At 45.7% G+C, this 56,765-nt stretch carries 58 protein-coding genes, 8 tRNA genes, 1 riboswitch and 1 other annotated feature (1 of these 68 running past the window's edge); of the genes, 18 read left to right on the top strand and 48 right to left on the bottom strand.

What is annotated here, in order from left to right:
• A protein-coding gene (gene melA / locus ACWJJ4_RS05425; protein WP_077722724.1) for an alpha-galactosidase MelA crosses the window boundary here: on the top strand, positions 1 to 516 show its 3' end. It extends 783 nt beyond the left edge of the window; the window shows 516 of its 1,299 coding nt (coding positions 784–1,299); its start codon lies off the left edge, out of view; it ends in the stop codon at positions 514 to 516.
• A 36-nt stretch (positions 517 to 552) separates the two neighbouring features.
• Here melA and ACWJJ4_RS05420 read toward each other — a convergent pair whose 3' ends face one another.
• The 4 genes from ACWJJ4_RS05420 to ACWJJ4_RS05405 all read right to left on the bottom strand — a co-directional run bounded on the left by ACWJJ4_RS05420 (position 553) and on the right by ACWJJ4_RS05405 (position 4,716).
• Positions 553 to 1,104: an N-acetyltransferase family protein gene (locus ACWJJ4_RS05420; protein WP_454021491.1), complete on the bottom strand. Its 552-nt coding sequence runs from the start codon at positions 1,102 to 1,104 to the stop codon at positions 553 to 555.
• Positions 1,105 to 1,113: 9 nt separating this feature from the next.
• Positions 1,114 to 1,425 carry a rhodanese-like domain-containing protein gene (locus tag ACWJJ4_RS05415; protein ID WP_003152299.1) on the bottom strand — a complete coding sequence of 104 codons (312 nt, stop codon included), beginning with the start codon at positions 1,423 to 1,425 and terminating at the stop codon, positions 1,114 to 1,116.
• Positions 1,426 to 1,541: 116 nt separating this feature from the next.
• Positions 1,542 to 3,956: a leucine--tRNA ligase gene (gene leuS / locus ACWJJ4_RS05410; protein WP_003152297.1), complete on the bottom strand. Its 2,415-nt coding sequence runs from the start codon at positions 3,954 to 3,956 to the stop codon at positions 1,542 to 1,544.
• 108 nt (positions 3,957 to 4,064) lie between these two features.
• Positions 4,065 to 4,278: a binding site (T-box leader), on the bottom strand.
• A 102-nt stretch (positions 4,279 to 4,380) separates the two neighbouring features.
• Positions 4,381 to 4,716, bottom strand: a complete 336-nt coding sequence (locus ACWJJ4_RS05405; protein WP_015418038.1) for a DUF4257 domain-containing protein — start codon at positions 4,714 to 4,716, stop codon at positions 4,381 to 4,383.
• Between the two features lie 389 nt (positions 4,717 to 5,105).
• Between ACWJJ4_RS05405 and ACWJJ4_RS05400 the strand changes: the two genes are divergently transcribed.
• Positions 5,106 to 5,891, top strand: a complete 786-nt coding sequence (locus tag ACWJJ4_RS05400) for an STAS domain-containing protein (RefSeq protein WP_003152294.1) — start codon at positions 5,106 to 5,108, stop codon at positions 5,889 to 5,891.
• 40 nt (positions 5,892 to 5,931) lie between these two features.
• Here ACWJJ4_RS05400 and ACWJJ4_RS05395 read toward each other — a convergent pair whose 3' ends face one another.
• The 15 genes from ACWJJ4_RS05395 to ACWJJ4_RS05325 all read right to left on the bottom strand — a co-directional run bounded on the left by ACWJJ4_RS05395 (position 5,932) and on the right by ACWJJ4_RS05325 (position 21,072).
• Positions 5,932 to 7,116 (bottom strand): MDR family MFS transporter, encoded by a 1,185-nt coding sequence (locus ACWJJ4_RS05395; protein ID WP_014305612.1) that lies wholly within the window; start codon positions 7,114 to 7,116, stop codon positions 5,932 to 5,934.
• A gap of 195 nt (positions 7,117 to 7,311) precedes the next feature.
• Positions 7,312 to 8,022: a YwaF family protein gene (locus ACWJJ4_RS05390; RefSeq protein WP_077722726.1), complete on the bottom strand. Its 711-nt coding sequence runs from the start codon at positions 8,020 to 8,022 to the stop codon at positions 7,312 to 7,314.
• Between the two features lie 107 nt (positions 8,023 to 8,129).
• Positions 8,130 to 10,070: an FtsX-like permease family protein gene (locus tag ACWJJ4_RS05385; protein WP_015418041.1), complete on the bottom strand. Its 1,941-nt coding sequence runs from the start codon at positions 10,068 to 10,070 to the stop codon at positions 8,130 to 8,132.
• Entirely contained in the window at positions 10,067 to 10,822 is a 756-nt protein-coding gene (locus tag ACWJJ4_RS05380; RefSeq protein ID WP_015387828.1) for an ABC transporter ATP-binding protein, read from the bottom strand. The genes ACWJJ4_RS05385 and ACWJJ4_RS05380 overlap by 4 nt, the downstream gene beginning before the upstream one ends.
• 102 nt (positions 10,823 to 10,924) lie before the next feature.
• Positions 10,925 to 11,929, bottom strand: coding sequence for a sensor histidine kinase (locus ACWJJ4_RS05375; protein WP_070082241.1), 1,005 nt, complete (start codon positions 11,927 to 11,929; stop codon positions 10,925 to 10,927).
• Positions 11,922 to 12,617: a response regulator transcription factor gene (locus ACWJJ4_RS05370; protein WP_014305616.1), complete on the bottom strand. Its 696-nt coding sequence runs from the start codon at positions 12,615 to 12,617 to the stop codon at positions 11,922 to 11,924. The genes ACWJJ4_RS05375 and ACWJJ4_RS05370 overlap by 8 nt, the downstream gene beginning before the upstream one ends.
• A 63-nt stretch (positions 12,618 to 12,680) precedes the next feature.
• Positions 12,681 to 13,991 carry an ABC transporter permease gene (locus ACWJJ4_RS05365; RefSeq protein ID WP_326359714.1) on the bottom strand — a complete coding sequence of 437 codons (1,311 nt, stop codon included), beginning with the start codon at positions 13,989 to 13,991 and terminating at the stop codon, positions 12,681 to 12,683.
• The gene (locus ACWJJ4_RS05360) at positions 13,981 to 14,676 is read right to left on the bottom strand and encodes an ABC transporter ATP-binding protein (protein WP_003152281.1); all 696 of its coding nucleotides are present in this window, start codon (positions 14,674 to 14,676) and stop codon (positions 13,981 to 13,983) included. Before ACWJJ4_RS05360 ends, ACWJJ4_RS05365 begins: the two co-directional genes overlap by 11 nt.
• 15 nt (positions 14,677 to 14,691) lie before the next feature.
• The gene (locus ACWJJ4_RS05355; RefSeq protein ID WP_454021490.1) at positions 14,692 to 15,675 is read right to left on the bottom strand and encodes an ABC transporter permease; all 984 of its coding nucleotides are present in this window, start codon (positions 15,673 to 15,675) and stop codon (positions 14,692 to 14,694) included.
• Positions 15,676 to 15,711: 36 nt separating this feature from the next.
• Positions 15,712 to 16,698 carry an ABC-2 transporter permease gene (locus tag ACWJJ4_RS05350; protein ID WP_176283492.1) on the bottom strand — a complete coding sequence of 329 codons (987 nt, stop codon included), beginning with the start codon at positions 16,696 to 16,698 and terminating at the stop codon, positions 15,712 to 15,714.
• Positions 16,699 to 16,713: 15 nt separating this feature from the next.
• Entirely contained in the window at positions 16,714 to 17,700 is a 987-nt protein-coding gene (locus tag ACWJJ4_RS05345) for an ABC transporter permease subunit (protein ID WP_052586459.1), read from the bottom strand.
• Positions 17,694 to 18,572 carry an ABC transporter ATP-binding protein gene (locus tag ACWJJ4_RS05340; RefSeq protein ID WP_015418048.1) on the bottom strand — a complete coding sequence of 293 codons (879 nt, stop codon included), beginning with the start codon at positions 18,570 to 18,572 and terminating at the stop codon, positions 17,694 to 17,696. Before ACWJJ4_RS05340 ends, ACWJJ4_RS05345 begins: the two co-directional genes overlap by 7 nt.
• Entirely contained in the window at positions 18,565 to 18,957 is a 393-nt protein-coding gene (gene ytrA, locus ACWJJ4_RS05335) for a GntR family transcriptional regulator YtrA (protein ID WP_003152275.1), read from the bottom strand. The genes ACWJJ4_RS05340 and ytrA overlap by 8 nt, the downstream gene beginning before the upstream one ends.
• A gap of 347 nt (positions 18,958 to 19,304) precedes the next feature.
• Positions 19,305 to 19,577: a YtzC family protein gene (locus tag ACWJJ4_RS05330; RefSeq protein WP_003152272.1), complete on the bottom strand. Its 273-nt coding sequence runs from the start codon at positions 19,575 to 19,577 to the stop codon at positions 19,305 to 19,307.
• 382 nt (positions 19,578 to 19,959) lie between these two features.
• Positions 19,960 to 21,072 carry an ArsR/SmtB family transcription factor gene (locus tag ACWJJ4_RS05325; protein ID WP_237587088.1) on the bottom strand — a complete coding sequence of 371 codons (1,113 nt, stop codon included), beginning with the start codon at positions 21,070 to 21,072 and terminating at the stop codon, positions 19,960 to 19,962.
• 423 nt (positions 21,073 to 21,495) lie between these two features.
• Between ACWJJ4_RS05325 and ACWJJ4_RS05320 the strand changes: the two genes are divergently transcribed.
• The 4 genes from ACWJJ4_RS05320 (at position 21,496) to ACWJJ4_RS05305 (ending at position 25,112) form a co-directional block, all read left to right on the top strand.
• Positions 21,496 to 23,163, top strand: a complete 1,668-nt coding sequence (locus tag ACWJJ4_RS05320) for an MFS transporter (RefSeq protein WP_025649751.1) — start codon at positions 21,496 to 21,498, stop codon at positions 23,161 to 23,163.
• An 86-nt stretch (positions 23,164 to 23,249) separates the two neighbouring features.
• Positions 23,250 to 24,218, top strand: coding sequence for a TIGR01212 family radical SAM protein (locus ACWJJ4_RS05315; RefSeq protein ID WP_003152268.1), 969 nt, complete (start codon positions 23,250 to 23,252; stop codon positions 24,216 to 24,218).
• Positions 24,215 to 24,796: a tRNA (mnm(5)s(2)U34)-methyltransferase gene (locus ACWJJ4_RS05310; RefSeq protein WP_007613246.1), complete on the top strand. Its 582-nt coding sequence runs from the start codon at positions 24,215 to 24,217 to the stop codon at positions 24,794 to 24,796. The genes ACWJJ4_RS05315 and ACWJJ4_RS05310 overlap by 4 nt, the downstream gene beginning before the upstream one ends.
• A 160-nt stretch (positions 24,797 to 24,956) precedes the next feature.
• Positions 24,957 to 25,112 carry a hypothetical protein gene (locus tag ACWJJ4_RS05305; RefSeq protein WP_454021613.1) on the top strand — a complete coding sequence of 52 codons (156 nt, stop codon included), beginning with the start codon at positions 24,957 to 24,959 and terminating at the stop codon, positions 25,110 to 25,112.
• Between the two features lie 17 nt (positions 25,113 to 25,129).
• On the opposite strand, the gene ACWJJ4_RS05300 is transcribed toward ACWJJ4_RS05305, so the two are convergent.
• From ACWJJ4_RS05300 to ACWJJ4_RS05290, 3 genes are all read right to left on the bottom strand, one after another.
• A complete protein-coding gene (locus ACWJJ4_RS05300) occupies positions 25,130 to 25,939 on the bottom strand; it encodes a glycerophosphodiester phosphodiesterase family protein (protein WP_454021489.1) in 810 nt (269 codons plus the stop codon).
• Between the two features lie 105 nt (positions 25,940 to 26,044).
• Positions 26,045 to 27,124, bottom strand: a complete 1,080-nt coding sequence (locus tag ACWJJ4_RS05295) for a tetraprenyl-beta-curcumene synthase family protein (protein ID WP_069013323.1) — start codon at positions 27,122 to 27,124, stop codon at positions 26,045 to 26,047.
• A 20-nt stretch (positions 27,125 to 27,144) separates the two neighbouring features.
• Positions 27,145 to 27,924 carry an alpha/beta hydrolase gene (locus ACWJJ4_RS05290; protein ID WP_003152261.1) on the bottom strand — a complete coding sequence of 260 codons (780 nt, stop codon included), beginning with the start codon at positions 27,922 to 27,924 and terminating at the stop codon, positions 27,145 to 27,147.
• A gap of 46 nt (positions 27,925 to 27,970) precedes the next feature.
• Between ACWJJ4_RS05290 and ACWJJ4_RS05285 the strand changes: the two genes are divergently transcribed.
• A complete protein-coding gene (locus tag ACWJJ4_RS05285; RefSeq protein ID WP_025853382.1) occupies positions 27,971 to 28,486 on the top strand; it encodes a gamma carbonic anhydrase in 516 nt (171 codons plus the stop codon).
• Positions 28,487 to 28,661: 175 nt separating this feature from the next.
• Here ACWJJ4_RS05285 and alaP read toward each other — a convergent pair whose 3' ends face one another.
• The 3 genes from alaP to metK all read right to left on the bottom strand — a co-directional run bounded on the left by alaP (position 28,662) and on the right by metK (position 33,513).
• The gene (gene alaP, locus ACWJJ4_RS05280; RefSeq protein ID WP_014418695.1) at positions 28,662 to 30,065 is read right to left on the bottom strand and encodes an alanine permease AlaP; all 1,404 of its coding nucleotides are present in this window, start codon (positions 30,063 to 30,065) and stop codon (positions 28,662 to 28,664) included.
• 203 nt (positions 30,066 to 30,268) lie between these two features.
• Positions 30,269 to 32,167 (bottom strand): asparagine synthase (glutamine-hydrolyzing), encoded by a 1,899-nt coding sequence (gene asnB, locus ACWJJ4_RS05275; protein WP_003152255.1) that lies wholly within the window; start codon positions 32,165 to 32,167, stop codon positions 30,269 to 30,271.
• Positions 32,168 to 32,310: 143 nt separating this feature from the next.
• Positions 32,311 to 33,513, bottom strand: coding sequence for a methionine adenosyltransferase (metK, locus tag ACWJJ4_RS05270; RefSeq protein ID WP_003152253.1), 1,203 nt, complete (start codon positions 33,511 to 33,513; stop codon positions 32,311 to 32,313).
• 169 nt (positions 33,514 to 33,682) lie between these two features.
• Positions 33,683 to 33,822: riboswitch (SAM riboswitch) on the bottom strand.
• Between the two features lie 197 nt (positions 33,823 to 34,019).
• On the opposite strand from metK, the gene pckA reads away from it, so the two are divergent.
• Positions 34,020 to 35,603, top strand: coding sequence for a phosphoenolpyruvate carboxykinase (ATP) (pckA, locus tag ACWJJ4_RS05265; protein ID WP_077722730.1), 1,584 nt, complete (start codon positions 34,020 to 34,022; stop codon positions 35,601 to 35,603).
• A 42-nt stretch (positions 35,604 to 35,645) separates the two neighbouring features.
• Here pckA and ACWJJ4_RS05260 read toward each other — a convergent pair whose 3' ends face one another.
• Both ACWJJ4_RS05260 and ACWJJ4_RS05255 read right to left on the bottom strand, forming a co-directional pair.
• Complete coding sequence (locus ACWJJ4_RS05260; RefSeq protein ID WP_003152249.1) at positions 35,646 to 35,888, bottom strand: DUF2584 domain-containing protein; 243 nt, start codon at positions 35,886 to 35,888, stop codon at positions 35,646 to 35,648.
• A 57-nt stretch (positions 35,889 to 35,945) separates the two neighbouring features.
• Positions 35,946 to 36,719, bottom strand: coding sequence for an alpha/beta hydrolase family protein (locus tag ACWJJ4_RS05255; protein WP_015418056.1), 774 nt, complete (start codon positions 36,717 to 36,719; stop codon positions 35,946 to 35,948).
• Positions 36,720 to 36,857: 138 nt separating this feature from the next.
• Here ACWJJ4_RS05255 and ACWJJ4_RS05250 point away from each other — a divergent pair, with 138 nt between their 5' ends.
• The 3 genes from ACWJJ4_RS05250 to ACWJJ4_RS05240 are packed head-to-tail and all read left to right on the top strand — an operon-like array spanning position 36,858 to position 39,443.
• The gene (locus ACWJJ4_RS05250; protein WP_172614920.1) at positions 36,858 to 37,862 is read left to right on the top strand and encodes an ABC transporter substrate-binding protein; all 1,005 of its coding nucleotides are present in this window, start codon (positions 36,858 to 36,860) and stop codon (positions 37,860 to 37,862) included.
• An 11-nt stretch (positions 37,863 to 37,873) separates the two neighbouring features.
• Positions 37,874 to 38,656 (top strand): ABC transporter ATP-binding protein, encoded by a 783-nt coding sequence (locus ACWJJ4_RS05245; protein WP_003152246.1) that lies wholly within the window; start codon positions 37,874 to 37,876, stop codon positions 38,654 to 38,656.
• The gene (locus tag ACWJJ4_RS05240) at positions 38,631 to 39,443 is read left to right on the top strand and encodes an ABC transporter permease (RefSeq protein ID WP_454021488.1); all 813 of its coding nucleotides are present in this window, start codon (positions 38,631 to 38,633) and stop codon (positions 39,441 to 39,443) included. Before ACWJJ4_RS05245 ends, ACWJJ4_RS05240 begins: the two co-directional genes overlap by 26 nt.
• A 33-nt stretch (positions 39,444 to 39,476) precedes the next feature.
• Here ACWJJ4_RS05240 and ytkD read toward each other — a convergent pair whose 3' ends face one another.
• From ytkD to ACWJJ4_RS05225, 3 genes are all read right to left on the bottom strand, one after another.
• Positions 39,477 to 39,956, bottom strand: coding sequence for an RNA deprotection pyrophosphohydrolase (gene ytkD / locus ACWJJ4_RS05235; protein ID WP_003152244.1), 480 nt, complete (start codon positions 39,954 to 39,956; stop codon positions 39,477 to 39,479).
• Positions 39,957 to 40,088: 132 nt separating this feature from the next.
• On the bottom strand, positions 40,089 to 40,493 hold the full coding sequence (locus ACWJJ4_RS05230) for a phage holin family protein (RefSeq protein WP_003152243.1): 405 nt from the start codon (positions 40,491 to 40,493) through the stop codon (positions 40,089 to 40,091).
• Positions 40,494 to 40,644: 151 nt separating this feature from the next.
• Complete coding sequence (locus ACWJJ4_RS05225) at positions 40,645 to 41,082, bottom strand: Dps family protein (RefSeq protein WP_003152242.1); 438 nt, start codon at positions 41,080 to 41,082, stop codon at positions 40,645 to 40,647.
• 124 nt (positions 41,083 to 41,206) lie between these two features.
• Here ACWJJ4_RS05225 and ytzI point away from each other — a divergent pair, with 124 nt between their 5' ends.
• Positions 41,207 to 41,356, top strand: a complete 150-nt coding sequence (gene ytzI, locus ACWJJ4_RS05220) for a YtzI protein (RefSeq protein ID WP_071391461.1) — start codon at positions 41,207 to 41,209, stop codon at positions 41,354 to 41,356.
• On the opposite strand, the gene ACWJJ4_RS05215 is transcribed toward ytzI, so the two are convergent.
• The gene (locus ACWJJ4_RS05215) at positions 41,353 to 41,796 is read right to left on the bottom strand and encodes a FixH family protein (protein ID WP_454021487.1); all 444 of its coding nucleotides are present in this window, start codon (positions 41,794 to 41,796) and stop codon (positions 41,353 to 41,355) included. The two genes, ytzI and ACWJJ4_RS05215, sit on opposite strands and share 4 nt — an antisense overlap.
• A 114-nt stretch (positions 41,797 to 41,910) precedes the next feature.
• The gene (locus ACWJJ4_RS05210) at positions 41,911 to 42,384 is read right to left on the bottom strand and encodes an S-ribosylhomocysteine lyase (protein WP_003152237.1); all 474 of its coding nucleotides are present in this window, start codon (positions 42,382 to 42,384) and stop codon (positions 41,911 to 41,913) included.
• Between the two features lie 124 nt (positions 42,385 to 42,508).
• Here ACWJJ4_RS05210 and yidD point away from each other — a divergent pair, with 124 nt between their 5' ends.
• Entirely contained in the window at positions 42,509 to 42,736 is a 228-nt protein-coding gene (gene yidD / locus ACWJJ4_RS05205; protein WP_003152235.1) for a membrane protein insertion efficiency factor YidD, read from the top strand.
• On the opposite strand, the gene ACWJJ4_RS05200 is transcribed toward yidD, so the two are convergent.
• Positions 42,733 to 43,302 carry a beta-class carbonic anhydrase gene (locus ACWJJ4_RS05200; protein WP_003152233.1) on the bottom strand — a complete coding sequence of 190 codons (570 nt, stop codon included), beginning with the start codon at positions 43,300 to 43,302 and terminating at the stop codon, positions 42,733 to 42,735. The genes yidD and ACWJJ4_RS05200 overlap by 4 nt on opposite strands.
• A 118-nt stretch (positions 43,303 to 43,420) precedes the next feature.
• On the bottom strand, positions 43,421 to 43,669 hold the full coding sequence (locus ACWJJ4_RS05195; RefSeq protein WP_003152229.1) for a type B 50S ribosomal protein L31: 249 nt from the start codon (positions 43,667 to 43,669) through the stop codon (positions 43,421 to 43,423).
• 197 nt (positions 43,670 to 43,866) lie between these two features.
• Between ACWJJ4_RS05195 and ACWJJ4_RS05190 the strand changes: the two genes are divergently transcribed.
• The 3 genes from ACWJJ4_RS05190 to ACWJJ4_RS05180 are packed head-to-tail and all read left to right on the top strand — an operon-like array spanning position 43,867 to position 46,477.
• Positions 43,867 to 45,198, top strand: a complete 1,332-nt coding sequence (locus tag ACWJJ4_RS05190) for a cytochrome ubiquinol oxidase subunit I (protein WP_015418060.1) — start codon at positions 43,867 to 43,869, stop codon at positions 45,196 to 45,198.
• Positions 45,199 to 45,220: 22 nt separating this feature from the next.
• Entirely contained in the window at positions 45,221 to 46,261 is a 1,041-nt protein-coding gene (locus ACWJJ4_RS05185) for a cytochrome d ubiquinol oxidase subunit II (protein WP_146277391.1), read from the top strand.
• A 57-nt stretch (positions 46,262 to 46,318) separates the two neighbouring features.
• On the top strand, positions 46,319 to 46,477 hold the full coding sequence (locus tag ACWJJ4_RS05180; protein WP_454021486.1) for a DUF1540 domain-containing protein: 159 nt from the start codon (positions 46,319 to 46,321) through the stop codon (positions 46,475 to 46,477).
• Between the two features lie 373 nt (positions 46,478 to 46,850).
• On the opposite strand, the gene menC is transcribed toward ACWJJ4_RS05180, so the two are convergent.
• The 6 genes from menC to ACWJJ4_RS05150 all read right to left on the bottom strand — a co-directional run bounded on the left by menC (position 46,851) and on the right by ACWJJ4_RS05150 (position 54,351).
• Positions 46,851 to 47,966, bottom strand: coding sequence for an o-succinylbenzoate synthase (gene menC / locus ACWJJ4_RS05175; RefSeq protein WP_003152223.1), 1,116 nt, complete (start codon positions 47,964 to 47,966; stop codon positions 46,851 to 46,853).
• A complete protein-coding gene (locus tag ACWJJ4_RS05170) occupies positions 47,963 to 49,426 on the bottom strand; it encodes an o-succinylbenzoate--CoA ligase (RefSeq protein WP_454021485.1) in 1,464 nt (487 codons plus the stop codon). Before ACWJJ4_RS05170 ends, menC begins: the two co-directional genes overlap by 4 nt.
• Positions 49,427 to 49,513: 87 nt before the next feature.
• A complete protein-coding gene (gene menB / locus ACWJJ4_RS05165; RefSeq protein ID WP_003152221.1) occupies positions 49,514 to 50,332 on the bottom strand; it encodes a 1,4-dihydroxy-2-naphthoyl-CoA synthase in 819 nt (272 codons plus the stop codon).
• Between the two features lie 58 nt (positions 50,333 to 50,390).
• Positions 50,391 to 51,215: a 2-succinyl-6-hydroxy-2,4-cyclohexadiene-1-carboxylate synthase gene (gene menH / locus ACWJJ4_RS05160; protein WP_070082250.1), complete on the bottom strand. Its 825-nt coding sequence runs from the start codon at positions 51,213 to 51,215 to the stop codon at positions 50,391 to 50,393.
• On the bottom strand, positions 51,203 to 52,939 hold the full coding sequence (gene menD / locus ACWJJ4_RS05155) for a 2-succinyl-5-enolpyruvyl-6-hydroxy-3-cyclohexene-1-carboxylic-acid synthase (protein WP_454021484.1): 1,737 nt from the start codon (positions 52,937 to 52,939) through the stop codon (positions 51,203 to 51,205). The genes menH and menD overlap by 13 nt, the downstream gene beginning before the upstream one ends.
• Entirely contained in the window at positions 52,936 to 54,351 is a 1,416-nt protein-coding gene (locus ACWJJ4_RS05150) for an isochorismate synthase (RefSeq protein WP_454021483.1), read from the bottom strand. The genes menD and ACWJJ4_RS05150 overlap by 4 nt, the downstream gene beginning before the upstream one ends.
• Positions 54,352 to 54,633: 282 nt before the next feature.
• Here ACWJJ4_RS05150 and ACWJJ4_RS05145 point away from each other — a divergent pair, with 282 nt between their 5' ends.
• Positions 54,634 to 55,353, top strand: a complete 720-nt coding sequence (locus ACWJJ4_RS05145; RefSeq protein WP_003152213.1) for a TraR/DksA C4-type zinc finger protein — start codon at positions 54,634 to 54,636, stop codon at positions 55,351 to 55,353.
• Positions 55,354 to 55,508: 155 nt separating this feature from the next.
• Positions 55,509 to 55,979, top strand: coding sequence for a TspO/MBR family protein (locus ACWJJ4_RS05140; RefSeq protein WP_070082254.1), 471 nt, complete (start codon positions 55,509 to 55,511; stop codon positions 55,977 to 55,979).
• Between the two features lie 35 nt (positions 55,980 to 56,014).
• Here the strand turns inward: ACWJJ4_RS05140 and ACWJJ4_RS05135 are convergent.
• From ACWJJ4_RS05135 to ACWJJ4_RS05100, 8 genes are all read right to left on the bottom strand, one after another.
• Positions 56,015 to 56,086, bottom strand: a tRNA-Glu gene (locus ACWJJ4_RS05135).
• Between the two features lie 3 nt (positions 56,087 to 56,089).
• Positions 56,090 to 56,180 (bottom strand) — tRNA-Ser (locus ACWJJ4_RS05130).
• Positions 56,181 to 56,183: 3 nt separating this feature from the next.
• Positions 56,184 to 56,258 (bottom strand) — tRNA-Asn (locus ACWJJ4_RS05125).
• 10 nt (positions 56,259 to 56,268) lie between these two features.
• A tRNA-Ile gene (locus ACWJJ4_RS05120) sits at positions 56,269 to 56,345 on the bottom strand.
• Positions 56,346 to 56,360: 15 nt separating this feature from the next.
• Positions 56,361 to 56,434, bottom strand: a tRNA-Gly gene (locus ACWJJ4_RS05115).
• A gap of 8 nt (positions 56,435 to 56,442) precedes the next feature.
• Positions 56,443 to 56,518, bottom strand: a tRNA-His gene (locus ACWJJ4_RS05110).
• Between the two features lie 20 nt (positions 56,519 to 56,538).
• Positions 56,539 to 56,614: transfer RNA gene (locus tag ACWJJ4_RS05105), tRNA-Phe, on the bottom strand.
• Positions 56,615 to 56,624: 10 nt separating this feature from the next.
• A tRNA-Asp gene (locus ACWJJ4_RS05100) sits at positions 56,625 to 56,701 on the bottom strand.
• Between the last annotated feature and the right edge of the window lie 64 nt (positions 56,702 to 56,765).

Genomic DNA, 56,765 nt, shown 5'->3' with positions numbered 1-56,765 from the left:
AGCCGGTATCCGGAGCTGATAGATGAACTCCAAATTCCGCTTGATGAATATCCGAGGAGATGCGCGGAACAAATCAAAAATTGGGAAACGATGAGAGACGGCATCATCAACAACCAAAACCTGACGCATGAACGCTCGAAAGAATACGGTTCGAGAATTATAGAAGCGATGGAGACGGGCCGTCCGTTCACATTCGGCGGCAATGTGCTGAATACAGGGCTGATACCGAATCTGCCGGCGAAAGCGGTCGTTGAAGTGCCGTGCGCCGCCGTTAAAAACCAAATTATGCCGTGCTATTCCGGCGAACTTCCGGAGCAGCTCGCGGCGCTCAACAGAACAAACATCAACACACAGCTTTTAACCATCGAAGCAGCCGTTACATTAAAAAAGGAAGCCGTATATCAAGCGGCCATGCTTGATCCGCATACGAGCGCCGAGCTTTCCATGAATGACATCATCTCTTTGTGCGATGACTTATTTGAAGCGCACAAAGACCGGCTTCCGGCTTATCATTGATCATTCGCGATCCGGTCCTGGGCGGGCCGGACGCTTTTATATGTTCAGCACCAGTTTGACCGTCTGTAAGGTGTGTCCTTTAAAATCTTCTTCAAATCCACATACCCTTTGAAACCCTTTCGCTTGATAAAAGGACAAGGCGATGCGGTTCTCTTTTTCTGCATGGACATAAAGCTTTTTTACCCCGCCGGACTGCCTGATGCATTCTTTAAGAAGTGCCGTGCCTATCCCGCTTCCCTGGCAATCCGGGTCAATATAGATGGCGGTCAGCTCCGCATTTCCGTCTTTTTGAACCGGGGTGGCATTTGCAAAACCGAGCACTCGCCCCTCTTCTTCTGCCACAAAAAACAAAGAATGCAAGAGCCGGCGTTCCATCATCTCATCCTGATAGGCGGATTCGAGAAACTGATCCTGAATGTGTCTGGGAATAATCCCTTCATATGTATGATGCCAGCTTCGTTCTGCGACTTGCCGGACCTGTTTGATATCGTTTGTTTTCATCGCGCGGATCATCGGTTTCATCTGATTCGCCTCCCGTTTTTTTATAAAAAAAGAAGAAAAAGACTCACGTCCCTTTTCTTCTTTCACTTCAAAGCGTTATTTCTTCGGCTTTGTTTCGCCTTCCCACTCCAGCATGCCGCCTTCAACATTAACTGTACGGAAGCCCTGCTCATGTAAATACATACAAACGTTCATGCTTCTTTTTCCGGAACGGCAGATAAATACATATTCCTTGTCCTTGTCTAACGCATCCATCTTCTCAGGGATGTCCCCCATGCGGATATGAACGGCCTCCGGGATCATTCCTTCGGCAACTTCTTCGTCTTCTCTGACATCAATCAGATACAGCTCTTCTCCCGCTTTTAATTTTTCTTCCAGTGCGGCTGTGCTGATTTCATTTATTTTCAATGTGTGACACTCCCATTCATCTTTATGGTGTTAAGTATACCAAAGCCCGCGGTGCAATTTCTATGATAGAGGCCTGATAAAAAAGCCCCTCTCTGGAAGAGAGGGGCTTCGTCCGGTCAGTTTGCCACGATATTGACAAGCTTGCCCGGTACGGCAATGATTTTTCGGATCGTTTTTCCTTCAAGCTGCTCTTTTACTTTTTCGTCAGCTTGTGCGAGCTGTTCTAACGCTGCTTTATCAGCATCAGCCGGAACCATTAATTTCGCTTTTACTTTTCCGTTCAGCTGGACGACGATTTCCACTTCATCGTCCACCAGTTTTGATTCATCATAAGCAGGCCAAGCCTCGTATGCAATCGAACCTTCGTGGCCGAGTTTTTCCCACAGTTCTTCCGCCAAATGCGGCGCAACAGGAGAAAGCAGCTTCACAAAACCTTCGATATATTCTCTCGGCAGTTCATTCGCTTTGTAAGCTTCATTAATGAAGACCATCAGCTGAGAAATGCCCGTGTTAAAACGAAGGGCTTCGAAGTTTTCTGTCACTTTCATAACCGTTTCATGATAGACGCGCTCAAGAGTTTCGCCCGCGCCTTCTGTCACTTTACCCGTCAGCTCGCCGTTTTCCTCGATAAACAAACGCCATACGCGGTCAAGGAAGCGGCGCGCTCCGTCAAGACCTGATTCAGACCAGGCGATAGATGCGTCAAGCGGCCCCATAAACATTTCGTACAGGCGAAGCGTATCTGCTCCGTGAGACGCCACAATTTCATCCGGATTGACGACGTTTCCGCGGGATTTACTCATTTTTTCATTGTTTTCCCCGAGAATCATCCCTTGGTTATACAGCTTTTGGAACGGTTCTTTCGTCGGCACGACACCGATATCATAGAGGAATTTATGCCAGAAACGAGCGTACAGAAGGTGAAGCACGGCATGCTCCGCCCCTCCGATGTAAATATCAACGGGCAGCCATTTATCCAATTTCTCAGGTGAAGCGAGCTGATCCGGATTTTTCGGGTCGATAAAGCGGAGGAAATACCAGCAGCTTCCCGCCCATTGCGGCATCGTGTTCGTTTCTCTTCTGCCTTTTCTGCCCGTTTCAGGATCAGTGACTTCCACCCACTCTTTAATGTTAGCAAGCGGTGATTCACCTGTTCCGCTCGGTTTGATCTCATCGGTTTTCGGCAGAATCAGCGGCAGCTCTTCCGCCGGAACGGCTGTTGACGTGCCGTCTTCCCAATGAATGACCGGAATCGGCTCGCCCCAATAGCGCTGGCGGCTGAACAGCCAATCACGCAGACGGTATGTCACTTTTTTCTCACCGTTTTTCGTTTCTTCAAGCCAGGCGATCATTTTTTCAATCGCTTCCGCTTTATTCAGTCCGTTCAGAAAGCCGGAATTGACATGTTCTCCGTCTCCCGTGTACGCTTCTTCTTCCGTGTTTCCGCCTTTTACGACTTCTTTGACAGGCAGGCTGAACACTTTTGCGAATTCAAAATCACGTTCGTCATGCGCCGGCACGGCCATTACAGCGCCCGTTCCGTAAGAGGCGAGGACATAATCCGCTATCCAGATCGGCAGCTTTTCCCCGTTTGCAGGGTTTACGGCATATGCACCTGTGAAGACGCCCGTTTTTGTTTTCGCAAGATCCGTCCGTTCCAGGTCACTTTTCGCCTGAACTTCTTTAACATAAGCGTCTACCGCTTCTTTTTGTTCAGGCGTCGTGATGGCCTCCACAAGCTCATGCTCAGGAGCCAGTACGGCATAAGCCGCGCCGAACAGCGTGTCCGGTCTTGTCGTAAACACCGTAAACGTGTCATCAGTGCCGTCGATCGCGAAATGCACGTTTGCGCCTTCTGAGCGTCCGATCCAGTTGCGCTGCATGTCTTTAATGCTTTCAGGCCAGTCAAGTTCTTCTAAATCTTCAAGAAGCCTGTCCGCATAAGCGGTGATTTTCAGCATCCATTGTCTCATCGGGCGGCGTTCAACCGGATGGCCGCCCCGCTCGCTTTTGCCGTCAATGACTTCTTCGTTCGCAAGCACCGTTCCGAGCGCCGGGCACCAGTTGACCGGCACTTCGTCTACGTATGCGAGCCCTTTTTCGTACAGCTTGGTGAAGATCCATTGCGTCCACTTGTAATAGTCCGGATCAGTCGTATTGATTTCACGATCCCAATCATAAGAAAATCCGAGTGATTGGATCTGGCGGCGGAAATTATCTATATTTTGTTTTGTGAACTCAGCCGGATCATTCCCCGTGTCAAGCGCGTATTGCTCGGCAGGAAGCCCGAACGCGTCCCATCCCATCGGATGAAGCACATTGTACCCTTGCATGCGTCTCATGCGAGAAAGGATATCGGTTGCCGTATAGCCTTCCGGATGTCCGACATGAAGGCCGGCTCCTGAAGGATACGGAAACATGTCAAGCGCGTAAAACTTCGGCTTGTCATTCTCTTCACTGACGGCGAACGTTTTATGATCCAACCAGTAATTCTGCCATTTCTTTTCTATTTTTTCGTGCTGAAAACTCAACGTAAAAACCTCCTTCTGATTGAATACGGCGTATGTAGTCCAAGTATTGACGGGATGAGGAAGATTATATTCAGATTATTCTAAAACTAAAAAAACTCCCTCATCCCTAAAAGGGACGAGAGATTTTTGTTTCCCGCGGTACCACCCTCGTTAGCGCGGTTTTAAGCCGCACTCACTTGATACTTTTAACGCAGTTATGCGTCAGCGGTTTTGCCGCTGCAACTCTGAGGCGAGTTCGGAAACAGACTTGATTGACTTGCACCGGCCGTCAACTCTCTGAGTGCGAAATCTGCTTCTTACTGCTCCTCTTCACTGTTCTTATCGCTACCGTAATCTTACCTGTATTTTATAGAATTCTGTTCATAAGTGCAAGCAGGTTTGTATACAATGGGAATGTACCCGGAACGGGTCGTGAGCGGGGATATTATTTTGATGGAGGATTTTTTTGCTGGTGTGGTTTTGCTTCGGCCGAATCACTGTTTTGTTCTCTGACAAAATCAAAGCTCCTGAGAACAGCTTCTCCGCCGTAGCCTGCGATTATGGATAAGATGACGAGTTGAATTCCTGAATCGGGGTCAGCGGATAAGACAAGTAAGATGGAAGCAGCCATTCCGATAAAACCATCTTCCAAAAAACCGAGATAGATAAACCGCTTTGTCATTCTGGGTTTCTCCAGCCTGCCTCTCTTTTTCACATGACCGAGAACCCCCATGATGCCTCCAATTACACAAGCAATTATTACCTGATGCAGCATCTTCATCACCTTCCTAAAGCCCTTATTTAGTAAAGCGACTTCAGGCCATCCAGCCCCCTTACGAATACGATGATTTTCGATATCTACATACCGGCGATTGAACAGGAATGTAAAAAGCTTGTTTCTTCCATTATATGTGAACACATGATCGGTAAGCTTGATGCATTAGATTCATTTTTCACCCAGTGACAATGACCTAGTCACTTACTTAGCGATGATGTGCCTTCCCCTTATATATTCAGTGTATATGAGGACAAGCCCGAATGACAAATTGCAAACTTCGGCTGCTTGAATCAGAACATATGTTATGCTACGGTTACTGTAGATTCATTTAAAAAGGGGAGAAACAACGGCTGAAAAAAGCGCGCAGCTTTACGGCCAAAAGGGGGTTTTACATGGCTGACTCAAATGTATCCGGAAAACTGGAGCAGCTGGAGCTTATCAAAAAGGCGCTTGATCACGCACGCATCGGCGTGGTGATTACAGACCCCTCTCTTGAGGACAATCCCATCATATATACAAATCAGGGATTTATGGATATGACAGGCTACGCTTCCGAAGAGATATTAGGTAAGAACTGCAGATTTCTGCAAAGCAAAGAAACCGACCGTCAACAAGTCGCGAAAATAAGAAAGAGCTTAAACCAGAAAGAAAAGATCACGGTGCGGCTGAAAAATGTCAAAAAAGACGGCACCCCGTTTTGGAATGAACTCAACATTGATCCTCTGTATGTTGAAGACAAGCTCTATTTTGTCGGTTTTCAAAAAGACATTACAGAGCAGAAAGAATACGAAAAGCTCCTGGAGGATTCCCTCACAGAAATCACGACGCTGTCAACACCGATTGTTCCGATCCGAAACGGCATCTCCGCCTTGCCGTTAGTGGGAAACTTAACGGAAGAACGATTTGATTCAATTGTGACAACTTTGACGGACATATTAACCGCATCTAAAGATGATTACTTAATTATAGACTTATCAGGTTTGGCCGAGGTAAACGAACAGACGGCAGACCAGATTTTCAAATTGCATCACCTGCTTAAATTAATCGGCACAGAACTGATTATCACCGGGATCAAGCCTTCCCTCGCCATGAGAATGAATCAGCTTGATGCCAGCTTTTCTTCATTAAAGACGTATTTAAACGTTAAGGACGCCGTCAACGTGCTTCCGGTCGTATAAACAAAAAAATCCCGCCGAAACAGCGGGATTTTTTATGTCGTCATCGCACTTGGACGTTTTGTTTATTAACGGTTTTCAGGCGTTTGTCGTACAGCACCGTCGCTGCGATGCTGACAACAAGAAGCACCATCAGGATCAACAGCAGCACGCTCATGCCGTACTGATCAACCAGCACGCCGCCAAGGAGCGGCCCGATCATTCTGCCGCCCGTCGCCGCACTGTTGACAAATCCTTGGTAAAACCCTTCTTTCCCCTTAGGCGCAAGCTGATTGGCAATGGTAGGCACGGCAGGCCAGACAAGCATTTCTCCGACGGTTAAAATCACCATTGCGGTGAGGTACATCGGAAATTGCTTGGCGCTAAGAAGCACGCCGAACGAAACGATAAAAATACAAAAGCCGATGACCATCTGCGTTTTTAACGCGCCTGACCATTTTTTCAGAACAGCTCCTATGAGAGGCTGTCCGGCGACAATTAATATTCCGTTTACGGTCCAGAGCACACTGTATAATGAAAGCGGCATACCGATGCTTTGAGTATGTGACGCAACGGTTGTGGACCACTGCGAATAGGCAATCCACCCGAGAACATACCCGCCGCTCAATATGAGAAGCGCCGTAAATTTCGTTCTGCTGCTGACAGGCTCGTAGTCCAGAACAGAAACCTGGCTCGCATTTCCGGTTTTGATATTTCGAAACCCGAAAAATACGATAAGGAAAAACAGCACATAAAGCAAAGCATTGGCTAAAAACACGTACGTAAACGAGTATGCTGCAACCATCCCGCCGAGTGCCGAGCCCACGGCGACACCTGCGTTCTGAGCTACATAAATCGCATTAAAAGCTCTCCGCCCGCCTTCTTTCCATACCGCTCCCGCCATGGCGTAACTGGCCGGAAACACGATACCGGAACCGAAGCCGACAATGATGAGCAGCCAAATATAAACGGGCCATTGGTGAAACAGAACGAGTCCGAGAAGACTTGCCAATGTGATCATAATGCCCAGCATAATGGATTTGAATCCGCCGATTTTATCAAACAAAAATCCGCCGCATAAATTCCCCGCCACACTGGCCCCGGAATTCAGCATCAGAACAATCCCCGCAACAGTCAGCGATTTCCCTAAATGATTATGAATATAGATCGTATTCAGCGGCCACAAAAAAGATGCGCCCGTCACATTGATAAACATTCCGATGATTAATATCTTCAAAGCGCGCGGCATACCGATCCCCCTCTCTCTATAAAAAACCCCATGAAAAAACGGAAACCGCAAGCCGCGGCTCCGTATCGATCACGTTATCATAGCACATTCATTCTATCGCCGCGGACGTCTTTTTTCAACATCAGAATCTGAAAAAAATAATGCCGGAATGTTGAAAAAATTACAAATGATTGGATTCGCAAAAACAGACCGGCTTCATGCTCTTTTCCTCAGCAGCCAAAACGGAATATACAGAATGAAAAAGCTCAATATCACCGCCGCTTCCATTGATAGAAGATACCACGGCCAAGGTCCGAAAACATTCAGAAGCGAAGCGGTCTTCGGTTTTTTCATTAAATATAGATAATTTGCATTCAGCACACGATCAATAAAAAAGACACACGCCCCGTACAGATTTACGATCAGCACCGACACCCACAGCCCGCGCGCCGACGGTCTGTACTTTTCTGCAGCGGCCATGAATAGACAGGTAAGAAAAACACAGCCGTGGGAGACGAAAAACACGATGTACCGAAAATGCGGGAAAGAATACGCCCCTAAATCAGGTGTTGCCATCGCCTGTACGGCGCTGCCCAAACCGGCAAAATAGAGGAAGGCGAACAGCTTTTTGCTTTTTGTCATGACCATCAGCATCGCCAAATAGACGGAAAGGTCGCTCAGCTGCAGCGGCAGAGCTGTTTTCAGCGACCATGCATGATGACAAAGCAGCCATATATGATAGCTGATCTGCGACACGGCAAGGAGAATGAATAGTACATAGCGGATCATGCGGCTCTGGTTGAGCTTTTTCCGGAATACGATCACGCCCGCCCCCAGCAATCCGATGATCAACAGCGTGAAAATGTGTTCCTTGGAAAAAAGATGAAAGGCCCCTGTTTCAGATTTCAATTGAAAATACTTCTGCATAAGGCTCCCCCGCGCGAAAAAATGACGTATGTCTATTCTTTTAAAAATCGCTTTCTTCTATTCATACAAAAAAAGCCTCCGCTTATGCGGAGGCTCCTCAACTTGTTTTACAAGGCGGATTGAATGACCTTTTTATAATACAGCACCGACAGCATGCCGAAGATGGAGTACAGCAGCGTATACAGCGCCATGACGATGATCATCGGCGTCCACACTTCCGTTCCGAATAAAAACCATCCTGACTGAACGGCAAAATAGCTGTGGAACAGCCCAAGAACGAGCGGAATCCCGAAATGATACGCCTGCTTCCGGCGGATGCCTTTCAGCAGATCTCCCGTTGTGAAGCCGAGCTTCCGCAATATCGTATAATCAGCCTTCTCATCCTCACACTCGCCCATTTGTTTAAAATAAAGGATACAGCCTGAGGTGATCAGAAAGGTTAATCCTAAAAACCCGACAATAAACATGATCAGCCCCATGTTTTTCTTTTGCGTGTCAGCCGTTTCAAATTGTGAAAGCGCACCGTCTGAATAGTGCTGCGCCTGAAACAGACCATCAGCTTTTTGGATGTCCTCTTCTCGTTTGAGTGTAATGCCGAAGAACCGATTTGATTTTCCCTGAATGGACGGGTCGATATCTTTCTCGATCCGGTCGAATACCTGCTGCGTGACGATAACGGTCGGCAGCCCTCCGCTTGTAAATGTATATGACAGGAGGAAGTCGTTCTTCAAGCCCTTATACGCCAGCGGTATTTTATCCGTTTTGCCGTTTATATCAATGGAACCTGACGTTTTCAGGTCGAGAAATCTTTTCATCATATCATTATATCCGGTAAACACGGCTTCTCCGTCAGAAAGCTCCGTCCCTTCTGCGTCTTTCTCGCTTATAATCGGCAGCGCCAGGCTGGACGGGTCTTGTTTAAAGCTTTTCATGTCGCCGTTTATGATGTTCTTCATATTGACACCGGCTTGAATGGTCTTGATTGTTTTTACTTTGTGTTCAATTCCGTTTTTCTTCAATAAAGCGGTAAATGAGTCAGTCTCCTTTTGGTTATCAAACGCAAAGTCCGCAGCTGTATTTTGCTCAGCCGATTTTTCCGCGGAGTAGTACGAGATATAGCTTAAAGACAGTAAACCGATTGCCAGCGCCGAAAGAGTCGTAATAATCGTCAGCAGCACGGCGTTTGACTTCATCCGGAACATGATGGATGACAAAGACAGCACTTCACTGACATTCAGATACCCGCCTTTTGATTTCCGGATGAGATTTGCCAGAAAGCTGACCGAACCTTTATAAAACAGATAGGTTCCGATAATGACCGAGCCTAGAATAAACACCATTGCCGAAAACAGTTCATTCATGCTCGTAAAACTGCCTCCGAATAAATCCGCGGACACGGCATAGCCGGCGATAATGGCCGCAATACCGACAACGCCGATCAACATCTGCACCCAAGAAAGCCGTCTTATGCCGCTTTCTGACGATGACGCGGTTTTAAATAAAGACAAAATGCTTTGCCGTTTAATAAATAAGTAATTCATCATCATAATCAGCACGTAAATTGCCCCGAACACAATTAACGTCTGAACGAGCGCCTTGCTTGAAAAAAACAGTGAGACAGAGGCTTTCACACCGACTGTATGAAACAGCATCATCATACATAATTTCGAGAGGGAAAAGCCGGCGAAAATACCGATCCAAATCGATCCGAAATACAAAATGAAATTTTCTGCGCTGAGTATGCGGAAAATGTGCATTTTCGTCATGCCGATTAATCGGAATAAGCCGATTTCCCGGCCGCGCCGTTTAATAAAAATGGTGTTGGCGTATAAAAGAAATACCGACACGATCGCCACAAGCAGTACAGAGGCGGCCCGGATTGCCGCCGCTCCTTTTATGGAGCTTTTCATTTCATCAAGCGCAGGATCGTATTGCATCGTGACAAACGCGAAATAAAGGGCGGCGCTGAACACCAGCGCAAAAACGTAAAGGTAATAGTTTTTCATATTCTTTTTCAGGTTCTGGAAGATCAAATGATGAATACTCATGCCTGAACCCCGCCCAATACACTTTGCGTTTTCATAATATCCTGAAAAAAGTCCGGTCTGTCCTGGCCGCCTTTATTCAGCTGTGTATACACACGGCCGTCTTTAATGAAAACCACACGTCCGGAATAGCTGGCGGCAACCGGATCATGCGTCACCATCACAATGGTGGCGCGGCGTTTTTGATTCAGGCGGCTGAGTTTATTCAATAAATCCGTGGCAGCCTTTGAATCGAGCGCTCCGGTCGGCTCATCAGCAAAAATAATGCCCGGCTCGTGAATAACAGCTCTTGCGGCAGACGTCCGCTGTTTTTGCCCGCCGGAAATTTCACTCGGATACTTATGTCTCAAATCATAGATCCCAAGCTCCTCTGCCGTCTCGGCAAATCGCAGGTCCGCCTCTTTCTTAGACATTTTCGTAATGGATAACGGAAGGAGTATGTTTTCCTTCACGGTCAGCGTGTCCAATAAATTATAATCCTGAAAAATAAAGCCGAGATGCCGTTTTCTAAATTCGGCAAGCTGTTTTTCTTTCATGGATGTAATCTCCGTCTCGTTCAGTTTAATGGTGCCCGCGCTCACTTTATCAATGGAGGAAAGCACATTCAAAAGGGTCGTTTTCCCTGATCCTGACGGGCCCATAATGCTGACGAATTCCCCTTTGTGAATCTGAAGATCAATTCCTTTCAGCACCTCTTGTTTATTCAGCTTGTTTCCGTAGCTTTTTTGGATATTGCCTGCTTCTAAAATCATCACGTTATGAGTCTCCTTTTACATTGGTTATCTTTATTTTAAAAACAGAAGCCGTTTTTTTCGTTTGATTAAGCGAACAAAAGAGAAAAGCATGTGACACTTTTGTCACACGCTGAACATGCTGACGGCATCGTTCTGTTTCGGAAACACCAAGGTAAAAACCGTGCCGCTTTCCGGCTCAGAGCGCACGCTGATCTGGATGAGAAGCGGAGCCGCGGCTTTTCGAGCCAAATACAGGCCCATCCCCGTTGACGCGTGATCTCGCCTCATTCGCGTCGAGGTAAATCCTTTTTCAAAAATGCGCGGAAGATCTTTGGGCTCGATGCCGATGCCGCGGTCTTCGATATCGACATGCACCCGGCCGTTTTGTTCATAGCTTTTTACGGTAATGTCATCCGCTTCACTGTATTTGACGGCATTGCTTAACAGCTGCCTGATGATGAAGGAAAGCCATTTTCCGTCACTGTGAACGTCCGGTGAATCAAGCTGAATGTCAAACCCGATCCCTTTTTGTATGCACCATGATTGCAGATTTTTAATTTCTTTGAAAACAAGCGGTCTGAGCTGAATGCGCTGGAATGATAAATCATTTTCAATAAAGGACAATCGTTTCTGATGAAGCTGCTGGTCCAGGAGATGGTGAATCCGCAGCCATTCATACAGCAAAGGGGCTTTCAGCGGCTGTTCATCAAGGCGCTCGATCATGAGATGCATCGCTGTCAACGGTGTTTTGACCTCGTGAATCCATGACATCAGATCATCCTTTTCATGCTCTGACGCCGCCTGAAGATCAAGTGAGCTTTTTCGTAATTGCTGTGTCTGCCCTTCAATGCTTTCTTCAACGATAGACTCAAACGGACTGTCAGGCGCTTTAAGATAAGACATGTCTAAATTGGCGTCCCACTCTCTTAAGCTTTTATAATAGGCTGTCTCTTTACGATAGCGGAACAAGAGAAATACAAGAAACACAAGAAGCGACAGGTAAACAAAATACAGCACCGAAAAAAACGGAATAGACGGATCAATATATGCCGCAAAAAGGAGCACAGCCTGCTGCAAAAGAAACATCGCGATCCAGCTTTTTCTTTCGAGCAGAAATGATTTAATCATAAAGACCGTCTTCTTCCTTTGCGATGTATCCCTGCCCCACCTTGGTTTCAATCATTTTCCCGATGCCTAATTGATCGAGTTTTTTCCGCAGCCGGTTGACATTCACCGTCAGCGTATTATCACTGACGAAACGCTCATCATTCCATAGGCTTCTGATGAGTTCTTCCCGGCTGACGATTTTATTTTTCTGCTCAGCCAGCAGTTTTAAGATCAGCATTTCGTTTTTGGTTAGTTCGACCGAACCGTTTTTACGGCTGACCGTGTTGGTTTCTGTGTCAATAACCGCCCCGCACCATCTTTTCATCAGCGCCGGTTCTGTGCCGTATTGGTGCACACGGCGGAACACCGCCTGTATTTTCGCGATTAACACATCAAAGTGAAAAGGCTTCTGAATAAAATCATCTGCCCCGAGCTGCATCGACATGACCATATCCGCGGGATGATCGCGCGAGGACAAAAAGAGAATCGGCACGTTTGATTGGGAGCGTATCATTCTGCACCAATGAAAGCCGTCAAATTTCGGCAGCTGTACATCAATGATCACCAAATCAGGCTTGATTTCGGTAAACTCCCGGATGACCCGGCTGAAATCCTTTATTCCATGCACCGCAAATGACCAGCCCGTTAATCTCTCTTTCATCTCGTGAAACAAAGTGTTATCATCTTCTATTAACAAAATGTGAAACATGGTATCCGCCCTTTTTTGATAGATAGAGGAAAAACCGGCTGATGTCCAGCCGGCTTTTTTCCTTTACAGTTCTCTTCTTAATGCGGTCAGAACGTTGGTTTTTGTCGCTTTGCGGGCCGGATTCATACCGGAAATTACCGCGACCCCCGCACAAATGACAACTGCGATCACAACGAGGCTGAGCGGGATATAGGAGAAGGTATAATGAAGATCTTCAGCTCCGGTATTTCCCCCTACCGCTTTCAAGATAACCGGCACAGCCAGATTGACGGCAAAACTCACTCCGTAAGAAATGATAATCCCGATGACAGAACCTAATATCCCGATATAGGCGCTTTCCATCAGGAACATTCTGCGGATGATGGACGGGCTTGCGCCGATCGCTTTCATAATCCCGATTTCCTGCGTTCGTTCCGTCACCGCCATCGTCATCGTATTGAAAATACCGATGGCAGAAATCACGACGGCGATAAAGCCGACAAAGATCAGGCCGATTTTAAAGACGAGGAAAAAGGTGTTGACGCCCTTCAGCTCGGTTGTGACAGATCTGACATAAAAGCCGTCATCCGTGAGATCATGGGTAAGCTGATCGACATGATCGAATTTGTCTGCATACACATTGATGCTTTTTTCCGCATTTCCATTCTTCAGATCCAAGAATGTCGAGAAGTCTTTCTTGAATTGATCACTCACAAAAATATTTGTATCCTCCATCCAATCTTGGGACGGTTTTTTTGTAATTCCGACTACTTTGAAGTCGTACGTTTTCGTTTTTTCAACGTCTCCGTCTTTGTTTGTTTTGGAGATGCTCAGCTGTATCGTTTTATTAATCAGGTCTTTCGTATAGCCTTTTGGTTTTTTCACCTCCGACATGTCGCCTTGGTGATCCTTTAACTCTTTGTCGTAAGCGTCAGCCTCTTTTTTCGTCAATAGGTTCTTCGCAAAATCATAGCCGACCACGATTTCATTCTCTGTGCGGGCGACTCTTCCCTGATCAAGCTCCATATTGGCTTTGACTTCATCTTTCATGTTTGTCAGCACAATGGCTGAATCTTCATTTGTTCGATTTCCCAATGACGCTTTGTTCGGTTCATACACTTGGGTTCTTTCAACGACAGACTTGACATTTTTATACTTTTCCAAGTCTGATTTCTTCACGGCTTTTCCGTTCTCTTGGCCGAGCACATTGATTTCCGTAACAATCTGCTGGCTCATGGTAATGTCTGTAATCGTTTTTTGGATGCCGAATCCGACGGAAGCCAGCACCACTAAAAACGCGCACGCCATTGTCGTCGCCAGCACCGTCATGAAAACACGCAGCCGGTTTTTCTTCATATTTCTTCTGATAAAGTGAATCTGATCCTTAAATCTCAACAGTAACGCCCCCTTTTAATACACCGTCATGCAGCTGGAATTTTGAATGCGCGATCGAAGCGACTTCATCGTCATGCGTAATGATGACAAATGTAATCCCGCGCTCCCGGTTCAGCTGCTGAATTAATGCAAGCACCTCAAGTTCCGTTTCTGAATCGAGGCTTCCCGTCGGCTCATCGGCTAAAATAATTGACGGATTTAAAATGAGGGCTCTTGCGATACTGACACGCTGCTGCTGGCCGCCTGACAGCTCATTCGGATAATGATTCGCATGATTTTCAAGTCCGACCCGTTTCAGCATATCCGCGACTTTCTGCTTGCGTTCAGACGGTTTGACGCCTTTTAAGGCAAGCGGCATTTCAACATTTTCATAGGTTGTCAGACTCGGAATGAGCTGAAAGCTTTGAAAAATAAAGCCGAAATGCCCGAGGCGGAACTGCGCCCACTCTTTTTCATTGAAACCCGTCACATCAGTGCCGTTAATGACGATACGGCCCTTCGTCGGCGCTATGTATCCCGAAATTAAATTCAGAAGCGTTGATTTTCCGGAACCGCTCCGCCCGACGATACAGGCAATTTCCCCTTTTTCAACGGTCAAAGAGACATCCTTCAGTACCGGAACCTCACTCTCTCTGCCTTTCCTGCCGATTTTAAATGAATGATCGATATGCTGTACCTCTATCACGTACACCACTCCCCCTTATATCTGTTTCGTTTTTTTATAGATGAAGTAATAACTGATGAAAAACCCGATAACCGCACCGATGAGCATGCCGAATATGTAACCGGTATACGAACCGTTATAAGCATATCCGCATACCCCCGCACTTCCCATCATACTGAGCGACATGACGAGCACTTGAATGATGCGTTCAATGTGTTTGCTCAGGATAAAATGTCCGCTTCGTTCACTCGGCATTTTCAGGAAATTCACATAGCCGAATAGATAGAAACAAAATCCCATTAATGCGGAAATAAACAATGCGTGTTTCATGTAATACATCCATGATGTATGGATGTAAGCGGCAGGCATGAAATAGATCAGAAATCCGCTCCAAGGGAAATCAATATCCGGCACAGCCTGCCTGCCAAAAAGGAACTCGGCGTTTAACAGGTAAATCGTCATAACCACGATCGGAAAGACGGAAACCGTGAACGCTGTGATCAGCTGCGCCGCTAAATTGCCCGTTATCGTGCCGGCAGCTGTCACTAGTGCATAAATCATCAAGCTGATGACCAGCATCCCTGCGCTGAACGATTGAAAATGATGGACAGCGTCAGGTGTAAGCGCTAGAAACAATATGTCGGATACTCCGTAAGAAACAAACTGCGAGCCGGCTAACACGGCTGCTCCCAAGAAAAACTTCGTATGAAATATCCGGCTTCTCGAATACGGAAGACTCAGTGTAAACATCCTTTCAGCCCGGCCTGCTCTTATCAGAAAAAGCCCCATAACAACCGGCGGAATGAAATGAAGCCCAATCAAATTCCGATAATTGCTGTAATCGATGCTGAATGTACAAACTGACCCCGGGTACAGCTGAAGTGCACGTAAACAATCCTTATAGTGAAAATACTCATTTATAATTGCCAAAGGGCCTAAGATAGATAAGAACCCCGCTGTAAGCAGCAGCAGCGTCTGCCGCTGCTTCCATTCTTTATAAAGCAAACCGCTAATCGGCACCTTGCCTTCCTCCAAACTGCTCATTTTCAAACGGATCTACATATGCTTTGACTTCCTGTAAACCGTAAAATAACTGATGAAAAACCCGATAACCGCGCCGAAGATAATGCCGGCTAAATAGCCGAACATCGTGTCTGTGACCCCATATCCGAAAACACCGAAACCCATAACGGCAAACGCAATCACCAAAATCTGCACCGGACGGTCCAATTTTCTCCATAGAAAGAATCTGCCGTTCCGTTCATTCGGATGTTTCAGAAAGCTGACGTAACCGATCAGATAAAAGACAAGACTCATCACCATCGGAATGATTAAAACCAAATCCCTTTCTCTGATCCATTCGTTAAACACATATCCAATAGGGGTTACAAATATAAAAAGACGGGATTCGATATAACTGCTGATAAAAGAAAATTGATCTCCCACACTAACACCGAAAACGACCTCCAAATTCGCGGCCGGCAGACCGATGAGTAAAAAAGGCAGAATCGTTACGGTAAACGCCGTTAACAGCTGGGCGAATATATGTCCCGTTATTGCTCCGGATGCCATTAACAAGGCGTAAGCCATAAAACTGATGACAATCATTCCGATTGAAAAATGATCAAAATCGTACGTATGGCTCGGTTTCAGCAAAGATATCAGCAATGACGCCGCTCCATAGCCTATCGCCTGAGGAACAACAATGACTGCCCCGCCGAGCCAGAATTTAGTCTGAAAGATTTGGCCTCTGCTGTAAGGCATGCTTAACAAAGCATCCATCGTTCCCTTTGTCCGTTCCAAGCCTAATAAGAAGACAGCAATGATGACACTCACAATCCAGCTGAAGGAAAGAAGCGACCCATTCGTATAACTCACGGTAAATTCACAATATTGCGGATCCAGATAATTCAAACGTCCTTGGTATGATAAATAGTAGTAATAAATCATAAAAGGGTTTGCCGCTATTAAAAAAATACCGCTCAACAAAAACAACCACTGATTTTTCTTCCATTCTGTGTACAACAATCCCCGCGGTATCATTCCGGTCCTCCTTTCTTACACATGCTTCGTTTTTTTATATATGGCAAAATAACTGACCAAAAATCCGACCGCTCCTCCGACCAGCATCCCGGCCACATACCCTGTCATCGTCTGTCCCGTCGAGTACCCCGCCAGGCCAAAACCGAGAACGGCGATGATGATCACCACAATCTGAATGGGCCGGTCAAGCTGTCTCCAGAGAAAAAAATGGCCGTTCCGTTCCACCGGCTGCCTGACATAGCAAAAGTACCCGATGGCATAAAATACAATGCTCATCACTGCCGGAATGATTAATATATACTTGCTGGCAGATACCCAATCTGTATCCATGTACATGATCGGATTCAAATATTGAAAAAGATTGTATACTTTGATATAAGCATCCACTGACGGCATCAGCTCATACATGCCGGCTCCGAAGATGACTTCTACATTGGACAGCGGCAACGTAATGATCAGGTATGGTGATATCGACACGGCAAACGCCGTTAACAGCTGGGCGAACGTATTCCCTGTTAAGCAGCCTGCGCTCGCGACCAATGTAAAAGCCAAAACACTCACAATAATCTCTCCGACGCTGTAATGGTGGAAGAAATATACGCGCTCAGGCTTTAACAGAAGAATGAGCAGCTCAGCCAGCCCGTAGCCGATCACCTGAGCGCCGGTAATGACCGCCGCTCCGAGCCAAAATTTAGTGTGGAACACCTGAGCGCGGGAGTAAGGCAGACTGAAAAGCGCATCAATCGTACCTTTCGTACGTTCCAATCCGAATAAGCAAACCGCCAAAATCACAGCGGGCGCCCAGTTTAAGTTCAGCATTCCGCTATCCAAAGAATTCACATAAAACTTACAATATGCTCCGTGGGTGTCCAGACAGCCTTGATAAACCAGATAGGTATTTAACACTTCAAATGGATTGACCGCCGCTAAAAAAATGCCGACCATCACAAGAACAGTTCGATTCTGCACCCATTCCCTGTACAGCAATCCCCTGTCTACCATCTCCGGTTCCCTCCAAACTTCGCGATGAAAACTTCTTCTAAGTTCACAGGAAGTTCGTTCCATACTTTCGGCTGCAGCTCTTGCAGAAAGTTCTTTTTCTTCTCATCGTTCTTTTGAATCAGCACCGTATAAAACACACCGGCATGGTCGAGAATCGGTATGTTTTGTTCTCTGATCATCAAGTTGACATCCTCTTCAAATGCCATTTGGATTTTCATGTATTCTTCCTTCATATCATCCAAGTCCATCACATTCGTCAGCTGATTTCCTTCCAAAAACCCGATCCGGTTGCACATTCGCTCAATATCTTCTAAACGGTGTGAGGTAATCAGAATGCTCGTTTCCCGTTCAGCCACTTCATCCACCATAAGCTGAAGCACGTCATGACGCGTTACGGCGTCAATTCCGTCCGTCGGTTCATCCAAAAGGATAAGAGCCGGGCGTGAAGCAAAGGCAAGGACGAGCGCAAGCTGTTTTTTCAGGCCTGTGGATAATTCACGGTATTTCTTCGTTTCCGGAATGCCGTACCTGTTCATCAGCTCATTGGCGTAAGTCACATCAAAATTCGGATAGATTCTGCTTACAATCGCAACAAGCTGTTTATATGTATACTTGTCATAAAAAGGATTTTCAACAGGCATATAAATGATATTCTGTTTGACTTTCGGATGACGCTTTATTTCCACCTGATTAAATAAAACCGTCCCTTGATCCGGAAGCAGAATCTGCTGAATGAGCCGGAGCAGTGTTGTTTTCCCTGATCCGTTCCGCCCGAGCAGCCCGAAAATTTCCCCTTTTCCGATGGTGAGCGAAATATCTTTGAGCACTTCTTTACCGTCTATCGTTTTTGAGAGATTCCGCAATTCAATCATGATCCTTTCCTCCTTTCACATCAGCGCTGATTTCCTTTATCCATTCCTGCAGCTTCTCCAGCTCAACTCCCGCGTAATGGGCATCGATGATGAGCTGTTTCAATTGCTCTTTTATCATCGTCATCTTCCCTTCAACCAATGTCGTTTTTGCATTCTCCGATATATACGTTCCTCTTCCCCTCAGCGTTTCAATGACACCATCGCGTTCGAGCTCCTTGTACGCTTTGCTGACTGTGTTCGGATTGGCGATAATAATCGTTGCCAATTCCCTGACAGAAGGAAGTTTATCCCCCGGCTTCATGATCCCTTTTAAACAAAGCTCTTTCAATTGCTGTATGATCTGCTCATAAATCGGAGTTGAGCTTCTCGGATCGATTTGAATCATTTACTTCCCTTCTTTCTTTTACGAGCTGCTCTCTTTCTTTAAATGTTCTGCCATTGAAAACCGATGACGACAAGAACGACAAACAGACTGCTGGCCAAAACCGAGGCGGCGATAATAAGAGGCACATCTTGTTTTACGGATCTTTTGTTTTTCATGAAAGTTCCCCTTCCCTATGCTTAACATTTATATGTCGATTTCATTTTTTGAGTGTTTTATGTGTATTACATCAAGTAGTACACGTAATACAATAAACACACTCAGGCCTATTGTCAATTCTTTTTTAAAAGAAATACAAAAAAACCCGCCGGGATTCCGGCAGGTTTGCTGAACCATTTGAAACGGCGCGGTCAGTAATCAAAATTACGCTGCAAAATCATATTGTTTTGCAAAGTCTGCAGCTGCAATCTCATTCTGTAAAGCTGCTCTCTTTGCTGATCATTCGCAGATAATGACAGCTTGTTTAATTCATTCACCGCGTTTTCAAGCATCATTTGCGCTTCACTGTACTCATTATCATTATAATGCTCTTGTTTTGAAGCGGTCATAAATTGCTCATTCGCAAATTCATACGCCTGTTCGCTTCTTTGGAGATGTTCATCTACTGATTGTCTTGTTGCCATTAAACAGTCCTCCTATTGATAATGTCATATCAATAGTATTTCTTATTCCAAATTAATTCTCACAAGAAATATCAGGTAATTCATTCACAAGACAGAGATGGCATAAAATACGATTAAATGTAAAACTTAATCAAGACAGAATGAAGTCTTTATAAAAATCCTTCATTTTAGAACGCTAACTTAATTCTTCTTTTATTAAAAACATTATAATTTTTCCACATCACCCACAAGATCTTCGGTTCGCTTTAAATTGTTCACCATCAAATTATCTTTTTTGTGTAAAACACCCAGGATTCATCAGATTTTTTAGGTATCCAATTCATTAGACGATCGTTTTTATTAGCTTTAATTATCATCCCGAAACTAACACCAACTATAAAACTTACTCATCCCCATCTAAGACTGGAACAGCTTTAAATTTTTTCAACAAACCGTTCAAAAGTGAATCGAATTTTGAAGAATTAAGATAATAGTATGTTTTATTTTGATTTCTCGTACTCTCAACTAAACCTTGCAATGTCAAAATTCTCATATGGTGTGAAATCGTTGCGTTGGTTAAATTTAGCTGTTCAGCAATCTCATTAGCATACATTTTTTTATGACTAAGTAAGATTAATATCTTGAACTTACTTTTATCCGATAAAAGCTTCAAAAAATCAATGATATGATTAATCTCTGCTTTCTCTAATGTATTTTCAAAAATTTTATCAACTTTATAACCAAGTCCAACATAAATGTTATCTTCACTTTTCGTAATAGTTGCAGTGTAAGGTAAAAGTGTTGGATATATATTAATATAATTACAAGATAAGTATTCCTTACCTTTTAACGTACTGATTATCTTTTTTGGAAAATCTATATTTATGTTTTTTAATTGATTCATCCACTCTTCTCTGAATTTAATTAAATTATAAATCGCCTCGTTAAGATAACCATTCACCGACATTAATTTGCTGCAAAATTGATCTACATAAGTTTTAGGAGATTTCATTACCTTAAATATGATCCACTTGTATTCGGGCTTTATATTTAGATTATTAAGTAGCTCAAATAAACTTTCCCTATCATTTAAATACTGTTGGGTAGATGTTTCGGTTTTAAGATCTCCTTGTAAATAAATTAGAGACTCTAAAATATTTTTTCTTATCTCTTCTTCTGTAACTGCAGACAAATAATCAATAATTTCAAAAAAATCTTTCGTGTAAATTTGTGGGATTTTAAAAAATGTTGTGGCTAAACAAAAAATATTTGCATTCCTAACATCTTTGTAGTCGCAAAAGCTGCCAAAATAAAAATTTAAAAACTCACTATCTAACTCTTTTATTCTTTTAAGATCATCTAGTAATACAAAATATTCATTATCTAAATTCAAACCCAATTTGGTTGTATAATCTTTGAAGAATTCCTCGTGTTTTAAGAATAGAATAGAGGATATCTTGTCAAAGAATTCTGAAACACTGTCATTTATTATTAACCGCACTTTTTCACACCCCATAAAGTCTTTTTCCACAAAGGAAAACGTTGTACTATCTTCATGCCAGACATTTTACATTTTTAATATTATCAATCAAAAGGAAACTTTCAAAGAATATTCATTTCTAATTAGCACTTACCTGACTGAGCATTATCATGAGCAGTCCTAGATTTATTAGACTTGCTTCACCTCATGCTAAGTATTCTCCTCATGTCATACTCTTCAGAAATCCTTAATCATCTCAGCTAGTTTACAGGTCCATTTAAGCTCTTAGTGAGTTATTTCAAGTTACAAAATTGTTGAATTATAAAAATATGATTTCGAGATAAGTGGATGAAAAAACAATTTATGAATAATATTGACACCTCTTAAGATTGCATTTATCATGTTTTTAGATATATATCGAATTTTAATTTAGATTAATATCTGATGGAGGTTGTAGTTTTGAATTTCAAAAAATTAATTATGTTATCTGCATTATTATTAGGTACATTCATTTCGGTAATGGACACCACTATAGTAAATATTGCCTTACCTAAGATGCTGGATTACTTTTCGAGCAACCTTTCTCAAGTAGCTTGGGTGGCTACAGGTTATACTTTAGCTTTTGCAGTTTTATTAGTAGGTGCATCAAAGCTGGCAGACCATTTTGGAAGAAAAAAAGCTTTTATGTTTGGATTAGCACTTTTTATTTTGACATCAGTTATTGCCTGTTTGAGCACTTCAATTGAAATGCTTATCACAATTAGAGTGATTCAGGGATTATCTGCTGCTTTCATTGTGCCAGTTACAATGCCTATTGCTTTGGCCATCGTTCCTCAAAATAAAAAAGGATTGATCATTGGAATCTGGGGGGCTTTCTCAGGATTAGCAGCTACTTTAGGACCTGTACTTGGAGGATTATTAACTGAAAACTTTAATTGGCAAGCTATCTTCTTCATAAATATTCCTTTAGGCCTGATTTCTCTTTTTTTAGCAGCATTTTTTATTACTGAGAGTTATGATGAAACAGTGAGTAAAAAAATTGATTACATGGGGATTCTTATTTTATCCGGAGCTCTCTTCTGTTTAACCTTTGGCTTTGCAAAAGTATCTGATTTAGGCTGGTCATCACCATTAATTATCTCTCTTTTTGTAATCTCTGTATTATTATTCTGTTTGTTTTTCTTTATTGAATCTAAAATTAAAAACCCGATGATTCCCTTATCCATGCTGAAGATACGTACGTTTAGTTTCAGTTCTTTCACCCTCTTTATGCAGGGCCTTGGATTAACAAGCGGTACCCTTATTATTACTTTACTCCTCACGAATTTAATGGGAAAAACTGAATTAGAAGCGGGGTTAATTGTTTCTACATTAGCTCTATCATCTATGTTTACCTCTGTACTTTCTGGAAAGCTATCTGATAAACTCGGGGGCATTTGGCTTTCGGGTCTAGGTATGCTCGGTTTAACAATCACAACATATTTATATGGATACATACGATACGACAGTTCTGTAACAACGGTAATTATTCTGTTATGTTTGACCGGCTTAGCTTTAGGGCTTGTGATAGGACCGGCAATGAGTTCAGGGATACGGCTTATTCCTCCTGAGAAAGTAGGTATTGCCTCAGGTATTCTTAATATGATGCGGACAGTTGGACAAGCGCTAGGCATTGCCATACTTACATCTGTGCTTACAATGAATATAAATGATCACACAGCTTCTGCAAAAAAAGAAGCCATAACAATTGTGGAAAACAATCAGGTTTTTGATAAAAATGCAAAAAACGAGATAATAACTCACTTAAAGCATTCAGACAGTAAAGGTTTCGATCGAAGAAAAAGTATTGCTGAATTAAACAAAAAAGAGGAAGAAATTCTTTCTATAACCCCGGATCCATATAAAGAAAAGGTACAAAAAAGTTTCAATACTCAAAAGAAGGAAGTTATCGCTATCCAGAAAAAAATTTCAAATTTATATAATGAAAAAATAAGTGACAGTTTTAATAATACATTCAAAGTAGGCAGTGTAATTCTTATTTTAGGAATTATTTTTGCATTGTTCAGTGATATTTCTCCAAAACGATTAAAACAACAACAGAAAAACCAGGTAGATATTACGCCTTGACCGTTCCATAATTGTTTCATTGTTCCGCTCCATCATTCATGCTACAATTTTAGGATGCATCTGATGTGAGGGAGGCTTTTTGAACATTGAACGAGAATAACCCTTTTCCTTATTCAAATACGGAAAAACGGTACCATACATTAAATTATCATCTGCGGGAGCATTTCGGGCATAAAGTGTTTAAAGTCGCGCTTGACGGCGGTTTTGACTGCCCGAATCGGGACGGCACGGTTGCACACGGCGGCTGCACATTCTGCAGCGCGGCGGGCTCCGGCGATTTTGCCGGCAACCGGGCCGATGACTTACTCACGCAATTTCACGATATCAAAAACCGTATGCACGAAAAGTGGAAAGACGGCAAATATATCGCATATTTCCAGGCGTTCACGAATACGCATGCCCCGGTAGAGGAGCTGCGTGAAAAATTTGAATCCGTCCTCAAGCTTGACGGCGTTGTCGGCATGTCTATCGCGACCCGTCCGGACTGCCTGCCGGACGATGTCGTGGAATATTTGGCAGAACTGAATGAGCGGACCTATTTGTGGGTTGAACTCGGGCTGCAGACCGTGCATGAGCGGACCGCCCTTCTGATCAACCGCGCCCATGATTTTGACTGCTATGTTGAGGGTGTCAATAAACTGAGAAAACACGGCATCCGCGTTTGTTCCCATATCATTAACGGGCTTCCGCTTGAAAACAGGGACATGATGATGGAGACGGCCAAAGCCGTCGCTGATTTGGATGTGCAAGGCATTAAAATTCACCTGCTTCACTTATTAAAAGGCACACCGATGGTGAAGCAATATGAAAAAGGAAAGCTGGAGTTCCTTTCTCAAGAAGAATATGTAAGTCTTGTATGTGATCAGCTCGAAATCATTCCCCCGGAAATGATCGTTCACCGCATTACGGGAGACGGGCCGATCGAATTAATGGTCGGGCCGATGTGGAGCGTCAATAAGTGGGAAGTACTGGGCGCCATTCAAAAAGAGCTGGAAACACGGGGAAGCTATCAAGGAAAGCTCTTCAGAAAGACCGGGGAGGAGACCGCCCTATGACCTTGATGCACATCCTCCCTTTCAGTAAAGAATTGCTGAAGTCCGCCGCACAGGAAGGTGATATCACGGTTGACGCGACGATGGGCAACGGACATGATACATATTTTCTGGCCGGCCTTGTCGGTGAGACAGGACATGTCCATGCCTTTGATATTCAAGCGGACGCGCTCGCTAAAACGAAGGAGCGGCTCGGTGCCGACTTCGGCCCGCGCGTCACGCTTCACCATAAAAGCCATGATCAAATAAAGGCATCGCTGCCTGAAGATGCGCACGGTCGTGTGGCTTGCGCCGTCTTTAATCTCGGCTATCTGCCAGGCGGCGATAAAAGCATTACGACAAACGGTCACTCAACCATTTCCGCGATCGAACAGCTCCTTGAACTGCTGAAGGAGAACGGGCTGATCGTTCTCGTTGTGTACCACGGGCATCCTGAAGGCAAGACGGAAAAAAGTGCATTACTGGAATACTGCAGCAATCTTGATCAGGAAAAAGCCCGCGTGCTGAGCTACGGCTTTCTCAACCAGCGGAACGACCCGCCGTTTATTATAGCGATTGAAAAGAAATCTGCCGGCAAATAAAGAATCGGCCTGTCATAAGCGGGCCGATTCTTTTTGTGTTTACTTTTCAAGAAAAATCAATTACTATGAAATAATGGAAAAAAGTTCATCTTTTAGTGTAACATCTGGGAGGAGCGGCAGTTTGAATATTCTTCGCATCATATTTTCAAGTGTTCCCTAGGTGATGTTTGTCATCATTTTATCAAGACATTTAGGATTTGAGTTCGCGAAAACCTATTACTGGTGGTTTGCTGCATTTTTTGTCATCGGGCTGATCGGCAAATTCGCAATGCACCTTGCGGCAAAAAAGAAACCGTTAAAAAAAGAGACAGCGTAAAATGCGCATGTCTCTTTTTATTTACTGTTTTGCAGCACGCTGCGTGTATAAGCGGGATTGTTCGTAAAGACACCATCTGCTTTTTGTTTCAGCATAATAGGCGTCAGCGTATGCTCGTCTTCCTTATCAAAAAACACGTGCACTTTCATCTTATTGTGATGAATGCGCTTCACGACTGCTTCATTTGCCAATTTGGCGTTGATTCCGACTGTATCAGCATACGTTCTGATGGTTTGCAGCTGCTTATCATTTATCTCCTCAGCCTCGTGATCTTTTAATAATCGAACAAGAGGAACTTTTTTATTCATAGAACGAACTTTCTTTAAGCTCTTCCCGCTAAAAGACTCAATGACTGCTTTATGGCTGGAAATCAGCTTATGTTTTTGTAATATGTCAATCAGTTTCTTTTCCATCACCAGGCTGCCGTTGCTTTCTCTTGTCTCAATATAGTAATTGGCAGTTTGTCCGAATTTCTGTATGATTTCTTCTAATGTTAAAATCTTTTCTCCTTTTCCCGCATTCAGTTTCTTAATCTGAGCCAAAGACAGATCATCTGTCATCCCTTTACCATCTGTTGTCCGATCTACCGTTTTATCGTGAATTGCAATCAGACGGCTGTCCTTCGTCTCCCGTAAGTCTATCTCAATATAATCTGCTTTGTCTTTAATCGCACGTGCATAAGACAAAGCGGTATGTTCCGGCTCAATCGCAGAAGAGCCCCTGTGCGCTATCAAGACAGGATGATAGCCGGCGGAAGCATGGATGACGGAGCAGCCTCCGGAAATGGAAAGTAATGCTATGACCGCTAAATACTTTAATTTTTTCATAAAATTAAAGTATCATATTCTGCAGGCGCACACAATGTTTCATTCTTCACATCATAAATAAAAAACTGCGCCGTCATGATGTACACGAGAGGCGCAGTTCACCCATTACGAACTTTTCGTCCAAGCCATCTTCTGAAATTTGCGGTAAGCTCTTCCGTTGATATAAAAGAAAAATGACGTTTTTCCGCTTGCCCTGATCAGCTTTCGCGCGAGGCGGCCCATTTCTTTTTGGCCGGCGACTTTGTCATCGGATAAATAGACGCCGAGCAGCCCCCTGTTGATCAGCCGGTGAAAATTTTCATGCGGAATGCCTTGCAAATGTTCATCCGCTTTTTCAATAAAATGCTGCAGTCTCTGCATCATTTCTTCATGGGACTGATAATACGTACAGAAATTCAGATCGCCTTCAAGCAGATCTTCTTCCTGGTCAATTAAATAATCGAGCAGTATGTGCAGCCCTTGTATGTACGGAAAATAACTGCTGCGGATTTTCTCAGCGGTATGTTCGTTAAAATCAGGCTGGAATGAGTAAGCAACGAGACAGAAAATGCCTAGCGTCGATCCCGCGCAGGCCGAGAACTCAAACCACTCCATTTCCGGAAGCTGCGACCGGTACTGCTCAAACCAGGCTTTAAGCCTCGGAACGCGTTCATGCTCAACGACATGCTTATGAACCTGAAGATCGCAATAATAATCACACAGCTCAAGCAAATAAGGTTTAATGATACCGTAATGTTCTATTGACCCGAGCACCCGCTGGCATGTTCTGACCAGCTCATGAAGATAACCGCCGTCATCCCGCTCCTCTCTGTACTGATAGTACGGCCGCACCTCGGCACCGACCGTCAGCGCGTCACGCATGGAAAGATGAAGCATGCGGAAGTCCTTGGGATCAAGCGAGGTGCTGCGGTCGCACAGATTGTCCAGATAATCACTGATTGTCTGATACGCGATGATAAATTGCACGCATTTCTGTTTCTGCTCTCCCGAAAGCAGGGCTAAAATGCCGCCTCCTTCACAATGAAACGACTTATCGCGGATACTTGCGGCCGCCTGCTGCCGCAGTTCGGTATTTTTAATGGAATCTGATTTTTCCCGCCACATGTTCAATTCCTGATGAACGAGCGGAAAAATTTCCCGATACACTTTTGCCATAAGGTTAAAAGGATGTTCCGGTACTGTCAACATATGCACCCCCAGCGAATTCAAATATACTGATCTGTAAAGGCTTTTGCCGCCTTAAACACAGTTTCTCTTTCCGGTTCATTAAAAATTTCATGATAAAGCCCTTCCCATTCCCGGTACGATTTATTATGGGAAGCCACACCGGAAAACCATTTGCGGACCTTCATTTTATCGACGATTTTGTCATCACCGCCCTGCATAAGCAAAAGCGGCACCTTTAAAAACGCATCAGTCGGCACCATAGCGGCATCAATGGTTTTTAAAAGCTCTCTGTACCATCTTACGGATACCTTCGTGACATATAAAGAATCGTTTTGATCCGCTTCAATCATATCCGCATTCCTCGTTGCCATATCAGGTGATAAGCCGGAATCCACTCTGAGGGACGGAGCGAGGACGTTCAGTCCTTTAGACGCAAAATCAAGGACTTTATTGACTTTTATTTGCAGACCCAGACAAGGTGATGATAAAATGAGTGCCGTAATGCGGGGATTTCTCTGCTGCTTAAACCATTCTATCGCAATCAGTCCGCCCATGCTGTGGCCCAAAAGGAAAACGGGCGCTTCAAGCGTTCTCGCTTTATCAATCCATATATCTACTTCATCAATGTATTCTTGGAAAGAGCGAATATGCCCTCTGGCGCGGGTCGACGTTCCCTGACCGGGCAAATCGCCCATCACCACGTTATATCCGGAAGATCTCCACATTTCAACGAGCCATTTATAACGCCCGTGGTATTCGCTCGCCCCGTGGATAATGACAATGGTACCCACGGGCCTGTCTGCTTTCCAAGTCCACATGCAGTTCACCTCTTACATAAATTTAGAGAAAGAAGGATGAGACATGATAATCTACCCTTATAAACAATTTACGCCGGACATACATCCTGAAGCGTTCATTGCGGATAACGCCGTCATAACGGGCGACGTCGTGATCGGAGAACAATCGAGCATCTGGTTCTCGGCAGTCATCCGGGGGGATGTTGCGCCGACAAGGATCGGAAAAAGAGTCAGCATACAAGACTTGAGCTGTCTGCATCAAAGCCCGAACCGCCCGCTTCTTATTGAAGATGACGTCACGATCGGCCATCAGGTTACACTGCACAGCGCAATCATCAGAAAGAATGCTTTAATCGGTATGGGCTCCGTCATTCTTGACGGGGCGGAAATCGGAGAAGGCGCGTTTATCGGCGCCGGAAGTCTCGTTCCTCCGGGCAAAACCATTCCTCCCGGCTGTCTTGCGTTCGGCCGGCCCGCAAAGGTTATCCGCCGGCTGACAGAAGAAGACATACGGGACATGGAAAGAATCAGAACGGAATATGTTGAAAAAGGCCGATACTATAAAACAATGCAAGAGAAATAAAAAAGATCAGCTTTGTTTTACTACTGTACCATTTTTCAAAATATTATTTAAGTAAAAACCATTTGCATTCTCCCGATTGTCAGGAAACAGAAGCAAAATGTTCAGGAATTTGTTTTATTCTTCCCCCTTTTACCCGATCCTATGAAAAAAGAGCCCATTTCAGCGGGCTCTTTTTTTACGCTTTTTCGGCGAATGTCTGTCCGTTTTCCAGATCTATGTCTTTTCTTTTATGGAAACCTTTCCCGTAATAGGCGGCTAATAATATGCCGAACCAGACAGGACCGATGATGACGGCCACCCTGGTCTCTGCATCAAAAGCCATCAGCACAACGACAAAAGCCAGAAATGCCAGCGAGATATATGAGGAAAAGGGGTATAAAGGCATTTTATATTTGAGTTTTTTCCGTTGTTCCGGCTGTAAGCTTTTACGGTATTTCATTTGGGAAAGCAAAATAATCGACCATGTCCAAATTGCTCCGAACGTCGCAATGCTCGTCACCCACGTAAACACTTTCGCCGGCACCACGTAGTTCAGCAAAACGCCGATGCACAACGCGCCCGCTGAAACCAATACCGCTTTTCCCGGCACACCGCCTTTTGTGACCGTTCCGTATGCTTTAGGCGCTTCATTTTGCTCCGCCAGATTGAACAGCATGCGCCCCGTGCTGAAGATCCCGCTGTTGCAGGAAGAAAGAGCCGCCGTCAATACGACAAAATTAATGATTCCGGCTGCAGCTGGTATTCCGATTTTTTCAAATGTCAAAACAAACGGGCTCCCGCCTGAACCAATTTCCTGCCACGGATAAATTGACATAATGACAAACAAAGCTCCGACGTAAAAAATGAGAATGCGCCAAAAAACAGTATCTATGGCCCGCGCCAGTGATTTTTCCGGATTTTTGACCTCACCGGCTGTGACACCGATCAGCTCAATCCCGAGATAGGCAAACATGACCATCTGAAGCGACAGCAGCACCCCTTTAATCCCATTCGGGAAAAAGCCGCCGTGGCTCCATAAATTGCTGATTCCGAGCGCAACGCCTCCGTTTCCGAGACCGAATACGATCATCACCAGACCGATCGCGATCATTGACAGAATCGCCAATACTTTAATGAGCGCAAACCAGAATTCAAGCTCACCGTACGCTTTGACCGCCAGAAAGTTGACAGCCGTCATAATGACGAGTGCACAAAGCGCCCAGATCCATGACGGCACGTCAGGGAACCAGTAGCCCATATAAATGCCGACCGCGGTGATTTCCGCCATGCAGGTAACGACCCATAAAAACCAATAATTCCAGCCTGTTAAAAACCCGGCAAGCGGACCGAGATAATCTCTGGCATACCGGCTGAATGAGCCGGCTACAGGCTTTTGAATCGCCATTTCACCCAATGCCCGCATAATAAAAAACATAATCAGCCCGCTGCAGGCGTAAGCGGCTAAAATCCCCGGCCCGGCAAGCTTTATGGCAGAAGCTGACCCAAGAAACAGCCCGACTCCAATCGCGGCGCCCAACGACATAAGTGAGATATGCCGCTCTTCCAAGCCGCGGTGAAGCGTTTTTTCTTTGTTTTGCATAACTCTCCCTCCCCCTGATTTTGACAAAGAAACGACAAACCGAGACGAAATAGCCAGAAAACTCTTTCCGGAATCTACCCGATTAGTCCTATTATAACCTTTTTCTGAATATTGCGTAATACTTTGTCGAAAACAGAGCGGAATAGACGGTTTACAAAAAACAATAAAAAAAAGGCTTTCGATAACATCGAAAGCCTTTTGGATTAAACGAAAATGACTTCTTTCGGCTGATGATTCAGCTCTTCCGGCACCAATCTTTTCTCGACATTGATGCTGTGCCAGATCATGAAGATCAGCACGGTCCAGATTTTGCGGCTGTTGTCCGCTCTGTCGGCACAATGATCTTCCAGAAGCTGAAGGACATAATCCTTTTCAATATAAGCATCTGTTTCACTTTCACGAATGATGTTGCGAACCCATTCGTTCATTTCATTTTTCAGCCAGTGGCGGATCGGCACAGGGAAGCCGAGTTTTTTGCGGTTAAGCACATGATCAGGCACTACCCCTTCAGCAGCTTTGCGCAGAAGGTATTTCGTCGTGCCGTTTTTCGTTTTCAGTTCATCCGGAATTTTAGAGGCCACGTCAAACACGACTTTATCAAGGAACGGCACGCGCAGTTCCAATGAGTTGGCCATCGTCATTTTGTCAGCCTTTAACAGGATGTCGCCGCGCATCCAAGTATGGATATCAACATACTGCATTTTATTAATGTCGCTGTATGAACGGCTTTCCGTAAAGTACGGCTTCGTGACATCACGGTATGAAAGCTCTGGATTGTAATGTTTGAGCAGCTGTTTTTTCACGGGCTCTTCAAAAATCTTCGCATTACCGATATAGCGCTCCTCAAGCGGTGTGCAGCCGCGGACTAAGAGGCTTTTCCCTCTCATTCCTTCAGGCATGACGGACGCCACATGAAGAAGCATTTTTTTCAGACCGGACGGAATGCGTTCAAACGGTTTAAGCGAAAGCGGTTCGCGGTAAATATTGTACCCGCCGAACAGCTCGTCCGCGCCTTCCCCGGATAATGCAACCGTTACATGCTTTTTCGCTTCTTTCGCGACAAAGTACAAAGGAATCGCCGCCGGATCTGCAAGCGGGTCATCAAAGTGCCAGACGATTTTCGGAAGCTCGTTCATATACTCCTCAGGAGAAATGACTTTGCTGATATTTTCAATCCCGAGCGCGGCAGCCGTTTCCTTCGCTACGTCAACTTCACTGAAGCCCTGCTGCTCAAAACCGACGGAAAATGTTTTAAGGCTCGGGTGAAATTCTTTCGCAACTGAGACGATAAAAGAAGAGTCAATACCGCCGGATAGAAACGAACCGACAGGAACGTCACTTCTCATGTGAACTTTGACAGAGTCAAAGATTGCGTCTCTGACTTCTTTCACCAATTTATCTTCATCAGACTGAACAGGCTTAAAGTTCGCTTTGAAATATGTTTTAAACGCGATGTCGCCTTCCGGGCGGATCGTAAACTGGCTGCCCGGCTCGACTTTTTTCACTTCAGCGTCAAGCGTGCTCGGTTCAGGAACGAATTGGAAAGACATATATTGCTGTAAAGAAGCTGTATCAAGATCAATACCGTTTTGAGCGGCCATTAAACTCTTTCTTTCAGATGCAAAATATACTTTGTCCCCGATGGTTGTGTAATACAGCGGTTTAATTCCGAACGGGTCTCTCGCGCCGTACATGACGCGGTCAGCCTTGTTCCAGATTAAAAACGCAAACATTCCGCGAAGCTTTGAAGCGGCTTCTTCTTTATAATGACGGTATGTCGCAAGGAGCACTTCGGTATCGGAATCTGTATTGAAAGTGTAGCCTTTCGCTTCAAGCTCTTCTCTCAATTCAATGTAGTTATAGATTTCGCCGTTAAAAATGATCCAATATTTTTCGTCTTCATATGATAAAGGCTGTCCGCCGTTTTCTACGTCAATAATACTGAGCCGTCTGAAGCCGAATCCGACGTGCTCATCATGATAATACCCATCGCTGTCAGGACCGCGGTGAACGATCATTTGGTTCATTTGTTTGATTAGCTCTTCTTGATCTGCGGTTTGAGTTAATGGATGCTTATTAAAAACACCGACAAATCCACACATAGTATAGCCTCCATAAGTGTAATTTTCTAATTGGACCCCCTTTTTATAGACGCTTTGTTACGCCATTGGTTTCACGCTATGTAAAAAATAAGCATGGCAGCATCTACAAAAAGGGAAAGCCGCTTAAGTAAGCGGCTATAAAATTATTCTCCTAGTGCTTCTTTGCGAAGCGCATCCGCCTTGTCAGTACGCTCCCAAGGAAGATCCACATCATGACGTCCGAAGTGGCCGTAAGCAGCTGTCTGCTTATAGATCGGGCGGCGCAGATCAAGCATTTTAATAATGCCGGCAGGTCTCAGGTCGAAGTTATTCCGTACGACTTCGATCAGTTTTTCTTCAGAAGCTTTTCCTGTATCAAATGTATTGATGGAAATAGAAACAGGCTGTGCCACGCCGATCGCGTATGCAAGCTGCACTTCACAAGAATCAGCAAGACCTGCTGCCACGATGTTTTTCGCTACGTATCTCGCAGCGTATGCCGCAGAACGGTCTACCTTCGTCGCATCCTTACCGGAGAATGCGCCGCCGCCGTGACGTGCATATCCGCCGTATGTGTCAACGATGATTTTACGGCCGGTAAGACCCGCATCACCTTGAGGTCCGCCGATTACGAAACGTCCCGTAGGGTTGATGAAGTATTTTGTTTCTTCATCGATCAGTTCCTCAGGCACAACAGGGTTAATGACATGCTCTTTCAGATTGCGCTGAATCTGCTCAAGCGTAATTTCCGGGTGGTGCTGAGTTGAAATGACGATCGCGTCGATGCGGACCGGCTTGTTGTTTTCATCATATTCAACGGTAACTTGCGTTTTGCCGTCAGGGCGAAGGTACGGAAGAATGTCTTCTTTGCGGACTTCGCTCAAACGGCGGGCTAATTTATGCGCCAAAGAGATCGGAAGCGGCATAAGCTCTTTCGTTTCGTTACACGCATAACCGAACATCAGGCCTTGGTCTCCCGCTCCGATTGCTTCGATTTCAGCATCGCTCATTGTGCCTTCACGCGCTTCAAGAGCCTGATCGACACCCATTGCGATATCCGCAGACTGTTCATCAATTGATGTTAAAACAGCGCAAGTCTCCGCATCAAATCCGTATTTAGCGCGTGTGTAGCCGATTTCTTTAATCGTTTCACGGACTGTTTTCGGAATGTCAACGTATGTTGATGTAGTAATCTCTCCGCTTACCAGCACAAGTCCTGTCGTTACAGATGTTTCGCAGGCCACGCGCGCGTTCGGGTCATTTTTTAAAATCTCATCTAAGATACTGTCAGAAATTTGGTCACAGATTTTGTCCGGATGACCCTCAGTAACAGATTCAGATGTAAATAGTCGACGGTTTTTACTCATTCACTTTTCCTCCTGAAAAAAGATCTTTTGCAAGACCTTCTCATATGATACGGAACTCGCTCCCTCTTAATACAATGTCATACTATATCAGAGAATGTTAATTGGCATATTTTATGAAATAAAAAAACCTTTTCCACTCGAGGAAAGGGTTTGGTCTGTGTGCCTTTCACTCTTATCGCTCAAGGAAAATATTAAACCTTGCATCAGGTTAGCACCTTGGTTTCCCACAGTGTTTTCACCTGCTTTTTTACAGAGAAACCGGTTGCTGGGCTTCATCGGGCCTGTCCCTCCGCCAGCTCGGGATAAGAGTATCCGCTCAATGAAATATCTTATCGTAAAAGGGCGGAAAGTGTCAATATGAATTAAAGCGATTGCGCGCCTTTATTTCGGGAAGCAATGGAAAAACACAAACAAAAAACCGCAAATAGTATAGACTATTTTCAGATATATGTTATACTAATTCCACATTCAGCGAAATACAAATAAACCGGCAAAGGAAGGTTTTTATGAAATTAGTTGATTTAACCGCAGATCTTCAAGCATTACTTGCAAGTCCGAATGTGCATCATAATTTATCGGCTCCAAAACTTACCGAAAAAGTAATCAGCCGAAATGAAGGAACGCTGACATCAACGGGCGCCGTACGCGCCACCACCGGCGCATATACAGGCCGGTCACCTAAAGATAAATTTATCGTCCGTGAACAAAGCACAGAAAATCAAATTGATTGGGGGGCGGTGAATCAGCCCATTTCTGAAGAGGCGTTTGAAAAGCTGTACGCCAAAGTCGTCAGCTACTTAAAACAGCGGGATGAACTGTTTGTGTTTGAAGGATTCGCGGGAGCGGATGAAAAATACAGACTGCCGATTACGGTCGTAAATGAATTTGCGTGGCACAATTTATTCGCGCGCCAGCTGTTTATCAGACCGGAAACGGATGAAAGAGACCCGCAAGCGCAGCCTTTCACCATTCTCTCAGCTCCGCATTTTAAAGCAGACCCGGAGACGGACGGCACGCATTCGGAAACATTTATCATTGTCTCTTTCGAAAAGCGCGTCATTTTAATCGGCGGCACCGAATACGCCGGAGAAATGAAAAAATCAATATTCTCCATTATGAACTTCCTGCTTCCGCAGCAGGATATACTGCCGATGCACTGCTCAGCCAACGTCGGTGAAAAAGGCGATGTCGCCCTGTTTTTCGGCCTTTCCGGCACAGGGAAAACGACGCTTTCAGCCGATGCGGACCGCAAACTGATCGGAGATGACGAGCACGGCTGGTCAGATTCCGGCGTTTTCAATATTGAAGGCGGATGTTACGCTAAATGTATCAATCTGAGCGAGGAAAAAGAACCGCAGATTTTTCGTGCGATCCGCTTCGGGTCTGTTCTTGAGAATGTCGTGCTTGATGAAAAAACGGGTGAAGCGGATTACGACAATTCCTTCTACACGGAAAACACAAGAGCCGCATATCCGATTGAGATGATCGGCAATATCGTGCAGCCTAGCATTGCCGGCCATCCGCAGGCGATCGTCTTTCTAACGGCGGACGCATTCGGCGTGCTTCCTCCGATCAGCAAACTGACGAAGGAACAGGCGATGTATCACTTCTTAAGCGGCTACACCAGTAAACTCGCGGGAACCGAACGCGGCGTGACATCTCCGCAAACGACTTTCTCGACGTGCTTCGGTTCACCGTTCCTTCCGCTTCCGGCACATGTATATGCCGAAATGCTCGGGCGTAAAATCGACGAACACGGCGTTCAAGTCTTCCTGGTCAACACAGGCTGGACCGGCGGAGGGTACGGAGTCGGAGAACGGATGAAACTTTCGTATACAAGAGCGATGGTCAAAGCCGCTATTGACGGCAGACTGAACCAGACTGACATGACGGCAGACAGCATTTTCGGCCTGCACAGTCCCGTTCATGTTCCGGGCGTGCCGGATGAAGTTCTTCAGCCTGAAAACACATGGAGCGATAAACAAGCATACAACGAAAAAGCGCTGTTTTTAGCCAATGAGTTTAAAGAAAACTTTAAAAAGTTTTCCCATGCAGACTCGATTGCCAAAGCCGGCGGACCTCTCGTGTAATCAAAAAAGCCAAGGGCGTTTATGCCCTCGGCTTTTGTTTTTTCAGTTTGTCGAATGAAGCGAAGTGAGTCTGTATGTAATGCTTGTCCGGCCGTTCGCCCATTCGAGCTTTTGGACCTCGCCGGTGCCGGATTTCTCTCCGGTTTTCGTTTTGCGCACGTCCATCGGAATATCAAGAGGATAGACGCGGTAGCCCTCTTTCTCCAATAAAAAGATATTTTCCTCTATCCGTTTTTCATTGCCTTTTGTCACAATCATGGTATTAAATTCAACAGGCATTCCCAAAATGAAAATCCCCTTTCATTCTCTTATTCTTTATTATCATATCATAAATCAGGCATCTTACCGTGTCTTCATCCATTCCGCCAGCCGCCGGACAATGCGTCTGTTTTCCTGCGGCGGAAAATAATGCGTAAAACCGCTGTAATACCAAGTTTCCACCGGTTTCCCCGCCTCTTTCAGCTTGTCCTCGATCATCCGGGCGTGTTCAATCGAAACATTCTCATCATTCTCTCCATGGATGAGCAGCACAGGGGCCTGAATGCGGTCTGCTTTTTCAAACGGCGAACGCCATCTGTATTCATCCGGCACCTTTTTCGGCGTGCCGCCGATCACCCGCTTCATCATCCGCCGCATATCCTTCCGCTCTTCATAAGTAAGCACCATATCGCTCACACCGCCCCATGAAACGAGTGAAGCCGCTTGATGCCCCATTTCAATCGCGGTCAAAAGCCCCATGATTCCGCCCCGGGAAAAACCGAAAATATGCACCCGCCCTTCCCTGACGTTCGGATGCTCCCGAAGAAGGCGGAAAGCGGAAAACGCGTCCTCTCTGTCCTCTCCCGCAAAATCTTCATTTCCCTCGCCGCCCTGGTTGCCTCTGTAATAAGGCGCAAACACGACAAAGCCTTGGGAAGCGAATTGAACGATTCTCCCAGGGCGTACCATGCCGACATTTTTTATGCCGCCGCGCAAATATAAAAAACCGTCATATGTTCCCGGCGCCGCAGGTTCGGCAAGGAGCCCCTTTACCTTCAGACCTTCTGACTCATAGCATACCGCAAAGAGGCGGACATGCGGACTCGGAGACGGGAACCTTTTCTTTTCTACCAGCAAAACAATGCGCCTCCTTATATCATCAGTTTTTTTATTCTTTCCCAACGTGAATATGGGCACTCACACATTTTTTATACCCATCATACGATATGTAAAGCAGAAAAGGTTATTTTAACGCTTAAACAAGGAGGTTACACCGTGAACAAATGGCTCAAAGCGGGCTGCGTTTTTGTCATATGCGCCTTTTTCCTGCTCATTCTTCCGGCTTGCAGACAGGAAGAAAGTCTGACGAAGGTAAAGGTGGCGGAAGTCACACACTCCATCTTCTATACGCCTCTGTATGTCGCTGAAGCAAAAGGTTTTTTTAAAAAAGAAGGGCTCCAAGTGTCACTTCAAACAACATGGGGCGGAGACAAAACGATGACATCGCTTTTGTCAAACGGGTCAGACATCGCGCTGGTCGGTTCTGAAACATCCATTTACGTGGAGGCGCAGGGAGCAAAAGATCCGGTCATCAACTTCGCGCAGCTGACACAGACGGACGGCACATTTCTCGTGTCGCGGAAAGATGAGAAATCATTCAAATGGAGCGATTTAAAAGGAAAAACATTTCTCGGCCAGCGAAAAGGCGGCATGCCCCAAATGGCCGGTGAGTACGTCCTGAAAAAGAATCACATAGAGCCGAAAAAAGACATTAACCTCGTTCAAAACATTGATTTCGCCAATATTTCCAACGCATTCGCATCCGGAACGGGTGATTATGTGCAGCTGTTTGAACCGACGGCATCCCAATTTGAAAAAGAAGGCATCGGTCATATCGTAGCATCCTTCGGAGAAGCTTCCGGCCAAGTGCCATACACAACCTTTATGGCAAAAGAAAGTTATTTGAAAACCAATGAAAAGACGGCGGAAAAATTCACCCGCGCCATCTATCGCGCCCAGCAATGGGTGGAAAGCCATCCGGCCAAAGACATCGCAAAAACGATTCAGAAGGAATTTGCCGATACAGACCCGGCCATTATCGAAACATCGATAGAGCGCTATAAAAAACAAAAGTCATTCTCTGCAGACCCAGTTCTGCAAAAGGATGAATGGGAACTGCTTCAATCTATTATGGATGAAGCCGGAGAGCTCCCGAAACACATTCCGTACAGCAAACTCGTCAACACAAAAATCGCCAAAAAAGTCACCTCAGAACAATAGGAGGAACATGAATGTCTTTTTTACATGTGGATCATGTAACACATACTTATTTCTCGCTGAAAGAAAAGACAACCGCCGTGAAAGATATACATTTTCAGATTGAAAAAGGGGATTTCATCTCCTTTCTCGGGCCGAGCGGATGCGGAAAAACAACACTCCTGTCCATCCTGGCCGGCCTTATCACCCCTGCGCAAGGCCGGGTGCTGATCGAAGGAAGCGTGCCGAACCATAAAGAACACCAAATCGGTTATATGCTTCAGCAGGATTATTTATTTCCTTGGAAATCAATTGAGGAAAACGTGCTGCTCGGTTTACACATTTCAAAAACATTAACAGAAGAAAAAAGAGCTGAAGTTCTCAGCCTTCTGCCTAAGCTCGGATTAATCGGCGTTGAAAAGAAATATCCGAAAGAGCTCTCAGGCGGAATGCGGCAGCGGGCGGCACTTGCCAGAACTCTTGCGCCGGACCCGGGACTGCTGCTCCTTGATGAACCGTTTTCCGCGCTGGACTTTCAAACGAAGCTTTCTTTGGAAAACCTTGTCTTCAGAACATTAAAGGATTTTCAAAAAACCGCCGTGCTCGTCACCCACGATATCGGTGAAGCCATCGCCATGAGCGATACGATCTATTTATTTTCGAATCAGCCGGGCACCATCCATCAAATATTCACCGTGCCTAAGGAGCTCGCGGCTTTAGATCCGTTTGACGCGCGTCAGGATCCGGCCTTTCAGCCGCTGTTTCAAACCATATGGAAGGAGCTGAATTCCCTTGAAAAACAGCAGCGGCACGATTGAACAGCTTCATCAGCAGTTTAAGAAAAGACACCAAAAAGAAAAGCTCCGGATCCGTGCGTATCAGGCCGCCATTTTCATCGTATTTTTTGCCGGGTGGGAAATATCGAGCAGGGCGGGCTGGATCGATCCGTTAATCTTCAGCTCACCCTCCGCCGTTTGCAGGCTTTTAGTTGAAAAGATTGCGGACGGATCCCTTGCGGCGCACATCGGCGTAACCTTAGGAGAAACCGTTCTCGGCTTTTTGCTCGGCACGCTTCTCGGCACATGCCTCGCCGCTCTGTTATGGTGGTCAAACAGGCTCGCCCGGGTTTTAGACCCGTACCTCGTCATTTTAAACGCGATGCCGAAGGTCGCACTCGGACCGATTCTCATCGTGGCACTCGGACCGAATTTTACAAGCATTGTCGCCATGGGAGCAGTCATCAGTATCATTATCACGACAATCGTCGTCTTTACGGCTTTTCAGGAAGTGGATGAAAACTATATTAAGGTGATGAAAACATTCGGAGCGAAAAGAAGCATCATGTTTAAAGAAGTCATTCTGCCGGCATGCGCCCCCGCGATTATTTCCGCGCTTAAAGTGAACGTCGGTTTATCCTGGGTCGGTGTCATCGTCGGCGAGTTTCTCGTTTCCGAAAAAGGTCTGGGCTACATGATCATTTACGGATTCCAGGTCTTCAATTTCACTCTTGTGTTCTTAAGCCTTCTGATCATCGCGATTTTTGCGACATTGATGTATCAGGGAGTCGAACTGTTAGAAAGAAAATGGACGAAAGGAAAAATATAAAAAAGACCCGTGCGTAAGCGCCGGGTCTCGTTTTTATGATTGAAATACGCCGTCCTCTTTCAGCTTTTTCAGACTGATCGGAAGCACCGAATCTTTCATAATGAAACTGAATTTTTTATTTCGGGGGAGATTCTCCGGCAGTTCGCTGAACAGCACCGGCCCTTTTGTTTCAAAATAGTCAGCCTGTTTTTCAAGCTTTTCAATATCGGCAAAATAAATATTCTTCACAATTACCTTTTCCCTGCCGAGAACTTTATACTGTCCGACGTACTTCAGATGTCTTACCGCGGCGCCGGTTTCTTCTTTCACCTCGCGCAGGGCCGCTTCCTCCGCACATTCCATCGGCTCCACTTTTCCGCCCGGAAATTCAAACCCCCGGTCTTCGTGCTCAGTCAAAAGCCACTTATCTCCATATCGGCATATGACCCATACATGCTTCGGGCTGTCTGAAAAAGGCTGGTGTTCAAAGGAGAGCTGAACAGTATTCTGATAATAGTCTTTAAACTCGTACATGTTTATCCCTCTAATCCGTTCCTTCATATCTTCCATACATCATACCACAGTTGCGTTTGTTCGGAAGCCCTTTATCAAAAATTCAGAGGAAAACCATCATACCCGCTAGTATAGCCTCCTTTGAAGCAAATGTTACGGTTTGCGCTTGAATTTATTTTTCAGGGTATCCAATAGGTCGACGAGCACCTGCGGAACCGGTATGCCCAGCGAGCTTGCCGTAATCACGATCTGAACCGATTCGTATAAGATATAAAACATAATAGCCAAATTGCGGATGGCGCCTTCTGAATGAAGCAGCTGATCAAAAAAATGGCAAACTGAGACTAATGCCAGGGTCACGATTTTTTTGACCAGCCGCGCAAAAAGCTTTCTTGCGCTCAGCTGCTGCAAAAGAGATTCTTTTAAGCTTGTACTGATAAACTCAATCGCCATGACCGATAGCAAAATCAGAAACGAATACTGAAAACCGCCAAAGAAAAACCCCGCTGCCGACACGATCACTGCAAAAAACGAAAAGATGCCAAAGTCTTTGCCCACTTGATCCAACATCCTTTCACAGAAACGGCCTTACATTATTCTATGAAAAGTGAATGGAACGGACTGGATTTTTCAGAAAAATGGACAACACCTCTCTTCGGCAGCCAAATAAAAGACCGAGTGCTTTATAGCCCCGGTCTTCCCTTGTTGATTATCCTAAATACGCTTTCAGCATCCAGTTATGTTTTTCGATATTCTGGTGAATGGCAAGCAGCATATCTCCGGTCGTTTCGTCTCCGACCTCATCTGCGAGATCCATGCCGCTTTTCAGCTCTTCCGCAATGACAGTGAAATCATCATAAATGTTCTGTACCATTTGTTCTGCGCTCTCATTGCCTTCCGCCTCTTTTATAGAAGCAGTCTTCAATGATTCCGTCATTGTGCCGATCGGCTTGCCGTTCAATGCCAGCAGACGTTCTGCCAGATCGTCAATATATGTAGCCGTTTCGTTATACAGCTCCTCGAACTTTTCGTGCAATGTGAAAAAGTCCTTCCCTTTGACGTACCAATGATAGTTATGTAATTTCACATACATGACCGTCCAGTTTGCAACTTGTTTATTGACCGCTTCCAATAGTTTTTCTGACATGCCTATCTTCCTCCTTTGATTTACTATTGATATACCCTATATATCGTGTGTTAAAACATAAATTTTTAGCCCTTGATTTTACGGATGGAAAATATGTTATGATTTGTTAAAAAGGAGGGATTTTATGCTGCTTCTTCTGGGCTTCGGCTTTCTTATCGTGCTCGCCGTGCTGCTTTTATCCATCTGGTCGACTGTAAGAGCTTATAACGTAAAACATACGATTGACCCGCCGGAGGACGCATCAAAAGGCTTGACGGATAAAAACAATCCTTAATGATGATGCGTCTGTTCCTCATGGCCGGAGGAATCATCGGCAGCTTCAGCATCCCCGACACGCACTTTTACAGTCGGCATATTATGCTGCTGTTTTGCCGTTACGTGGGATTGAACGGTATACACACCCTCTTCATCAAATTCAGTCCGCAGGTGATACGCCCCTTTTTCCTCCTTGGCCTTGCTTGTTTTGCTGCTTCCTTTTTTTCCTTCTTTCCATACTTCAAACATGACTTCATCCGCATCCGTGACACGCTTGCCGCCGTAAAAAACCTCCGCCTTGTATTCCGTTTTTTCATGCGGTGCTGCCGTTTCCGGTCCTGTAAGCTTGACCTCAAGCGCTTTAGGCTCCTCATCCGCGGAGGTTTTGTCCGAATTGCCCCCGCAGGAAGATAATAGAAATACCATACCGCACATACCTGCCAATACAGCCCGTCTCATCCCATCACTCCTTCATCTTTGCTTCTATTTTAGCAAACGCTTACACATAAGGTGTGACATTTTTTAGAAATATGTAAAAAAGCCTTTTTGCATGTCAGCAAAAAGGCCTGTTTTTTATCCGAACACTTTCAGCAAATCTTCTTTATCTTGTGACAGCCAGAAACGCATCAGCCGTTTCGCGCCTTCTAAATCATGAAGTTTCGCCTGGCCGCACTGTTTTTCGTTGGCCGCCGGAATCTCCGTAATATCGATGGCTTCTTTCAGCGTAGCGTCAAGCAGGTCTACAATTTCTTCCGCTGTCGGCTCGCCGCTGACAACAAGATAATAGCCTGTCTGGCAGCCCATCGGTGAGATATCTATGATGTCGAAGTGATCGTATTTCTCAGAATGTGTGCGAATCGTAAACGCAAGCAAGTGCTCAAGCGTATGAATCGTATCCGGCTTCATCGCCTGTTTGTTCGGCTGGCAGAAGCGAATGTCAAACTTATTCACGACGCCGTCTGTTCCGACTTTATGCACTCCGCAATGTCTTACATACGGAGCCACAACCGCATTATGGTCTAGCTCAAAACTTTCTACTGAAGGCATAATGGCACTCCCTTTTTTTCAGAATATGCATCCATTATAACACAGTTTTCCGATAAGAATTGTGGCGGAAGCTTTTCAATCTGAAATTTTTTTTCTATACTAGCATCAGAAAGGTGGTTTTTTAATGAAAACCATAATGATTGCGTTAATCCGCGGGTACCAGAAGTTCATCTCTCCGCTGACGCCGCCGTCATGCCGCTTTTATCCGACGTGTTCGCAGTACGGAATCGAAGCCGTCAAGACTCACGGCGCATTAAAAGGCGGATGGCTGACACTGAAGCGGATTTTAAAGTGCCACCCTTTTCATCCGGGCGGTGTTGATCCCGTACCGGACAAAAAACAAAAACATTAGTCCATATGCTGGTAGCCGTCGATCACCAGATCAAGTTTACCGGTTTCAGGATCAATCACCAGACCGTGCACCGGGACATTGTCAGGGAATAGCGGATGGTGTTTAATGACGTTTACGCTGTCTGTAACACTCGCTTCTACTGAATCAAAGCTTTTCAGCCATTGATCAAGATCAACACCTGAGTGCTTCAGCATGTCAATCCGCTCTTTCGGAATACCGCGGTCGATAATTTTATCAAGCATATCCTCGCTGTTGATTTTGCTCATGCCGCAATCATGGTGGCCGATAACGCAGACTTCATCAGCGTTTAATTCGTATACGGCCACTAAAAGGCTGCGCATGATGCTTCCGAACGGGTGGGCGACAAGCGCGCCGGCACTTTTAATAATTTTCACATCGCCGTTTCGCATGTTCATCGCATGCGGAAGCAATTCTACAAGACGTGTGTCCATACAGGACAAAATCGCCATCTTTTTATCCGGGAATTTAGATGTTTGGTATTTTTCATAATCTTTGTTTTTAGTGAACTGCTCATTAAATTGCATGATATCGTTTAGAAGACTCATCTTGGTGTTTCCTTTCTGCCTTTTTATTCACAATATAACATAAGGCGGGTCATTTCGTCACTCCCCGCACAAGATGACAAAGTGCTCAATAAATAAGACAAACCCCATTGGGCTTGTCTTATTTCCCCATATTGTATTTTTTGTTGAACTGTTCGACTCTCCCGCCTTTTTCGTTGAATTTTTGGCGGCCCGTATAAAACGGATGCGTATCTGAGCTGACTTCCACTTTAATCAGCGGGTATGTTTTTCCGTCTTCCCACTCTGCCGTTTCCTCTGACGTTTTCGTAGAATGGCTTAAAAAGCGGTAGCCGCTGTTCACATCTTGAAAAATCACTTGATGGTTATCCGGATGAATATCTTTTTTCATGATGATCTCCCTTTCTCAAATCGTAATAATTACGTTTTATTCTAAACCTTAAATAGCCGCTTGTCAATCATATATGCCCTGCTCCCTTGATTTCTAAACCCTGCACATATATGGAATCGGAAGAATAATCTAATCGCTTCAGCAAATAATATAATCACATTACATAAAACGGTAATTTAGAAAGGCGGTTTATGATCGTGGATGATTTAGTATTAGCCAGAAGTCTGTTCGGGACAACCATGGGCTTTCATATTATTTTTGCGACGCTTGGTGTCGGCTTGCCTCTGATGATTTTAATGGCTGAATTGATTTATCAAAAAACAAAAGATCCGCATTATGCCATTATGGCGAAAAGGTGGACGAAGGCGCAGGCTGTTCTGCTCGGCGTGGCGATACCGACCGGAACGATCGCGGGTACACAGCTTGCCCTTTTGTGGCCCGGATTCATGGAGGTCATCGGCAGGGTGATGTCACTTCCGTTTCAGATTGAAATTTATGCTTTCTTTATCGAAGCGCTGTTTATGTCCATTTATGTCTACGCCGCTGATCGGCTGACTCCGGCGATGCGCATCATTGCCGTTATTTTCGTTTTGATCGGCGCCGCGGCATCAGCCGTCTTAATCACAAATGTTCACGCATTTGAAGGAACGCCGGCCGGTTTTAAAATTTTAAACGGCAAAATCACTGACGTCGAACCGTGGGCAGCGTTTTTTAATCCAAGCTTTTTCACCACCGCGGGCCATGTCGTACTGACGGCTTTCATGACCGGTGCATTTATCGTCGCGTCAGTTGCTGCTTATAAAATGCTGAGAACGAGAAAACAGGAGCAGGTATACCGCTTTCACCGAAAAGCGCTGCTGCTCGCCTTAACGATCGGCGGGATATTCTCCATTCTTGCCTCTTTAAACGGTCACGAGTCAGCCCAGCTTCTTTACGAATACCAGCCTGAGAAGCTTGCGGGCGCAGAAGGGCTGTTTGAAACTAGATCACACGCTCCGCTTGCGATCGGGGGTTTTACTGATGCAAAAGAAGAAAAAGTAAAATGGGCGATAGAAGTGCCGTGGGCTTTAAGCTTTTTGGCCGCAAACAGCTTTGATACCGTCGTCAAAGGATTGAACGCGTTTCCGAAAGACGAGTGGCCGCCTTTATTCATCCATACACTGTTTAACGGAATGGTCGGCATCGGGATGCTGCTCATTTTGTACTCCATCATCGGCATCGTGTGGAGAAAAATTTTAAAGAAAGACAGCTTTCCGACTTGGCTTTTGATTTTATTTTTAACCGCAGGACCGCTCAGTCTGATCGGAATTGAATTCGGGTGGATATTCGCTTGTACGGGGCGGCAGCCATGGGTGATTTACCATCTCCTGAAAACGTCTGATGTCGTCACGACAACCGGTTCAATCGGTTTGCTGTTCATCCTGTTTACGGTCGTTTACGCCATTTTGGCAGCCGCAGTCATTTATGTGCTGCTTTATTATTTCCGCAAACATCCTGTTGAGGAGGATGTAAAAGCGGCGGAATCCTAACAATAGAAAGGGCTGAATTGAAATGGACATTACCATGGATGCTCTCATTGCGATATCAATCGTATGGGGCTTCGTGTTTATCTACGCGGTCATGGCAACGATGGACTTCGGAGCCGGCTTTTGGTCGATGATTTATTTAAATAGAGAACAAACAAAGGCGACAAATATCGCTAATCGTTATTTGTCCCCGACCTGGGAAGTGACCAACGTCTTTATCGTCGCGATCGTTGTCGCCCTATTCAGCTTCTTTCCAGGGGCAACCTTCGTGCTGGGAACCGTTTTATTGATCCCGGGAAGTATTATTTTGCTGCTCTTAGCCATCCGCAGCGGCTTTCTCGTCTTCTCCAATACGGCGAAGGAAAGAAAAATCATGAGATATATCTCCGGAATTTCAGGCTTCATTATTCCCGCTGTGCTGATTTTGGTCCTTCCGGTCACACACGGAGGGTTTATTGAGAAGACGGGCGGAGTGTATCAACTGAATTTGGCAAATGTCTTTACAAGCCTTAATGCGTATGCGTTTATCGGATTTGCCATTTTAAGCACTTTATTTTTATCTTCACTGCTTCTGGCCGATTTTTCAAATGTTGCGGAAGAGGAGCATGCGTACCGCATCTACAGACGGAGCTCTTTAATAACAGGGCCGCTGTCGCTTCTGTTTGCCTTCTTCATTATGCTGACATTACGCTCTGAAGCCGGCTGGCTGTACACGGGCATGATGAAAGACAAGACATGGCTCATTCTGTCTGTCATTACATTTATCATTGCCGGCGTGGCTCTGTTTTTGCCGAATAAGCACTTCGGCCGCAACCTCGGCAAACCGAGAATCGCCATGATCGCCATTGCGCTCCAATACTTTCTGGCAAGCTATGCATACGGACGGGCTCATCTTCCTTATATGATTTATCCGGATATTACGGTCATGTCAGGATTTACGGAGCCGGCAACCTTCAGGGCGCTGTTTATGACGTATATCGTCGCTTTCATCATTTTGTTCCCCGGGTTTTATTTCTTCTGGAAGCTCTTTATGAAAGACAGACGTTATATCCGCCAGGAGGAATAACAAAAATCAGGGCGGCTCATACTAAAGGCGTACCTTTTATCTTGGAGGGGAGCCAGCATGGACCAAAAAATTCTGTGTGAAGTCAATAACTGTTCATATTGGGGCAGAGGAAACAAATGCACGGCCGACGCTATTTATGTGGTCAGCCATACAGGCGAAACCGCTGAAAAAAGTGAAGAAACGGATTGCAAAACCTTTGAACCGCATGATTTATAAAAGAAAAGAGCTGTTTTATACAGCTCTTTTTCATTTCCGCCGCAAGCATCCCTGAACCGGAGAAAACCGCGCGGATGAGAAGCATGGCAGAAAGGCGGTTCGGCGGCAAATATAGGCGGCGGCATGCGATACAATCAGTATTGCATTCATGACAAGCACAGAATTTTTTATCAAGATGTACATGTTTGCCCCAGCCGGAAAGCAGCACCTGCGATGTAAAGCCGACACTGTTTGAAGAATAAAAAAATCATCGCATTCGCCTATTAAAAAAACCGGCTGATACAGCCGGTTCAAACGGGGGAAGGGGTGATAATGAACAGTTTCAATATAACAGCAGCATACAGGCAGCTCAACTCGCTGAAATGTCTTTTTATCAGTTGTTTGTCGTAAAAACGTCCATTTGGGTGACGTATTTTCTCATTATTTCCTGATTGACTTCAACACCCAGTCCGGGACCGTCCGGGACAGAGATGAATCCCTCTTCGATACGGATGTCGGGAGTGACAATATCCTCCTCCCAGTATCGGTCTGATGAGGAAATATCACCCGGTATTGTAAATTGCGGCAGCGAAGCAAGCGCGACTGTCTGCGCTCTCGAAATGCCGGTTTCAAACATTCCGCCGCACCAAACCGGCATGTGATGCTCTCTGCATAAGTCATGTATTTTTAAAGCCTCTGTCAGGCCTCCTACACGCGCCGGTTTTATGTTAATGATTTTACAGCTCCCAAGCTCAATCGCCCGCCTTGCATCATCATATGAGCATATGCTTTCATCAAGGCATACCGCGGTTCTTAAGTGTTTCTGCAGGTGGCGGTGATCGACAATATCATCTGCCTGAAGCGGCTGTTCTATCATCATGAGCTGGAATTCATCCAACTCTTTCAGCCTGCTGATGTCTTTCAGTTCATAAGCCGAGTTGGCATCCGCCATCAGCGGCACGTTCGGAAAACGGCTGCGGATGGCTCTGACCAGATCAACGTCATGGCCGGGCTGAATTTTTATTTTTATACGTTGATAACCTTCTTTTACGTATTGCTCAATTTCCCGAAGCATCTCATCAGCCGAAGCCAGACCCACCGCCACGCCGGCGGGCACTTTATCTCTTTTGCCCCCTAAGGCTTCTGCGAGAGATATCCCCTTTTTCTTGGCATATAGATCCCACACGGCTGATTCAAGCCCCGCTTTTGCCATGCGGTTTCCTTTGAAACGCGCGAGACTGTCAGGCACTTCTGACGGATGGAAAAACTCGCGGCCTACGACATTTGGGATAAAAAAATCTCTCAGCATATGCGCGCATGTCTGAATCGTTTCTTCTGTATACCACGGAGAAGAAAACGCCGATACCTCCCCCCAGCCGGTTCTCCCGGTTTCATCGATCGCTTCCACGATCAAAAATTTACGGTCCTGCAGCGTTTCAATACTTGTTTTAAACGGTTTTTTCAGCCTCATACTTACATGATAAAGGGTGATTTTTTCAATCTTAATCATGACAATTCTCCTTTACGAAGCTCATTCAGCCGATGCCTCATCAGTTTATTGGACGCATTCCGCGGGAGCTCGTCAACCGTGAAAAAAGCAGCCGGTATTTTATATTTTGCAAGCCGCTCACGGCAAAAAGCGGTCAGCTCCTCAGAACTGACAGAAGAAGTCAGCACGAGAAAAGCATGCGGCACTTTCCCCCACTTCGGATCTTCGGCTCCCGAAACACCGGCCTCCGCTACAGCCGGATGGGCAAGCAGCGCCGCTTCCACTTCTGCCGGGTAGATGTTCTCTCCGCCTGAAATGATGAGGTCCGACCGCCTGTCCAGCACGTATAAAAACCCTTCATCATCCAAATAGCCAAGATCGCCCGTTTTAAACCATCCATTATGAAAAGCGGCCTGGTTCGCGTCGTCACGATGATAATACCCTTTCATTACATTCGGGCCTTTCACCGTAATTTCACCATGTTCAAACGGCGCACAAGGGTTTCCGTCTTTTTCAATTCTAATTTCGCATGAAAACAGCGGTTTACCGGCCGAGCCGAGCTTGTCCATACTGAATTCCGGAGAAAGCGTGACAATCTGTGAGCAGGTTTCAGTCAAGCCGTAAGATTGGAATACCGGAAATTTTTTCCTGCGGCATTCTTCAAGGAGCGGCAGCGGTGCCGGACCCCCGCCAAGCAGAATGCAGCGCAGTGATTCAGGACATTGTTCAGTTTCCGCAAGCAGGCCCGAGAGCATGGTCTGCACCGCTGAAATGATCGTGACCTGATGGGAGCTGATGCTGTCCAGCACATCAGTGACAGAAAATTTTTGATGAAGCACGACAGGCATGCCGTAAATGACCGACTTAAACAGCGCAGACAGACCGCTGATATGAAACAGCGGCAGCGCAATAAGCCAGCGGTCCCGCTCCGTGACCCCCAGATTCAGCGCAGACGATACAGCGCTGGAATAATGATTACCGAAAGTCTGCTGCACCCCCTTCGGCCTTCCTGTTGTTCCTGACGTATACATAAGAGTCGCCGTATCATCAAGCGTTACATAAGCTTCCGGCTCCATGTCACCCGCCTCTTCAGCCTGCAGCTCGTCCACATCTGCGGTGGCGACCGCAGATTCATATTCTTCGCGGCAAAAACCGTCCTCCGTTAATAAAAGCTTTGCCTGTGAATCTTCGAGCTGAAACAACCGTTCCTGTTTTGAGAGCTTCGTATTCAACAGCACAGCTTCCGCCCCTAATAAGAAGCAGGCGTGAACGGCATAAACCATTTCCGGTCTGTTAGAAAGCAAAATCGCGGCGCGGTCTCCTTTTTTAAGCGAACAGTATTTGGACAGCCGCGCGGCCATTTGTTTAGAAGCATGATATAATTCTCTGAATGTCATCTGTTTGTTTTCAAATATGAGAGCGATTCTCTCCGGTGTCAGCTGAGCCCTTTGAATGAGCCAATTCGGCTGTTCTGTCAGCATGTTATCATCTCCGAGGTAAAAGTACTGTTTTTGAAAAGAAAACAGCTTGGACCAGAGCGGCTCAAGCTGTTTCGTAGTGTCATCTGATCACGGAAAACGAGGGAATTGACCGAAATCGGGACTGCGTTTCTCTTTAAAGGAATCACGGCCTTCTTTCGCTTCGTCAGTCGTGTAATAAAGAAGCGTTGCATCTCCTGCAAATTGCTGAATTCCGGCGAGGCCGTCTGTATCAGCGTTAAATGCCGCTTTAAGGAAACGAAGGGCTGTAGGGCTTTTCTCAAGCATTTCTTCACACCATTTAATTGTTTCCTCTTCAAGTTTCTCTAATGGGACAACCGTATTGACAAGCCCCATGTCGAGCGCTTCCTGCGCGTTGTATTGACGGCACAGGTACCAGATTTCACGGGCTTTCTTATGTCCGACGATACGCGCCAGGTAACCTGAGCCGTAACCGGCATCAAAGCTTCCCACTTTCGGGCCGGTTTGACCGAAAATCGCGTTATCGGCCGCAATCGTTAAATCACAGACGATATGAAGCACATGGCCTCCGCCGATGGCATAGCCTGATACCATCGCCACGACCGGTTTAGGAATCACGCGGATCAAACGCTGAAGATCAAGCACATTCAGACGCGGGATCTGATCGTCTCCGACATATCCGCCGTGACCGCGGACTTTTTGGTCTCCGCCTGAACAGAATGCTTTATCTCCCGCTCCCGCAAGAACGATGACACCAATATTGGAGTCATCACGCGCACAAGCAAACGCGTCAATCATTTCTGATACCGTCTTAGGAGTAAATGCGTTATGTACCTCCGGGCGGTTAATTGTTATTTTTGCAATACCGTTATACGTCTCGTACAGGATTTCATCGTACTGACGTTCACTTTTCCATTCTGCAGCCATTGATATGACCTCCTTCATTTTTGCCTGAGTCCGGCCGAAAAGCTATTTTCTTTATGCTTTACAAGCCGTATAAAAACTCACTTACTATCTTACCAAAAATTCGCGGCTGTTCCACATGTACCGTGTGCCCCGCCTGTTTGACAACCTCTATTTTACTTGATGGGAGCAGGTTATGCACCTTTTGATTAATAGCGCAAAACTTTTCATCCCATTCACCGCATATGAGCAGGACGGGCGCCTTGATGCGGTGTAATGCCTCCCACCAGGAAGGTTGTGAGCCCGTCCCCATTCCGAGCAGGCTTCCTGCAAGTCCGGACGGATTATTCTTCAGCCTGCCGGCACGGATGGACGCCTTTACGCTGTCCGGCAGAGAGAGCTGCGTGGCAAACAACGGAATGCTCTCCCAATAATCAACAAACGATGTTATACCTTCCCGCAATATAAAGTCAGCAAGCTTCCGGTCTGACTGAATCCGCTTTTTGCGTTCCTGAAGCGTGCTGAGGCCCGGGGTTGTACTTTCCAAAACAAGCGCTGATACCCGATGCGGAAATGCCTGTGCGAAGGAATACGCAAGTCTTCCCCCCATAGAATAACCAATAAGTTTCACTTTGTGAAGTTTTAATTGATCAAAAACGGCGGCAAGGTCCGCAACCTGCCGGCTCGCACTATACCTTGCCGCTTGCACAGGCGCGTCTGTCTCCCCGTGACCCAGGCAGTCAATCATCACCATTCGCTCGCCGGGAAACATGCCGCGTAAAAACATCCATGATTCTTTGCTGCCCGTAAATCCATGCAGACAAACAATAGCTTCAGACGATTCGTGTCCGCTATCAGCAGCACGATAGCATACGCCGTCGGCCGTTTTAACTGTTACAGTTTCCATTCTTTTTTCACTTCCCGCACTGCGGCCTGCAGCAGATCGCGATGGAATTGAACTCTTGATGTCCGATCTGTTTTCAGCTCGATTATATGAAGTCCGGGCTTGTCCGCCTGCGGCTGATACGCATCCTTAAATGCTTCCCATGTCTCCGGACAAGTATACGTCCCGCCGTACAGTGCGGCGGCATGCCGGAAATCAAGACCCGTCGGCGTACCGAACAGTTCTTCAAAATGAGTCTTATCAGATGCCTGCGGCAAAAACGAGAAAATCCCGCCGCCATCATTGTTTATTAAAATAACCGTAAGCGGAATTCCAAGTTTTTTAGCCGCTAACAGCCCGTTTAAATCATGGTAAAACGATAAATCTCCAATGACAAGCGTGACAGGAGCTTTTGTACCTTCACACAGCCCCATAGCCGAGGAGACAACTCCGTCAATGCCGTTAGCGCCGCGGTTGGCATAGACACGGAAGGAACGATCTTGTTTTTCAAAGAAAGTATCCACGTCGCGGATCGGCATGCTGTTGCCGACAAAAATCGAACTGCCTTCAGGGACAAGGTGCTGAAGCTGACGATATACATTTCCTTCAAATGATAAATCATCCATGCTCGCGGCCTGTAAATGACTCCGGAACCGGTCATTGACAAACTGCCATTTCTCAAGCCATCCGGACGGCCGTTTTCCGGTTTCAGCTGAACGGACCGCTTCCAAAAACACAGACGGATGGCAATGAATCATATGCGCGCCGGCCTGGGTGGGATCTCTCCATCCTCCGTCTTCATCGACGATAAACTGCTCAATGGCAGGATCGTCTCTGAGCCATAAAAAGAGCGGTTTGGAAACCGGCATCGGACCGAAGCGGATCACAGCGTCAGGGCGCAGCGCCTCTTTTATTTCTTCATCTTTTAAGAACGAGTCATAAGCATCAATAATCAGCGTCTTATCATGCTCCCCGTTTCGGAGGTTTGAAAGCGGATCAGCCAAAATCGGGAACTGAAGCATCTCGGCAAGCGCGATGATTTGCTGCTTTTCTGCTTCACCGTGAATTTCGCCGCAGACGATCATACCTCTTTCGGTACCCGCGAGACGCTCTGTAATATGACAGAGCGCGTCTTGATCAGCTGACTGAATCCCTGTTGTGACTGAGACATGCTTCCCCTTTCTCATTCTTTCAAAAGGTCCGGCTGATAAATCCGGCATCAAAGGCTCTCTGAGCGGCACATTGATATGGACTGGCCCCATCGGGCGCTTCCCGGCTTCACTTACGGCTCTGCCGGCCAATGTTCTGATATAGCTCAGCATTTGAGGATTTTCCTCAGGCAGAGCCGAGTCTGTGAAAAACTTAACAAAGTTACCGAACAGAAAATGCTGGTTAATCGCCTGAGGCGCCCCCACTTCCCTCAATTCATGAGGCCGGTCAGCAGTCAGGACAATAAGAGGCACTCTTGAATAATGAGCTTCAATCACGGCCGGATAGAAGTTAGCCGCTGCCGTTCCTGACGTACAAATCAGCATGACCGGACGCTGGCGGGCTTTTGCAAGACCGAGTGCGAAAAAACCTGCGGATCGTTCATCAATCTGTATATGGACTTGAATATCCGGGTGGGCCGCCGCCAAAACCGCCAGGGGAGTTGACCTCGATCCCGGGCAAACAACCGCGTCGGTGACACCAGATAGAGCGAATTCATCAATAAAACTTCCGATATAATGTGTAATCGGGTTTGTCAAAGCCTTTCACCTCCTAAAGCAGAGATCATCGGCTTTAGTTTAATTTGTGTTTCTTCATATTCTGATTGCGGATCTGAATCTTCAACAATACCGCAGCCTGCGAAAAGCCGCGCACTTTTGCCTTCAATCAGCCCTGATCGGATAGCCACGACAAATTCTCCGTTTTCCCTGCCGTCCATCCAGCCGATCGGAGCCGCGTACCATCCGCGTGTCATCGGTTCAATATCAGCGATAACTTCAACAGCTTTCTGCTGGGGAGCTCCGCCCAATGCCGGAGTGGGATGCAGCTTTTCAATTAAATCAAACAGCGAAGCGGACGTTTTAAGATGGCCTGTGATCGGCGTATATAGATGCTGAACACTTTTTGTTTTATATAATTGCGGACCTGCAGGCTTTTTCACATCGCTGCAGCTCGCCAAGAAAGAATCGTGTATCATCTGAACCACAAAATCATGTTCCGCAAGATTTTTTTCGTCATGCAGCAGCTCTTTGCCGAGACGGTCATCTTCTTGTTGATTTTCTCCGCGCTTAATTGAACCTGCCAGACAGGTGGACATAACGTCTTTGCCGGATTTTTTGATCAGCCGTTCCGGTGATGCGCCGACAAAGCATTTATCTCCCTGCTCAATCGCAAAAACATAGCTTGTCGTTTGGTCCGTCAAAAGCTTGCGGACAACGCTCTCCGCCGGAATAGGCCCATCATATGACAAAACGACTTCCCTTGCCAGCACGACTTTATCATATTGATTTGCCTTCATATCATTTGTTGCTGTTTTAATGGCTTCAAGCCAGTTTTCCACATCAAGTTCTTCCGCTTTTGTTAAAACAGGATATTCTTCATACTCAATTGAAGAAACTGCAAAAGCTTCTGAAAAAGATTTCAGACGTTTCAGCGTATCTTCTGCCTGATTACCGTCTGCCGCCCATTGATTGACGGTTAAATAATCACCATCTGCCGTCTTTGTCAGCATGAGTGAGGGGATAAAGAACAGCCCTTCTTCGAACCCGTTCCATTCGTCTCCTCTCTCTTCAGCGGGATTAAATGAAAAACCGCCGAATAAGACAGGGCCGACCGCGGTATGCGCCGCCTCTTCTTCTTCATGAATATGAAAAGCCGTCTTTTTAAAGCGCTCCCATTGTTCAAAAACGTCGTGATAACGTTTTCCATTTTTTTCATTCGATTGGAACAGCGCTTCTGTGCCAAGACCGACTATTGTTAATTCACTACCGGGTTCTGACCAAAAAAATCGTTTGCCTTTATATTTTTTTGCTCCGTCTTTGAAAAATGATAGAGGGTCTAAAGACGCAATACGTCTTGAATAGCTCAATAAGACAGCATGGTTGACTTGTTTGGCTTTATGTAATGCATGATCTGCTTCCTCTCGGAACGTATGCTGCACCGTTGTCACCATGAGACATTCCTCCATAATCCGTTAAATGCTTTTAATACAATACACCTGTGATGAATTTGTGTCAAACACACAGATTTGAGCACGACAAAATGCCCGCATTTCTTATTATAAACCTTTTTGCGCAAATGAATAAAGAAACAAACTTGAATTTTCTTTCCCCACTCTCGGCAATCACTGTATCCTTTTACTTCCCCGTGGGAAAATGACTATTTTTATCCACCATTTTTCTGCGCAAAAACGTTCATACTAACAGTAAGCATCACATAGAAACGAGGGATTGATGTGCTTACAAACGAACAGATCACACACTTAAAAAAAGAATTGGAAGAAGCCAGAGATGATATTTTAAGCCGCTTTAAAGAAAATGATCAATTTCAGTTAACTGATGAATTCCCGTATCAATCATCCGGCGAATTGTCTTCCTATGACAATCATCCCGGCGATCAGGCGACCGAATTATACGAGCGGGAAAAAGACCTGGCTCTGCTCGACCATGAACGGGAGCACCTTCGCGATATTGATTACTCTCTGAAACAAATTGAAAACGGCACATACGGCACATGTGAAGTCAGCGGCAAGGACATTCCTTATGACAGACTCGAAGCTCTGCCGACGGCTACGACATTGGCGGAATATTCCTCGCAGGATGCCGTTTCCAAAGACAGGCCGATTGAAGAGGAAACACCGTTCGGACAGTTTGAATTTGATGATGATGAATCAATCCGGGCGGCTTACGATAGTGAAGATGCTTATCAGGATGTTGAGGAATACGGAAACTCAGAAACGCCTCAGGATTTAGAAGATCCGCCGCTCAGCTATGGGGATATGACAATGAACTCAGAAGAAAACATCGGCTATGCTGAGGATTATGAAAACTTTATCGCGACAGATATTACCGGAAAAAACATTTCCGTGTATCCAAGCAAAGCACACGAAAAATATGAGCAGGAACTGGACGAAGAAGGAATTATGACGACCTTTGGCGATCTTCATGCTGATTAAAACCCCGGCCTGCCGGGGTTTTTGAATACAAATAATTGGTTTGCTGCATTTTCACACTGAAAACTCATACACTTAATGGTGCATGGATCTTTAAAAGGTTTGATCTTTCCAAAAGAGGGAACTAACGTATTGACATTGAATGGCGGAGGGAACAAATGAAAAAGAAGTATATCGGTGCAATTATTGTATTTATCATTACATATGTCTTGTTTTCTTTAGCAGGGTTTCTCTTTCCCATCGACCGGGAATGGTACGACGCGCTGCAAAAACCTGACTGGACGCCGAGCGGATCAGTGATCGGCATCATATGGGCGGTTTTGTTTGCGCTTATTTCGCTCTCAGCAGCCTTGATATACGCAAAGTTTTCATGTAAAGAATCCAAAGCTTTTTGGGTGATGCTTCTCATCAATTATATCGTGAATCAAGGATTCAGCTATTTTCAATTCACACAGAAAAATTTGCTTGCTGCATCTATCGATTGCCTGCTTGTGGCTGTGACAACACTCATTCTGTTGCTCATTGCCGGTAAATACAGTAAAGCTTCAGCCTGGCTTCTGGTTCCTTATTTATTATGGAGCGCTTTTGCCACATACCTGTCTTTTACCATTTACGCTATGAACGTATAATAAAAAACCTTGCATACTATGCAAGGTTTTTTTAATGACCCGTACGGGATTCGAACCCGTGTTACCGCCGTGAAAGGGCGGTGTCTTAACCGCTTGACCAACGGGCCTTATGGCGGAGAAGGAGGGATTTGAACCCTCGCGCCGCTTACACGACCTACACCCTTAGCAGGGGCGCCTCTTCAGCCACTTGAGTACTTCTCCATATGGCTCCACAGGCAGGATTCGAACCTGCGACCGATCGGTTAACAGCCGATAGCTCTACCACTGAGCTACTGTGGAAAAATCATCATGGTGGGCCTGAGTGGACTCGAACCACCGACCTCACGCTTATCAGGCGTGCGCTCTAACCAGCTGAGCTACAGGCCCATGACAATATAAAAATGGAGCGGGTGATGGGAATCGAACCCACGACATCAGCTTGGAAGGCTGAGGTTTTACCACTAAACTACACCCGCATGTTGTTTGGGGCGATTGATGGGAATCGAACCCACGAGTGCCAGAGCCACAATCTGGTGCGTTAACCACTTCGCCACAACCGCCAAAACAATATTAAATTAAATGGTGGCTCGGGACGGAATCGAACCGCCGACACACGGATTTTCAGTCCGTTGCTCTACCAACTGAGCTACCGAGCCTTTTTATAAATGGCGGTCCGGACGGGACTCGAACCCGCGACCTCCTGCGTGACAGGCAGGCATTCTAACCAACTGAACTACCGGACCATTTTTTGGTTGCGGGGGCAGGATTTGAACCTGCGACCTTCGGGTTATGAGCCCGACGAGCTAC

This window comes from Bacillus sp. JK62 (genome assembly GCF_053663455.1).
Note: the sequence above shows the minus strand (reverse complement) of the source record. Positions and strands in the feature narration are given on the sequence as shown.

Excerpts from the sequence above, each read along its gene's own strand:
- ytkD (WP_003152244.1), bottom strand. The coding sequence starts at position 39,956 with ATGTACGAGTTTAAAGACTATTATCAGAATACTGTTCAGCTCTCCTTT.
- ACWJJ4_RS05290 (WP_003152261.1), bottom strand. The coding sequence starts at position 27,924 with ATGTGGACTTGGAAAGCAGACAGGCCCGTGGGTACCATTGTCATTATC.
- ACWJJ4_RS05200 (WP_003152233.1), bottom strand. The coding sequence starts at position 43,302 with ATGAGTCTTCTAAACGATATCATGCAATTTAATGAGCAGTTCACTAAA.
- ACWJJ4_RS05300 (WP_454021489.1), bottom strand. The coding sequence starts at position 25,939 with ATGAAAAAATTAAAGTATTTAGCGGTCATAGCATTACTTTCCATTTCC.
- ACWJJ4_RS05195 (WP_003152229.1), bottom strand. The coding sequence starts at position 43,669 with ATGAAAAAAGATATTCATCCGGATAACCATCAAGTGATTTTTCAAGAT.
- alaP (WP_014418695.1), bottom strand. The coding sequence starts at position 30,065 with ATGCAAAACAAAGAAAAAACGCTTCACCGCGGCTTGGAAGAGCGGCAT.
- asnB (WP_003152255.1), bottom strand. The coding sequence starts at position 32,167 with ATGTGTGGATTTGTCGGTGTTTTTAATAAGCATCCATTAACTCAAACC.
- ACWJJ4_RS05225 (WP_003152242.1), bottom strand. The coding sequence starts at position 41,082 with ATGTCAGAAAAACTATTGGAAGCGGTCAATAAACAAGTTGCAAACTGG.
- ACWJJ4_RS05350 (WP_176283492.1), bottom strand. The coding sequence starts at position 16,698 with ATGATACCGCGGGGATTGTTGTACACAGAATGGAAGAAAAATCAGTGG.
- ACWJJ4_RS05345 (WP_052586459.1), bottom strand. The coding sequence starts at position 17,700 with ATGGTAGACAGGGGATTGCTGTACAGGGAATGGGTGCAGAATCGAACT.
- ACWJJ4_RS05395 (WP_014305612.1), bottom strand. The coding sequence starts at position 7,116 with ATGCCGCGCGCTTTGAAGATATTAATCATCGGAATGTTTATCAATGTG.
- pckA (WP_077722730.1), top strand. The coding sequence starts at position 34,020 with ATGAAATTAGTTGATTTAACCGCAGATCTTCAAGCATTACTTGCAAGT.
- ACWJJ4_RS05170 (WP_454021485.1), bottom strand. The coding sequence starts at position 49,426 with ATGCTGACAGAACAGCCGAATTGGCTCATTCAAAGGGCTCAGCTGACA.
- ACWJJ4_RS05185 (WP_146277391.1), top strand. The coding sequence starts at position 45,221 with ATGGACATTACCATGGATGCTCTCATTGCGATATCAATCGTATGGGGC.
- ACWJJ4_RS05325 (WP_237587088.1), bottom strand. The coding sequence starts at position 21,072 with ATGGGGTGTGAAAAAGTGCGGTTAATAATAAATGACAGTGTTTCAGAA.
- yidD (WP_003152235.1), top strand. The coding sequence starts at position 42,509 with ATGAAAACCATAATGATTGCGTTAATCCGCGGGTACCAGAAGTTCATC.
- metK (WP_003152253.1), bottom strand. The coding sequence starts at position 33,513 with ATGAGTAAAAACCGTCGACTATTTACATCTGAATCTGTTACTGAGGGT.
- ACWJJ4_RS05210 (WP_003152237.1), bottom strand. The coding sequence starts at position 42,384 with ATGCCTTCAGTAGAAAGTTTTGAGCTAGACCATAATGCGGTTGTGGCT.
- ACWJJ4_RS05400 (WP_003152294.1), top strand. The coding sequence starts at position 5,106 with ATGGCTGACTCAAATGTATCCGGAAAACTGGAGCAGCTGGAGCTTATC.
- ACWJJ4_RS05330 (WP_003152272.1), bottom strand. The coding sequence starts at position 19,577 with ATGGCAACAAGACAATCAGTAGATGAACATCTCCAAAGAAGCGAACAG.
- ACWJJ4_RS05385 (WP_015418041.1), bottom strand. The coding sequence starts at position 10,070 with ATGAGTATTCATCATTTGATCTTCCAGAACCTGAAAAAGAATATGAAA.
- ACWJJ4_RS05405 (WP_015418038.1), bottom strand. The coding sequence starts at position 4,716 with ATGAAGATGCTGCATCAGGTAATAATTGCTTGTGTAATTGGAGGCATC.
- ACWJJ4_RS05140 (WP_070082254.1), top strand. The coding sequence starts at position 55,509 with ATGAAAAAGAAGTATATCGGTGCAATTATTGTATTTATCATTACATAT.
- ACWJJ4_RS05370 (WP_014305616.1), bottom strand. The coding sequence starts at position 12,617 with ATGTTTCACATTTTGTTAATAGAAGATGATAACACTTTGTTTCACGAG.
- menC (WP_003152223.1), bottom strand. The coding sequence starts at position 47,966 with ATGATTAAGATTGAAAAAATCACCCTTTATCATGTAAGTATGAGGCTG.
- ACWJJ4_RS05180 (WP_454021486.1), top strand. The coding sequence starts at position 46,319 with ATGGACCAAAAAATTCTGTGTGAAGTCAATAACTGTTCATATTGGGGC.
- ACWJJ4_RS05340 (WP_015418048.1), bottom strand. The coding sequence starts at position 18,572 with ATGATTGAATTGCGGAATCTCTCAAAAACGATAGACGGTAAAGAAGTG.
- ytzI (WP_071391461.1), top strand. The coding sequence starts at position 41,207 with ATGCTGCTTCTTCTGGGCTTCGGCTTTCTTATCGTGCTCGCCGTGCTG.
- menH (WP_070082250.1), bottom strand. The coding sequence starts at position 51,215 with ATGGAAACTGTAACAGTTAAAACGGCCGACGGCGTATGCTATCGTGCT.
- ACWJJ4_RS05390 (WP_077722726.1), bottom strand. The coding sequence starts at position 8,022 with ATGCAGAAGTATTTTCAATTGAAATCTGAAACAGGGGCCTTTCATCTT.
- ytrA (WP_003152275.1), bottom strand. The coding sequence starts at position 18,957 with ATGATTCAAATCGATCCGAGAAGCTCAACTCCGATTTATGAGCAGATC.
- menB (WP_003152221.1), bottom strand. The coding sequence starts at position 50,332 with ATGGCTGCAGAATGGAAAAGTGAACGTCAGTACGATGAAATCCTGTAC.
- ACWJJ4_RS05375 (WP_070082241.1), bottom strand. The coding sequence starts at position 11,929 with ATGATTAAATCATTTCTGCTCGAAAGAAAAAGCTGGATCGCGATGTTT.
- ACWJJ4_RS05150 (WP_454021483.1), bottom strand. The coding sequence starts at position 54,351 with ATGGTGACAACGGTGCAGCATACGTTCCGAGAGGAAGCAGATCATGCA.
- ACWJJ4_RS05215 (WP_454021487.1), bottom strand. The coding sequence starts at position 41,796 with ATGAGACGGGCTGTATTGGCAGGTATGTGCGGTATGGTATTTCTATTA.
- ACWJJ4_RS05310 (WP_007613246.1), top strand. The coding sequence starts at position 24,215 with ATGACCTTGATGCACATCCTCCCTTTCAGTAAAGAATTGCTGAAGTCC.
- ACWJJ4_RS05245 (WP_003152246.1), top strand. The coding sequence starts at position 37,874 with ATGTCTTTTTTACATGTGGATCATGTAACACATACTTATTTCTCGCTG.